The sequence below is a fragment of the Amycolatopsis sp. NPDC004625 genome, assembly GCF_040609695.1.
Taxonomy (GTDB): Bacteria; Actinomycetota; Actinomycetes; order Mycobacteriales; family Pseudonocardiaceae; genus Amycolatopsis.
In genome coordinates this window covers 316915-367560 of record NZ_JBEXKX010000003.1, presented here as the reverse complement: position 1 = coordinate 367560, position 50646 = coordinate 316915, and the positions used below count along the sequence as shown (strand labels likewise).

The 50646-nt window shown below is 72.8% G+C and carries 52 protein-coding genes and 1 riboswitch (1 of these 53 only partly in view); of the genes, 27 read left to right on the top strand and 25 right to left on the bottom strand.

Features of this window, described 5'->3' with window-relative positions; translation table 11 throughout:
* The coding region (locus tag ABZW17_RS05390; RefSeq protein ID WP_354809886.1) for a MarR family transcriptional regulator at window positions 1-351 on the top strand (351 nt) is incomplete at its 5' end.
* A gap of 383 nt (window positions 352-734) precedes the next feature.
* Here ABZW17_RS05390 and ABZW17_RS05385 read toward each other — a convergent pair.
* Entirely contained in the window at window positions 735-1013 is a 279-nt protein-coding gene (locus tag ABZW17_RS05385) for a hypothetical protein (protein ID WP_354809884.1), read from the bottom strand.
* 343 nt (window positions 1014-1356) lie between these two features.
* Between ABZW17_RS05385 and ABZW17_RS05380 the strand changes: the two genes are divergently transcribed.
* Both ABZW17_RS05380 and ABZW17_RS05375 read left to right on the top strand, forming a co-directional pair.
* Complete coding sequence (locus tag ABZW17_RS05380) at window positions 1357-2988, top strand: hypothetical protein (protein ID WP_354809882.1); 1632 nt, start codon at window positions 1357-1359, stop codon at window positions 2986-2988.
* Window positions 2988-3314 carry a hypothetical protein gene (locus tag ABZW17_RS05375; protein WP_354809880.1) on the top strand — a complete coding sequence of 109 codons (327 nt, stop codon included), beginning with the start codon at window positions 2988-2990 and terminating at the stop codon, window positions 3312-3314. Before ABZW17_RS05380 ends, ABZW17_RS05375 begins: the two co-directional genes overlap by 1 nt.
* On the opposite strand, the gene ABZW17_RS05370 is transcribed toward ABZW17_RS05375, so the two are convergent.
* Window positions 3311-4144 (bottom strand): alpha/beta hydrolase, encoded by an 834-nt coding sequence (locus tag ABZW17_RS05370; RefSeq protein ID WP_354809878.1) that lies wholly within the window; start codon window positions 4142-4144, stop codon window positions 3311-3313. The two genes, ABZW17_RS05375 and ABZW17_RS05370, sit on opposite strands and share 4 nt — an antisense overlap.
* A gap of 73 nt (window positions 4145-4217) precedes the next feature.
* Between ABZW17_RS05370 and ABZW17_RS05365 the strand changes: the two genes are divergently transcribed.
* The gene (locus tag ABZW17_RS05365) at window positions 4218-4997 is read left to right on the top strand and encodes an enoyl-CoA hydratase-related protein (protein ID WP_354809876.1); all 780 of its coding nucleotides are present in this window, start codon (window positions 4218-4220) and stop codon (window positions 4995-4997) included.
* Window positions 4998-5000: 3 nt separating this feature from the next.
* On the opposite strand, the gene ABZW17_RS05360 is transcribed toward ABZW17_RS05365, so the two are convergent.
* From ABZW17_RS05360 to ABZW17_RS05350, 3 genes are all read right to left on the bottom strand, one after another.
* Entirely contained in the window at window positions 5001-5564 is a 564-nt protein-coding gene (locus ABZW17_RS05360; RefSeq protein ID WP_354809874.1) for a hypothetical protein, read from the bottom strand.
* A gap of 95 nt (window positions 5565-5659) precedes the next feature.
* Window positions 5660-6478 carry a hypothetical protein gene (locus ABZW17_RS05355; RefSeq protein ID WP_354809872.1) on the bottom strand — a complete coding sequence of 273 codons (819 nt, stop codon included), beginning with the start codon at window positions 6476-6478 and terminating at the stop codon, window positions 5660-5662.
* A gap of 143 nt (window positions 6479-6621) precedes the next feature.
* On the bottom strand, window positions 6622-7497 hold the full coding sequence (locus ABZW17_RS05350) for a peptidylprolyl isomerase (RefSeq protein ID WP_354809870.1): 876 nt from the start codon (window positions 7495-7497) through the stop codon (window positions 6622-6624).
* Between the two features lie 148 nt (window positions 7498-7645).
* Here ABZW17_RS05350 and ABZW17_RS05345 point away from each other — a divergent pair, with 148 nt between their 5' ends.
* On the top strand, window positions 7646-8218 hold the full coding sequence (locus tag ABZW17_RS05345) for an MBL fold metallo-hydrolase (protein WP_354809868.1): 573 nt from the start codon (window positions 7646-7648) through the stop codon (window positions 8216-8218).
* Entirely contained in the window at window positions 8215-8844 is a 630-nt protein-coding gene (locus tag ABZW17_RS05340) for a hypothetical protein (RefSeq protein WP_354809866.1), read from the top strand. The genes ABZW17_RS05345 and ABZW17_RS05340 overlap by 4 nt, the downstream gene beginning before the upstream one ends.
* Here ABZW17_RS05340 and ABZW17_RS05335 read toward each other — a convergent pair.
* A complete protein-coding gene (locus ABZW17_RS05335) occupies window positions 8831-10534 on the bottom strand; it encodes a YibE/F family protein (protein WP_354809864.1) in 1704 nt (567 codons plus the stop codon). The two genes, ABZW17_RS05340 and ABZW17_RS05335, sit on opposite strands and share 14 nt — an antisense overlap.
* Window positions 10535-10675: 141 nt before the next feature.
* On the bottom strand, window positions 10676-11653 hold the full coding sequence (locus ABZW17_RS05330; RefSeq protein WP_354809862.1) for a GlxA family transcriptional regulator: 978 nt from the start codon (window positions 11651-11653) through the stop codon (window positions 10676-10678).
* A gap of 98 nt (window positions 11654-11751) precedes the next feature.
* Here ABZW17_RS05330 and ABZW17_RS05325 point away from each other — a divergent pair, with 98 nt between their 5' ends.
* The 4 genes from ABZW17_RS05325 to ABZW17_RS05310 all read left to right on the top strand — a co-directional run bounded on the left by ABZW17_RS05325 (window position 11752) and on the right by ABZW17_RS05310 (window position 16564).
* Window positions 11752-12456 carry a DJ-1/PfpI family protein gene (locus ABZW17_RS05325; protein WP_354809860.1) on the top strand — a complete coding sequence of 235 codons (705 nt, stop codon included), beginning with the start codon at window positions 11752-11754 and terminating at the stop codon, window positions 12454-12456.
* A 106-nt stretch (window positions 12457-12562) separates the two neighbouring features.
* Window positions 12563-15496 carry a BTAD domain-containing putative transcriptional regulator gene (locus ABZW17_RS05320; RefSeq protein ID WP_354809858.1) on the top strand — a complete coding sequence of 978 codons (2934 nt, stop codon included), beginning with the start codon at window positions 12563-12565 and terminating at the stop codon, window positions 15494-15496.
* Between the two features lie 90 nt (window positions 15497-15586).
* Window positions 15587-16096, top strand: a complete 510-nt coding sequence (locus ABZW17_RS05315) for a hypothetical protein (RefSeq protein ID WP_354809856.1) — start codon at window positions 15587-15589, stop codon at window positions 16094-16096.
* 87 nt (window positions 16097-16183) lie between these two features.
* Window positions 16184-16564 (top strand): SPW repeat protein, encoded by a 381-nt coding sequence (locus ABZW17_RS05310; protein WP_354809854.1) that lies wholly within the window; start codon window positions 16184-16186, stop codon window positions 16562-16564.
* On the opposite strand, the gene ABZW17_RS05305 is transcribed toward ABZW17_RS05310, so the two are convergent.
* Genes ABZW17_RS05305 through ABZW17_RS05290 form a run of 4 tightly spaced genes read right to left on the bottom strand, consistent with a single transcriptional unit; the run spans window position 16554 to window position 22075 of the window.
* A complete protein-coding gene (locus tag ABZW17_RS05305; RefSeq protein WP_354809852.1) occupies window positions 16554-17621 on the bottom strand; it encodes a DNA polymerase ligase N-terminal domain-containing protein in 1068 nt (355 codons plus the stop codon). The two genes, ABZW17_RS05310 and ABZW17_RS05305, sit on opposite strands and share 11 nt — an antisense overlap.
* 55 nt (window positions 17622-17676) lie before the next feature.
* A complete protein-coding gene (locus ABZW17_RS05300) occupies window positions 17677-19686 on the bottom strand; it encodes an ABC transporter ATP-binding protein (RefSeq protein ID WP_354809850.1) in 2010 nt (669 codons plus the stop codon).
* On the bottom strand, window positions 19683-21416 hold the full coding sequence (locus ABZW17_RS05295) for an ABC transporter ATP-binding protein (RefSeq protein ID WP_354809848.1): 1734 nt from the start codon (window positions 21414-21416) through the stop codon (window positions 19683-19685). Before ABZW17_RS05295 ends, ABZW17_RS05300 begins: the two co-directional genes overlap by 4 nt.
* Window positions 21410-22075: a TetR/AcrR family transcriptional regulator gene (locus tag ABZW17_RS05290; RefSeq protein WP_354809846.1), complete on the bottom strand. Its 666-nt coding sequence runs from the start codon at window positions 22073-22075 to the stop codon at window positions 21410-21412. Before ABZW17_RS05290 ends, ABZW17_RS05295 begins: the two co-directional genes overlap by 7 nt.
* 344 nt (window positions 22076-22419) lie before the next feature.
* Between ABZW17_RS05290 and ABZW17_RS05285 the strand changes: the two genes are divergently transcribed.
* The 9 genes from ABZW17_RS05285 (at window position 22420) to ABZW17_RS05245 (ending at window position 28856) form a co-directional block, all read left to right on the top strand.
* Window positions 22420-23682 carry an ATP-binding protein gene (locus tag ABZW17_RS05285; protein ID WP_354809844.1) on the top strand — a complete coding sequence of 421 codons (1263 nt, stop codon included), beginning with the start codon at window positions 22420-22422 and terminating at the stop codon, window positions 23680-23682.
* The gene (locus ABZW17_RS05280) at window positions 23679-24116 is read left to right on the top strand and encodes a roadblock/LC7 domain-containing protein (RefSeq protein WP_354809842.1); all 438 of its coding nucleotides are present in this window, start codon (window positions 23679-23681) and stop codon (window positions 24114-24116) included. The genes ABZW17_RS05285 and ABZW17_RS05280 overlap by 4 nt, the downstream gene beginning before the upstream one ends.
* Before the next feature lie 23 nt (window positions 24117-24139).
* Complete coding sequence (locus tag ABZW17_RS05275; protein ID WP_354809910.1) at window positions 24140-24514, top strand: DUF742 domain-containing protein; 375 nt, start codon at window positions 24140-24142, stop codon at window positions 24512-24514.
* The gene (locus ABZW17_RS05270) at window positions 24489-25115 is read left to right on the top strand and encodes an ATP/GTP-binding protein (protein WP_354809840.1); all 627 of its coding nucleotides are present in this window, start codon (window positions 24489-24491) and stop codon (window positions 25113-25115) included. The genes ABZW17_RS05275 and ABZW17_RS05270 overlap by 26 nt, the downstream gene beginning before the upstream one ends.
* Window positions 25116-25138: 23 nt before the next feature.
* Window positions 25139-26365, top strand: a complete 1227-nt coding sequence (locus ABZW17_RS05265) for a styrene monooxygenase/indole monooxygenase family protein (protein ID WP_354809838.1) — start codon at window positions 25139-25141, stop codon at window positions 26363-26365.
* A gap of 74 nt (window positions 26366-26439) precedes the next feature.
* Window positions 26440-27327 (top strand): Ku protein, encoded by an 888-nt coding sequence (locus ABZW17_RS05260; protein ID WP_354809836.1) that lies wholly within the window; start codon window positions 26440-26442, stop codon window positions 27325-27327.
* A gap of 114 nt (window positions 27328-27441) precedes the next feature.
* The gene (locus ABZW17_RS05255) at window positions 27442-27651 is read left to right on the top strand and encodes a hypothetical protein (RefSeq protein ID WP_354809834.1); all 210 of its coding nucleotides are present in this window, start codon (window positions 27442-27444) and stop codon (window positions 27649-27651) included.
* A 243-nt stretch (window positions 27652-27894) separates the two neighbouring features.
* Window positions 27895-28224: a metalloregulator ArsR/SmtB family transcription factor gene (locus ABZW17_RS05250; RefSeq protein WP_354809832.1), complete on the top strand. Its 330-nt coding sequence runs from the start codon at window positions 27895-27897 to the stop codon at window positions 28222-28224.
* On the top strand, window positions 28221-28856 hold the full coding sequence (locus tag ABZW17_RS05245) for a cation transporter (protein WP_354809830.1): 636 nt from the start codon (window positions 28221-28223) through the stop codon (window positions 28854-28856). Before ABZW17_RS05250 ends, ABZW17_RS05245 begins: the two co-directional genes overlap by 4 nt.
* 28 nt (window positions 28857-28884) lie before the next feature.
* Here ABZW17_RS05245 and ABZW17_RS05240 read toward each other — a convergent pair whose 3' ends face one another.
* From ABZW17_RS05240 to ABZW17_RS05225, 4 genes are all read right to left on the bottom strand, one after another.
* Window positions 28885-29040 carry a hypothetical protein gene (locus ABZW17_RS05240; RefSeq protein WP_086678182.1) on the bottom strand — a complete coding sequence of 52 codons (156 nt, stop codon included), beginning with the start codon at window positions 29038-29040 and terminating at the stop codon, window positions 28885-28887.
* A gap of 124 nt (window positions 29041-29164) precedes the next feature.
* Window positions 29165-30625, bottom strand: coding sequence for an adenosylhomocysteinase (gene ahcY / locus ABZW17_RS05235; RefSeq protein ID WP_354809828.1), 1461 nt, complete (start codon window positions 30623-30625; stop codon window positions 29165-29167).
* Between the two features lie 83 nt (window positions 30626-30708).
* Window positions 30709-30786: riboswitch (S-adenosyl-L-homocysteine riboswitch) on the bottom strand.
* Window positions 30787-30817: 31 nt separating this feature from the next.
* Window positions 30818-31300, bottom strand: coding sequence for a GNAT family N-acetyltransferase (locus ABZW17_RS05230; protein ID WP_354809826.1), 483 nt, complete (start codon window positions 31298-31300; stop codon window positions 30818-30820).
* Between the two features lie 41 nt (window positions 31301-31341).
* Complete coding sequence (locus ABZW17_RS05225; protein WP_354809908.1) at window positions 31342-32232, bottom strand: diiron oxygenase; 891 nt, start codon at window positions 32230-32232, stop codon at window positions 31342-31344.
* 86 nt (window positions 32233-32318) lie between these two features.
* Between ABZW17_RS05225 and ABZW17_RS05220 the strand changes: the two genes are divergently transcribed.
* Complete coding sequence (locus ABZW17_RS05220) at window positions 32319-32981, top strand: TetR/AcrR family transcriptional regulator (RefSeq protein ID WP_354809824.1); 663 nt, start codon at window positions 32319-32321, stop codon at window positions 32979-32981.
* Between the two features lie 49 nt (window positions 32982-33030).
* Here the strand turns inward: ABZW17_RS05220 and ABZW17_RS05215 are convergent, their stop codons facing one another.
* Complete coding sequence (locus tag ABZW17_RS05215) at window positions 33031-33432, bottom strand: ATP-binding protein (protein WP_354809822.1); 402 nt, start codon at window positions 33430-33432, stop codon at window positions 33031-33033.
* A gap of 67 nt (window positions 33433-33499) precedes the next feature.
* Window positions 33500-33736 carry a hypothetical protein gene (locus ABZW17_RS05210; protein WP_354809820.1) on the bottom strand — a complete coding sequence of 79 codons (237 nt, stop codon included), beginning with the start codon at window positions 33734-33736 and terminating at the stop codon, window positions 33500-33502.
* 335 nt (window positions 33737-34071) lie between these two features.
* Between ABZW17_RS05210 and ABZW17_RS05205 the strand changes: the two genes are divergently transcribed.
* Window positions 34072-35178 carry a S1 family peptidase gene (locus ABZW17_RS05205; RefSeq protein WP_354809818.1) on the top strand — a complete coding sequence of 369 codons (1107 nt, stop codon included), beginning with the start codon at window positions 34072-34074 and terminating at the stop codon, window positions 35176-35178.
* A gap of 39 nt (window positions 35179-35217) precedes the next feature.
* Here ABZW17_RS05205 and ABZW17_RS05200 read toward each other — a convergent pair whose 3' ends face one another.
* The 7 genes from ABZW17_RS05200 to ABZW17_RS05170 all read right to left on the bottom strand — a co-directional run bounded on the left by ABZW17_RS05200 (window position 35218) and on the right by ABZW17_RS05170 (window position 41897).
* Entirely contained in the window at window positions 35218-35478 is a 261-nt protein-coding gene (locus ABZW17_RS05200; protein WP_354809816.1) for a GlsB/YeaQ/YmgE family stress response membrane protein, read from the bottom strand.
* A gap of 128 nt (window positions 35479-35606) precedes the next feature.
* A complete protein-coding gene (locus ABZW17_RS05195) occupies window positions 35607-36797 on the bottom strand; it encodes a hypothetical protein (RefSeq protein ID WP_354809814.1) in 1191 nt (396 codons plus the stop codon).
* 47 nt (window positions 36798-36844) lie between these two features.
* The gene (locus ABZW17_RS05190; RefSeq protein ID WP_354809812.1) at window positions 36845-37402 is read right to left on the bottom strand and encodes a PadR family transcriptional regulator; all 558 of its coding nucleotides are present in this window, start codon (window positions 37400-37402) and stop codon (window positions 36845-36847) included.
* Window positions 37403-37408: 6 nt separating this feature from the next.
* Complete coding sequence (locus ABZW17_RS05185; protein ID WP_354809810.1) at window positions 37409-37798, bottom strand: nuclear transport factor 2 family protein; 390 nt, start codon at window positions 37796-37798, stop codon at window positions 37409-37411.
* Window positions 37799-37915: 117 nt separating this feature from the next.
* Window positions 37916-38659, bottom strand: coding sequence for an NAD(P)H-binding protein (locus tag ABZW17_RS05180; protein WP_354809808.1), 744 nt, complete (start codon window positions 38657-38659; stop codon window positions 37916-37918).
* A gap of 101 nt (window positions 38660-38760) precedes the next feature.
* The gene (fadD8, locus tag ABZW17_RS05175; protein WP_354809806.1) at window positions 38761-40347 is read right to left on the bottom strand and encodes a fatty-acid--CoA ligase FadD8; all 1587 of its coding nucleotides are present in this window, start codon (window positions 40345-40347) and stop codon (window positions 38761-38763) included.
* A 155-nt stretch (window positions 40348-40502) separates the two neighbouring features.
* Entirely contained in the window at window positions 40503-41897 is a 1395-nt protein-coding gene (locus tag ABZW17_RS05170) for an alpha/beta hydrolase domain-containing protein (RefSeq protein WP_354809804.1), read from the bottom strand.
* Between the two features lie 315 nt (window positions 41898-42212).
* Here ABZW17_RS05170 and ABZW17_RS05165 point away from each other — a divergent pair, with 315 nt between their 5' ends.
* On the top strand, window positions 42213-43544 hold the full coding sequence (locus ABZW17_RS05165) for a sigma-70 family RNA polymerase sigma factor (protein ID WP_354809802.1): 1332 nt from the start codon (window positions 42213-42215) through the stop codon (window positions 43542-43544).
* Window positions 43545-43575: 31 nt separating this feature from the next.
* Here ABZW17_RS05165 and ABZW17_RS05160 read toward each other — a convergent pair whose 3' ends face one another.
* Window positions 43576-45816: a PQQ-dependent sugar dehydrogenase gene (locus tag ABZW17_RS05160; protein ID WP_354809800.1), complete on the bottom strand. Its 2241-nt coding sequence runs from the start codon at window positions 45814-45816 to the stop codon at window positions 43576-43578.
* Window positions 45817-46115: 299 nt separating this feature from the next.
* On the opposite strand from ABZW17_RS05160, the gene ABZW17_RS05155 reads away from it, so the two are divergent.
* From ABZW17_RS05155 to ABZW17_RS05135, 5 genes are all read left to right on the top strand, one after another.
* Window positions 46116-46970 (top strand): NAD(P)H-binding protein, encoded by an 855-nt coding sequence (locus ABZW17_RS05155; RefSeq protein ID WP_354809798.1) that lies wholly within the window; start codon window positions 46116-46118, stop codon window positions 46968-46970.
* Between the two features lie 46 nt (window positions 46971-47016).
* The gene (locus ABZW17_RS05150; RefSeq protein ID WP_354809796.1) at window positions 47017-47538 is read left to right on the top strand and encodes a PadR family transcriptional regulator; all 522 of its coding nucleotides are present in this window, start codon (window positions 47017-47019) and stop codon (window positions 47536-47538) included.
* Entirely contained in the window at window positions 47535-48215 is a 681-nt protein-coding gene (locus ABZW17_RS05145; protein WP_354809794.1) for an ABC transporter ATP-binding protein, read from the top strand. Before ABZW17_RS05150 ends, ABZW17_RS05145 begins: the two co-directional genes overlap by 4 nt.
* Complete coding sequence (locus ABZW17_RS05140) at window positions 48212-50413, top strand: FtsX-like permease family protein (RefSeq protein ID WP_354809792.1); 2202 nt, start codon at window positions 48212-48214, stop codon at window positions 50411-50413. Before ABZW17_RS05145 ends, ABZW17_RS05140 begins: the two co-directional genes overlap by 4 nt.
* A gap of 65 nt (window positions 50414-50478) precedes the next feature.
* A protein-coding gene (locus tag ABZW17_RS05135; RefSeq protein WP_354809790.1) for a hypothetical protein crosses the window boundary here: on the top strand, window positions 50479-50646 show its 5' end (the start). It continues 1083 nt past the right edge of the window; 168 of the gene's 1251 nt are visible here — the first part of the coding sequence; its start codon is at window positions 50479-50481; its stop codon lies off the right edge, out of view.

Genomic DNA, 50646 nt, shown 5'->3' with positions numbered 1-50646 from the left:
CCCGGGGGGCTCCCGCGCCCGGGGGCATCCTCTCACCCGGTTTTCGGGGTGGTGCGGCCGCGGCGCCGGCGGCGGGGGGCGGCCGCGCCCCCCCCCGCGCTCGGCTGGGAGAAGAGCCGCGTCGCGCACCTGCTGACGCGGATGGAGAACCGCGGCCTGGTGGCGCGGACCGAGGACGGCGCCACCGGCCGGCGCACCGGGATCGAGCTGACCGGCGAAGGCCGTCGCACGGCGGAGAGCGCCGTCCGGGCCCACGGCGCGAACATCCGCCGCCTCGTTCTCGACCGGCTCGCACCCGAGCAGACGGCGGCCATCCGGGCCTGGAGCGAGCAGCTGCTCGAGCGAAGCTAGAACAGGGCCGCGACCAGGGCGAACAGCGGCGGCACCGCCTGCGCGCGGGCGGCCGAGGGCGAGCAGGTCGGAGGCGCCGGTGCACCAGCACGGCCACCCCGGCGAAGACCTGCGCCACGGCGTTCACGGTGTCACCCCGATGCCCGTGGCGACCACGCCAGGAACGCCGCGACGGGGCCGCCATCCCGGAAAAGCGGGATACCGGGGCACCGCGGGCGGCGCATCCTGCGCCCATGTGGGACGGCCGGGCCGAGACGTCGCCGCGCTCGCGGCGGCGGGCCTGGGCGTCGCCGAGTTGCACGCCGCCGCCATCGAGCTGGTCGAGCGGGTCGGGCCCGCGGACCTCGCCTGCTGGGCGTCGCTGGATCCGGACACCGGGGTGATCAGCTCGATGACCAGCGGCCGGGCCCGCATTCCCGGCGCGTACGAGCCGCTCTGGCGGCGGCGACGCGGGTGGCCGTGCGCACCCGGAGCGCGGGGGAGCGGGCGGAACCGGCGATCGTGGTGGCCGGCCCCGACGGCACGCCGCGGACGCCCACCGCGGCCGCCGCGAAGTGGCGGTCCGAAGTGGACGAAATCGCGCCGGGCCGGTTCGCGGTGCTGCTGCGGGCGGTGGTGACCGGGGCCCGTGGCGCGCCCGCGGTGGCTGGATCGTCCTGCACGCCGGCAGCTTGGTGGCCGGCGAGGACTGCTGGGCGTGCTGCTCGCCGCCCACAGGCTGACCGCCCGGGAACGCGACGTCCGCCGAGGTGCCGGCCGGAAGGTCCACTGTGGACATCGCGGCCCGGCTCGCCATCTCCGCGCACACGGTGCAGGACCACCTGAAGTCGAGGTGGGCGTCCGCAGCCGGGGCGGATTGACCGCGAAGCTGCTCGTCTGAGGCGTTGTGCGCCGGAAACCCGAATTGCGGTCCCGCATTCCGCGGCCTGCATGATACGGTCCGCAACTTGCGGGGGAGCGGGCTGTCCGGCCATCGCGGTCCTCCGTCCGACGGAGGGGGCCGGCATGTCCGACGACACCACCCGCTACCTGTGCGCCGCGTCCTACCTCGATCCCGGCTACGGCAAGCGGGCGATCACCGAATTCCTCGTCGAACCGACCCGGCCGGTCCCGCCGTCGCCGGGCCTCGACGCCGGCCGGGTGCTCACCGAAGCCGTCCGGGCGCGGGCGCGGAAGAAGAACCACGACGGGCTGATCGTCGTGCTGCTGGCCGTCATCGTCGCGCTGATGTGGGACAACCCGCTGCTCTACGGCTGGATCGTGCTGTCGGTGCTGCTCGTCGCCGCGCGGACGGGGAAGCACGCCGCCACGCCGGAGAAACCGTTCACCACCAAGACCCTGGTCGTGCTCGGCGTCGTGCTGGTGGTCGCCGTGGTGCTGCTGGTGAACGCGGACGAGCTCTTCGGCACCCGGTCGTCCCGGTACTACGACGACTACATCGTCGAAACCGAGCCGCCGGGCGGCGACACCGCCCGCAGCGTCATCGGCGTCCTGCTCGCCGTGGTCGCGCTCGTCGCCGTGACGATCGAACGCTGGAACCTGCTGACCACCCGCTTCCGGCGCTTCGCCGCGCCCACGCCCGACGGCGGCCGCCTCAGCGGGCTGCTGACCGAAGACTTCCGCGACCAGCTCGTCCGCTACCGCGAGGACGAAGTCCCCGCCGGCGCCCCGCTGGTGGTGTACCGGGGCTACAACCCGTTCGTGGGCGCCGGGTTCCGGCGGGACGCGTGGTCCATGGCCATCCCGCTGGAGCGGCTGGAAGACGGCGAAGGCCGGCCGGAGCTGACCACCGAGGCGTTGTACGAAGGGATCCGCGCGGCGGTCGCGAACCTGCGCACCGCGAAGGCGCTGTCGCCGGACCACCGGCTCGGCGGGCTCACCGTGACCGAGGGCGTGTTCACCCCGGCCGCCGAGCTCATCGACCACCTGGGGGAGCCGGAGGCCGAGGCGTACCTGCCGGACATCGAGCGCCCGCCGCTCACCCGGCTCACCGCGGACGAGGTCGCCCTGCTCCGGAGCGAGCCGAAGGAATGGGCGCGCTACTACCTGTGCTTCCAGGTCGAAACCTGGGACCGCGACCTGGTCCTCACGACGTTCCTGCACGTCGCGGTGGACGACACGACGCTGTACGTCGAGTGGACGCCGTTCGTGCTGCCGCCGATCCGGGCCGAGTACCGCGTGGTGGACAAGATGCGGCCGGACTCGCTGCGCCCGCTCGGCCAGGGCGTGCTGGCCTGGCTGGAGCTGCCGGCGAGCCTGCCGGGCCGGATCGCCCACCTCGCTTCGTGGATCCGGCAGCCGAAGCGCGAGCCCGGCGTCCTCGACCCGGACCGCTACGGCGCCGCGAACACCCTGCGGGAACTGGCGTCGGTCAACCTGTTCGCCGACTACTTCCAGCTCGTCGACACGGCGCGGTACGAGAAGATCATCGAAAGCCGCCTCCTGCCCGCGGTCCGGAAGCTCCTCGATGACGCGGGGTTCTCGACGGCCAAGTTCGACGAGCAGGCGGCGGTCGTGATCACCAACGACATCACCATCGGCGGCGACAACCGCGCCCCGATCACCCAGACCGGGCAACAGAGCCGGCGCCCGCAGCCGCCCGCGGCACCGGGCCGCCCGGCCAGGACGGAGACCTGATGGGACACCGGATCACGAACAAGGTCAGCATCGGCGGCGACAACTCCGGCGACATCACCCAGACCGGCATCGCCGGCGACGTCGCCTCGTTGCTGGCCCTGATCGATCGCCTCGCCGCCGAGGTGCGCGGCCAGGACCTGCCCAAGCAGGAGGTGCTGGCCGACACGCTGACCGACCTGGCGGCCGACCTGCGCGCGGGCGACGCCGCGGAACCGGCGGTGGTGCGCAGCCGCTGGGAGAAGGTCAAGGGACTGCTGGGCGGGGTGGTCCAGTTCTCCGAACTGGTCGCCAAGATCTCCGACCAGGTGCAGAAGATCTTCGGCTAGAGGACCTTCCGCAGCAGCGCGTTGACCTCCTCCGGCCGTTCCATCGACGGCAGGTGCCCGGTGTCGGCCAGCTCGACGAGTTCCGCGTGCGGCAACGATTCCGCCAGGTGCGCCGACAGCTCGACCAGCCCGCGCGCGTCCGCCGTCCCGATCACCACCCACGCGGGTGTGGTGATTTCGGCGAGGCGGTGCCGGGTGTCCGGGATCCGCTCCGTCCACTGTGGAGCCGTCCAGTCGTGCCGGTACACCTGCTCGCACATTTCCCGCACCAGCGCCACCATTTCCGCCGGCAGCACGGAAACGTCCCGGCCGGGACCGGCGACCATGTACCGGATGTTGGCCTCCGCCATGGCCCGCACGTCCGCCGGGTCGACGTCGCCCTCGCGGGCGCGGTAGCGGGCCAAGCGGTCGCCGGGGAGGATCTCGGCGGTCAGGTCCGCGATGTCCGCCTGCATGTGGTCCGGCCAGGTGTGCCCGGTGAGCCCGGACCCGAGCAGCACCAGCCGGGTGATCCGCTCCGGCGCGGCCAGGGCGGCGTCCAGCGCGCACGCCCCGCCCATCGACGCCCCGACCAGCGCGGCCTGCTCGATCCCCCGGGCGTCGAGCAGGGCCAGCAGGTCCTCGTAGTGGGCGTGTTCGCCGGTTTCCCCGCCCGTTTCGCCGAACCCGCGGCGGTCGTAGCGGATCACCCGGTGGCCGGCGGCGAGCTCGGCGAACTGCGCGTCCCACATCCGGCGGTCGCCGATGGCGGCGTGCAGCAGCACGACCGCGGGCCCCTCTCCCGCTTCGTCGTAGCCGAACGCCGTCCCGTTCACCTCGATCGTCGCCATGGCCCCAAGCTAGCGGCACGACCGTGTCACACACCCCGGGTTTCGCTGAGGGCGAGAAGCTAAGGTGCGGTTCATGACCGACGGATTCACCTTGACGCGCGAAGGCGAAGTCGCCCGCCTGACGCTGACCCGGCCGGAAAAAATGAACGCCATCACCTACGGCATGTGGTCGGCGGTCCCGGACGTCGTGGCCGAGGTGGAAGCCGACCCCGCGCTGAAGGTGCTGGTGATCGCGGGCGCCGGGGCGCACTTCTCGGCGGGCGCCGACATCAGCGAGTTCGGGGAACTGCGCACCACGGCGGACGGCGCGGCGAGCTACGACAAGGCCGTCGCGGGCGCGGTCGCGGCCCTCACGGCGATGCGGAAGCCGTCGGTCGCGATGATCCAGGGCAACTGCATCGGCGGCGGCTGCCAGGTCTCGGTCGCCTGCGACTTCCGGTTCGCCGCCGAGGGGTCCCGGTTCGGCATCACCCCGGCGAAGCTCGGCATCGTCTACGACTTCGACTCGACGCGCCAGCTCGTGTCGCTCGTCGGCCCGGCGCACGCCAAGTACTTCCTGCTCTCCGGCGAGCTGATCACCGCTGGCCGCGCCCGCGAAATCGGGCTGCTCAACGACGTCTTCCCGGCCGGCGACCTCGAAGCCTCGACACTGGCGTTCGTCTCGACGCTGTGCTCGCGTTCCCAGGCGTCGATCCGCGGGATGAACCGGATCATCGAGAAGATCGTCGCCGGGCAGGAGGCGCCGGACGCCGAGGTCGAGGAGATCCGCTCGGACGCCCTGCACGGCGAGGACTACGCGGAGGGCGTCGCCGCGTTCCTCGAGCGGCGCCCGCCGCGGTTCACCTTCCGCTGACCCTCAGTTCTCCAGGTACGCGTGGAAGTGCTCGGCCACGACGTCGGTGACCCCGGCGGGGTCGAGCCGCCCGTCGATCTCGATGACGCGGATGCCGAGGTCCCGCGCCGCGTGCACGGCGTGGGCGGCGAGCATCCGGTCGCGCGTCAGCCGGGTCCGCTGCACCGGGATCGCCGGTTCGTCCGGCCGGTGCCGGAGCTGGTGCTGGCGGAACAGCTCGGTCGGCACCAGCACCACCATCCGGCCGGGCGAATCCACCAGCGGCGCGACCAGCTCCGGCCGCAGGCCCCGGCCTTCGGCGACGATCGGCCGCGGTGACGTCAGCGCACGCAGGTCGTCGAGGGCGCAGCGGAAGCGGTGCCCGAACTCGGCCATCATCGCGGTCAGCTGGTCGCCCACCGGGAGGTCGTCGGGCAGCGGGGTGCCCGGCCGGGCCCGGTCGTCGTGGTGGTAGGTCGTCAGGCCGTGCCGCTCGGCCAGCAGCCGGGCGACGGTGGACTTCCCGGTCCACGGGGCGCCGCCGATCCACAGCGCCTTCTGGAGGGTGCCGAACGGATCCCAGGTCATGAGACGACTATCGCGGTCGCGGCGGCCCGAAGGCCAGCGTTCCGCCGCCGGTTGATCCGTTCAGCGCAGAGTGACCCGGCACGCACGCCCCGGGGTCACGGCGCTTCGCGCTCGCCGTCGACCACGAGCACGGTGGAGCTGTCCGCGAACTCCGGTTCCGGGCCGATCCGGAAGTGGAACCGCGAGCCCGGCCGGACCGCGGCGATCACCTGGTGCTCGGCCGTGTCGAGCACGATGATCGCCAGCTCGGTGGTGACGGGCTCGGGCAGCAGGACGACGTCCGGACGCGGTTCCGGGACCACGATCGGCAGCGGCAGGGTCCCGCTGACCGAGCCGGACCCGAAGTCCTCGTCGCCGCCCGCCGGTTCGAACGGGGCCGGCGGGAGCAGCTGCGGGCGCCGCCGCCACCACAGCCCGGCGAGCAGGCCGGTCAGCAGGCCCCCGGTGCCGCTGACGGCCGAAGCCACCCCGACGCCGAGGCCGGACGGTGCTTCGACGGCCGCGGGTTTCGCCGCGGGCGCGGCGGCCGGCGGGGGCGGGGACGACGGCAGGGGACCGAACCGCACGCCCGGCTCCGGGACGGCGTCGTCGGGCAGCTGGAGTACCTGACCGGGCTCGATCGCGGTGGGATCGGTGAACGGCGTCCCGTCCGGCCGCAGCCGGCCCTGGTTCAGCCGGAAGATCTCCGGGAACCGCTGCCCGTCGCCCAGGGCGCGTTCGGCGATCTTGAACAGCGTGATGTCGTCCGGGTTGTCGGCGTGCGGCACGATGTAGTACTTCACCGGCGACGGCGGCGGATCGCCCTGCGCGAGCGCCGGTCCACCGGCGAGCACGGCGAAGAGGATGCCGGCGCAGCCCGCCTGGCCGGCCCGTCCGAGGACGCGGCGCACCGCGGGGACCCGGTTCTCGACCATGTCGGCACCTCTCCCCGGCTGCCCTCGGCGGGTCGCCGGTGTTGCCCCTTTACACGGGGCCGGCGCGGACGCGGTTCAGATCTTGCCCGGGAGCAGCACGAAGCCCGCCAGGCGGGCCTGGCGGGCTTCGTGGACGTGCTTTGCTAGGAGACCGTGACGCCGGTGAACTTGACCTGCTTGGTCGGCGCTCCGGTGCCGTCCTGCGGGTTCGGGTTCGCGATGCCCGCCTTCGCCACCGCGTCGAGTACCTTCAGGCCCTCGTCGCTGATGCTGCCGAACACCGAGTAGTCCGCCGGGAGGCTGTCGGCGGTGCCGTAGACCATGAAGAACTGGCTGCCACCGGAGTTCGGGGCCTGCGTCTTCGCCATCGCGAGGATGCCGCGGCCGTACTTGATCTCCGGGAACGCCTCGTCCGGCATCGTGTAGCCCGGGCCGCCCTGACCGTCCTGGGTCGGGTCGCCGGTGGCCGACGGGTCACCGCACTGCAGCATCTGCAGGCCGTCGGTGCCGAGCCGGTGGCACATGGTGTCGTTGTAGAAGTTCTGCTTCGCCAGGCTGATGAAGCTCTGCACCGCGCACGGCGCCAGCGCCCGGTCGAGCGTCAGCGGGATGTCGCCCGCCGTGCTCTTCAGCGTCACGTTGACCGTGCCGGTCGACGGGACGTTCTTGCCGTCGGGCACGTTCACCTTCTTCGGCGCCTTGCCCGTCGTGTCGGCCTTGAAGTCGCACGTCGTCGGGTTCGGCAGCGCCTTCGCCCGCTTCGGCAGCGCGGTGCGCTGCGTCGGGATCTGGAGGTCGGTGGGCGGCGGCGCGGCCGAAGACGACGACGCCGCCGTGTCGGTGCCGTTGCCGCTGTTCGCGCTCACGATCCACACCACGACACCGGCGACGACGAGGACGGCCACGCCGACTACACCAGCCCCGATCATCCGACGTCGCTTCTGCTGCTCCAATCGGCGCTCGAGCTGACGCTCGAGCTTGCGCTTCGCAGCTTCGCGGCGCTGCTGGTTGGTCGCCACCCCGTACCCTCCAGGTTTCCGCTCGTCTCACACGTTTGAGGTAGCGGCAGTGTATGGGCACAGCCTGTGAGGACCATGTACAGGGCCCGCTAGTCTCAACCCGATCGTGATCGGCGCCGTCCGGCGCGGATGTCCGGGGAGGCGTTCGGTGCTCGTCGTCGGGTTCGGCAGCGGCCCGCTGCAGGCCAACTGCTACCTGCTGGCGGCGGCCGCCGGCGGGCCGTGCGTGGTCGTGGATCCGGGGCAGGAGGTGGCCGCGCCGCTGGCCGCCGCGCTCGCCGAACACCGGCTGGTCCCGGCGGCGTTGCTGGCCACCCACGGGCACCCGGACCACGTCGCTTCGGCCGCTTCGCTGTCGGCCGAGCACGGCGTCCCGCTGCACCTGCACCCGGCCGACGCGCCGCTGTACGACGGCGGCAGCGTGCCCCTGGCGCCGGGCGCGTACGCGGGCCTGGACGTCGATGTCCGCCACGTCCCGGGTCACACCCCGGGATCGGTGGTGCTCGCGCTGGAGACGCCCGAAGGCGGGCGGCTCGCGCTGACCGGCGACACGCTGTTCGCCGGCTCGGTCGGGCGCGGGGACGTGGGGGAGGCGCTGCGGAGCCTGCTGGCGGCGTTCCCGGACGACACGGTGGTGCTGCCGGGCCACGGCCCGGCGACGACGATCGGCCGGGAACGCGCGGGCAACCCGTTCCTGGCCGGGACGGGGGTGGGACGGTGACCGAGCGCGTCGCGCTGTTCGAGGAGGACCCGCGCGGCCGCCGTCGCCGCGGGATCTCGGGCCTGATCGGCGTGGTGATCGTCGCGGCGGCGTTCGGCGGGATCGCCGGCCTGATCGGCGGCACGGTGACCGGCCTGGTCGTCGCGCTGGTGATCGCGCTGCCCCTGCTGTACGTGATGGCGGTCAGCATCCGCCGCCGCGTCTGGCTGGAGGGCTCGACGCTGCTCGTGCGCACGTGGGGCCTGCGCCGGGTCGACCTGGTGACGGCGACCCGCCTCGACCTCGTCGTCGGCGACGTCCGGGGCAGCCGCACGGTCAGCCTGCTGGTGAACGCGGGCCAGCGGGGCAAGGTGGCGAAGGTCGACCTCGCGGTGTTCTCCGGCACGGGCGGGCGCGAGCTGGGCATCCTGCAGCTGCGGAAGCTGGCGAACGCGCTGATGAACAACACCGAGGCGAACGGCCTGGTGTTCGGCGAGCTGCTGGTGGCCGAGCTGAAGGCGGAGGCCCGCGGCGCGGGCGTGGCCGAGCGGCCGCTCTACCGGCTGGCGTCGGTGGCGCCGTCGGGCAAGTACGTCCAGCGCTTCACGATGGAGGCCGTCAGCCGGTTCGTGGCTACGCTGGACTGAGCTTCCCGGTGGCGAGGTGCCCCGCGGGCTCACGGGAGGCGATCAGGGCGGCCAGGACGGTCGTCACCGGCACCGCTGCGACGATGCCGACGCTGCCCGCGAGCGTCCGGATGATCTCCTGCGCGATGTCCTCGCTGCCGAGCAGCGCCCCGAGCCCGACGCCGGAGATCGACGAGTACAGCAGCACCGGCAGCGCGGCCCCGGCGTAGGCCATCACGAGCGTGTTGACCGCCGAGCCGACGTGGTCGCGCCCGATCCGCAGGCCCGAGTGGTACAGCTCGCGCCAGGTCAGGTCCGGGTTGGCGCGGCGGAGTTCCCAGACCGCGCTGGTCTGCGTGACGGTCACGTCGTCGAGCACGCCCAGCGCGCCGATCACGACGCCGGCGAGCAGCAGCCCGCGGGCGTCGATGCCGTGGCCGAGCGAGCCGATCAGCGTCGAGGTGCTGTCGTCGAGGCCGGTCAGCGAGGCCGCGGCGGAGAAGATCGCGGAGAGGACGCCGATGAGCGCGAGGCTGACGAGCGTGCCGAGCACGGCGGCGGACGTCCTCGCGGACAGCCCGTGGGTCAGGTAGAGCGCGATGAACATGATCGCGCCCGCCCCGGCGATGGCCACCACCAGGGGATTCTCACCGGCGAGGATGGCCGGGAGGATGAACAGCGCGATGACGACGAAGGACAGCCCGAGCGCGACGAGCGCGGCGATGCCCTGCCACCGCCCGAGCACCAGCACCGCGACGGCGAAGAGCGCGGCCAGCACGAGCAGCGGGGTCCCGCGCTGGAAGTCGACGAGCTGGAAACTGGCCGGATCCCCGGCGTTCCCGCCGTTGTAGGCGAGCACGACGGCGTCCCCGGCGGCGAACCGCGGGGTGCTGGGCTCGATCGGCACGGTCAGCTTCAGCGGCTTCCCGGCGGCGGGGCCGTCGGTCATGGCGAGGTCGACGGTCAGGCAGGGTTTCGCGTTCGGGTCGGACTGGTCCCCGACCTGCACCTGCCCTTGGGCGAGGCAGGGCCCGGTGGCGGTGGTGCGGATGTCGGCGTGCACCGGCGTGCCCTGCGGGACGACGCTGGTGGGGGAGGCCTTGCCCCAGGGGTAGAGGACGACCATGCCGACGACGGTGGCGAGGGCGAGCGGGGCGAGCAGCCAGATCAGGAGGAGCCGCACCCGGCGCGAGGCCGGGGCGGCGGGGCCGTGGCCGTGTCCATGGCCGTGGCCGTGCCCGGTTTCCGGGGCGGCCGGGGTCTTGCGCTGGACGCGCTGAGGTCCGGTGTCGCCGCGACGGGCCGCGCGGTCGGCTTGGGTGGGAGCGCCCCGGCGGCCTGTGCGGTCGCCTTCGGTGGGGACTGGTTGGGGTCCCGTGTCTCCCCGGCGGCCTGTGCGGTCGCCTTCGGTGGCCGGCTGCGGGCCGGTGTCGCCGCGGCGGGGGCGGGTGCCGTCGGCCGGAACCCGCTGCTGTGCGGTGTCGGCCCGGCGAGCTCCGTTCGTCCCGGCCGGGACCCGCTGGGGCCCGGTGTCCGTGCGGCGGCGAGCCGGGTCGGCCGTGCGGCGGGTGCCCTCGGCCGGGGCGCGGCGGGCGGGTTTCCGGGGCGTACCCGGCGTTCCGGACGTCCCGTGGCCCGGCGAAAGGGACACCTCGTCCGTGATCCGGCGGATCGGGCCGGTTTCGTCGTCGTCGAGGTCAGGACGGTCCACCCGCACATCCTGACAGCGGGTTTCCCCGCGCCCGCACCGGGCCGCCCCCGCCGCCCGGTTCCTCCCGCCATCGCCCGAACTCGTGTGATCAGCCGGGCATCTCGCGTGTCTGGGCGGGCATCTCGCGTGATTGGAGGGGCATCAGCCGTAGGACTGGCGGACGTGGACGCGGCGGTAGGCCGACGGCGGGGTGTCGAAGTGGTCGAGGAAGGCCTGGCGCAGTGTCTCCGTCGAGCCGAAGCCGCAGCGGCGGGCGATCGTGGCCAGCGGGAGGTCGGTGCCCGACAGCAGGCGCGCCGCCTGCTCGGTGCGGATCGTGCGGACGTAGCGGCCGGGGGTCGTGCCCAGGTGGGCGTCGAACAGGCGGGTCAGCTGGCGGGTGCTGAGGCCCGCCCGCGCCGCCAGGGCCGGGGTGCCGAGGTCGGCGTCGAGGTGCTCGGCGATGTACGCCGTCAGGTCGCGGACCTCGCGGTGCTCCGGCGGCGGCCCGGCCAGGAACAGGCTGACCTGCGCCTGGTTCCCCGGCCGCTGCAGGTACGTCACCAGCGCGCGGGCCGCCTCGCGGGCCAGGGACGGCCCGTGGTCGGCCTCCACCAGCGACAGCGTCAGGTCCAGGCCGCTCGTCACGCCCGCCGCCGTGTAGACGTTGCCGTGGCGGACGTACAGCGGCACCGGGTCGACCGTCACCGACGGGTAGTCGCGCGCCAGGCGCGCCGCGTACCGCCAGTGCGTCGTCGCGCGGCGGCCGTTGAGCAACCCCGCCGCGGCCAGCACCTCCGCGCCCGTGCACACCGACGCCACCCGGCGGCTGGTGCGGGCGAGCCGCCGGACGTGGGCCAGCACGCGCTCGTCGGCCGCCGCGGCCGTGCTGCCCCAGCCGCCCGCGACGACCAGCGTGTCGAGGTCGCCGGCGACCTGGTCGAGGCGCAGGTGCGGCTGCAGGGTCAGGCCGGAGGCGGTGGTGATGCCGTGGCCGTCGACCGAGGCGAGCCGGAGCTCGTACGGCGGGCGCGCGCCGAGCCGGTTCGCGGCGTCGAACACATCGGCGGGGCAGGCGATGTCCAGCAGCTCGGCGTCGGCGTAACCGACGATCGCGACCCGTCTGGGTGAGCCTGGCATGATCGAACGCTAGCAGCCGGACCGGCGTTGGGACGCGGTTCGCAGGAATCGGGACATCGGCGTCCGCTCCCGGCCGCGGCGCCGCCAAGGTCGGGACCATGACCGATGACCGCAAGACCATCGCCTTCGTCGTGTACCCCGGCCTCACGCCGCTGGACCTCGTGGGCCCGCTGCAGGTGCTCAGCGCGCTCGGGCAGCTGGACCCGCGTTACCGGACCGTCGTCGTCGGCGCCACGAAGGACACCGTCGGCACCGACACCCCGCTGCGGATCGCCCCGAGCCACACCTTCGACGAGGTGCCCTCGCCGTTCGCCGTGCTGGTGCCCGGCGGGACCGTGCCGACGCTGCACGCGATGGCGGACGAGCACCTCCTCGCCTGGCTGCGCACGGCCGCGCGCAGCGCCGAACTCCTGACGTCGGTCTGCACCGGCTCGCTCGTCCTCGGCGCGGCCGGGCTCCTCGACGGCCGGCGGGCGACGACGCACTGGATGTTCCGCGACCTGCTGCCCGGCCTCGGCGCGACCCCGGTGGCGCGGCGCTGGGTCGAGGACGGCCCGGTGATCACCGCGGCGGGCGTCTCGGCGGGCATCGACCTCGCGCTGCACCTGGCCGAACGCCTCGCCGGACCACAGGTCGCGAAGAACATCCAGTTCGTCATCGAGTACGACCCCGAGCCACCGCAGGGCGGCCTGGACTGGGCGGACCAGCCGTACGGCGACCTGAAGCCGTTGCGGGAGCACACCTTGCGCGAAGGGCTGGCGCGGCAGCCGGACCTGCTGGCGAAACTGCTCCCGTACGCGTGAGGACGAACGTCGTCGGCCATCCGGGTGAGCGGGGTTCCGCCGCGGCGCCGGACGGTTAGATTCAGCTCGCTCGATCAGGTGATCTCGCGGGTGGGGTGTTGTAGCCGTGCGGTTCCAGGTCCTCGGCCCGATGACGGCCACCGTCGCACTGCCGTCGGCGGCCCAGCCGCGGCGGCTGCTCGCCGTCCTGCTCGCCCGCGCCGGCCGGTTCGTCGGCCGGGACACGCTGGTCGACGAGCTGTGGCCGGACGGCGCGCCGCCGAGTGCCGCGGCGATCGTCCAGGTCACCGTGTCGAAGCTGCGCAAGACGCTCTCGCCCGGCCTCGGGGCCGCCGAGGCCGGGCAGCGGCTGCGGTCCGGGCCGCGCGGCTACGCGCTGACCCTCGAACCGGGGGAGCTGGACGCCGACGACTTCCTGGCGCTGCTGTCCTCGGGGGCCGACGACCGGGCGCAGCGCCGCCGCGCGCTCGAACGGGCCCTCGCGTGCTGGCGCGGCGACGCGTTCGCCGACGTCCCGGGCGGGCCGCTGCTGGAGGCGCACAAGCTGTGGCTGGAGGACCGGCGTTCGGCGGCATTGCTGCAGCTGGTCGAGCTGGAGCTGGCCGACGGCGACGGCCGGTCCGTCGTCGAACGGCTCGACCCGGTGGTCGCGGCGCGGCCGGCGGACGAGGTGTTCGCGGCCCGGCTCGCCGCCGCGCTCGGGGCCGTCGGCCGCCGTGAATCGGCCCTGGAGGTGCTCCGCCGGACGCGGCGGGCGCTGTGGGACGAGGCGGGCGTGTGGCCGGGCGCCGACCTCACCGCGGTCTACCGCCGGATCGCCGGCACCGAGTGGACGACGCCGGGGCCGCCCGCCCAGCTCCCGCCCGCGGTGCCCGACTTCACCGGCCGCGCGGCCGAACTCGCCGACGTCGCCCGCGCGCTGCGCGGCCCGGCCCCGGTCGTGCTGCACGGCGCCGCCGGGGCCGGCAAGTCCGCGCTGGCCGTCCAGGCCGCCTGGCGGGCCCGCCGCCGGTTCCCCGACGGCCAGCTGACCGCCTCGCTGCGCACCGAGGACGGGACACCGGCCGACCCGGCGGCCGTGCTGGCCGGGTTCCTGCGCCGCCTGGGCGCGACCCCGGCGGAACTCGCCGACCGCGCCGGGCTGGCCGGGCTCTGGCGCGGCCACACCGCCGACCGGCGGCTGCTGGTACTACTCGAAGACGCCGCGTCCGAGGCCCAGGTGCGGGCGCTGCTGCCGAGCGGGCCCGGCTGCGCCACGCTCGTCACCGCCCGCCGGGAGCTGCCCGGGCTCTGCGGCGCGCGGGCGGTCCCGGTGCCCGAACTGTCCACAGAGGACTCCTGGGCGCTGCTGGCGGCGATCGTGGGGGAGTCGCGCCTGCAGGCGGAACCCGAGGCCGCACAACGAGTTCTCGGCCACTGCGCGGGGCTCGCGCTCGCCGTCCGGATCGCCGGGGCGAAGCTCGCGGCGCGCCCGGGCCGGCGCGTCGCCGACCTCGCCGCGCGCCTGGCCGACGAGCGCCGCCGGCTCGACGAGCTGTCCGCCGGCGACCTCAGCGTCCGTTCCGCGGTGACGTCGGCGCTGCGCGGCGCCGACGTTCCGCTGCTGAGCCTGCTCGCCGCGTTCGGCACCACCGTCCCGGACTGGTGCGCGGCGGCCCTGCTCGACCGGCCCCTCGACACCGCCCGCGACCGCCTCGACGACCTCGCCGCCGCCCACCTGCTGGACCCCGCCGGGTCGCGGTGGGCGGTGCCCCCGTTCGTGCGGCTGGTGCTGGCGGAACACCCGGTGGAAGCCGACCGGGCCGCGCTGCGCCGCGCCTGCGAGACCGCGCTCGCCTACGCCGAACACGCCCGCGGCCGTCCGGCGCCCGGGCTGCCCAAGCCGGATCCGGCGACCGCCCGGCGGATCGCGGCCGACCCGGCCGGGGAGACCGCCCACCTGGCCGCCGCCGCCCGGCTGGCGGGCGGGCACGGCTGGCACGACCTGACCGAACGGCTCGCCGACGCCTGCACCGCGCTGGCGGGCACGCCGTGGCTCGGCCACGCCGCCCGGGCCGTCTCGGTGCTGAGCCTGGCCGCGGCCCGCCGCCGCCGTGACCCGCGCGCGGAGGCCGAGAAGCTCTACAACCTCGGCGCCGTCCATTCGCAGCACGGCCACTGGCACCGGGCGCAGAACTACTTCGTCATGGCCGAGCACCGCTACCGCGCCCTCGACGACCCGCGGGGCACCGGCGCGGTGCTGGCCGCGCTGGCCGACGTCCACCTCGACGGCGGCGACCCGCGGGCCGCCGAGGCCGAGCTGCGGGAAGCTCTCGGCCTGCTGCGCGCGTGCGGGGACCGCCGCGGGCAGGCGGCCGCGGCGGCGCAGCTGGGCTCCCTGGCCGAGGACGTCGGCGACGTGCGGCGCGCGGTCGAGAGCTTCGAGGTGAGCATGCTGCTCGCCCAGGACTGCGACGACAGCCGCGGGCACGACCGGGCCGCCAAGCGCTACGCCGACGTCCTGCGCCGCCACGGCGGCCACGACCGGGCGGCCGACCTGCTCACCGGCGCGCTCGGCGGGGCCGTGAGCACCCGCGAGCGGCACTGGGAGGCGCACGTCCTGCGCAGTCTCGGCGACCTGCACACCGACGCCGGCGAACCCGCCGACGGGCGGCACTTCCTGACCCGGTCGCTGACGCTGTTCGAGCAGATCGGGCACCGGCACGCGGCCGCCTACACCCACCGCAGCCTCGCCGAGGCCTGCCGCCGCGCGGGCGATCCGGCGGGCGCGCGGCGGCACCTGCTGGTCGCGCTGGGCGTGTTCCGCGAGCTGCGCGACCGCCGCGGCGCCGGGTACGCGCTGCTCGGCCTCGGGCGGACGGAGGCGGGCGACGGCGCTCCCGCCGAGGCGGCGCGGCTGCTGCGCACCTCGGCGGGGCTGTTCCGCGAGCTCGGGTTCCCGCTGTGGGAGCTGCGGGCGCTGCGGGAACTCAACGCCGTCAGCAGTGCCGCCCCGGACCGGGACCGGACTCGTGAAGTCTTGACGAAGATCAGGATCTGACCCTGCCGCGCGGCGGGGTCGTTTGGCGAAGTTATGGCCGGCCCGATTTGGCTCGCGGGCGTCCGGATCGCCTTACGAGGGAGACAACGCATGCGGGGACAACGGATGCTGGCGCGGGTGGCACTGGGGCTGGCCGCGGCCGCCGCGACGGCGGTGTTCGCCACCATCGGCACCGCGTCGGCGACCGTCGAGGTCACCAAGCTCACCCAGGCGCAGGCCGCGTCGCAGCTGTCCGCGGCCGGGGTGACGCACTCGTCGAGCGGGAACTGCACCACGCGGTCCAACTCGACGTGCACGTCCTACGAGCAGATCAACCAGACCACCGTCACCGGCGTCATCACGCTGAAGCGGGCCAGCGGCTGCGCGATCAACATCACCGGCGGGACCGAGGTCGGGCACGCGTCGGGCACCTACAGCCACTACAACGGCTACAAGGTCGACATCTCGCACAACAGCTGCATCGACGCCTACATCAAGAACACCTTCGGCTACATCGGCCTGCGCGGCGACGGCTACCCGCAGTGGAAGGCGGCGTCCGGCAACCTCTACTGCGACGAGGGCAACCACTGGGACATCACGTACTACACCTGCGGCTGCTGAGGGCCGGGCCTGCCGGCTTCGAGGGCAGCGGGCAGGCCCGGTTACCGGCCGCGACGGCCGGGTACCCCTCCGGACGGAGGTGCGCAGATGACATCCACCGGCACACCCGTCGCCCGGCGCCGCACGGCAGTGGCCGGCGCGGCGGCGGGTCTCGTCCTGCTGGCCGGGCTCTACCTGGTCATGGCCCCCTGGCTCACCGGCTTCGGCGGGGCGGGCGTCCTCGCGCTGAGCGACACGCTCGTCGGCCTGGTCCTGATCGCGCTGGCGATCGCCCGCACGGCCACCCGGCGGCTCGCGCTGATCGGCTGGGTCGTCCCGGTCCTCGGCGCGTGGGCCGCGGTCTCGCCGTGGCTGCTCCGGCACGCCGGGGAGACCTCGCCGTCGACCGGTGCCCTGGTGGGCAACGTCGTGGCAGGCTTGGTGGTCGTCGTGGCCGGCGTGGCGTTGGCCCGCCGGGTCAGTTCCTGATCAGCAGCCAGTCGCCCGGGCCGCCGCCCGGGCGGTACGGGCTGTCCGCCCGCTTCGCGACGACGCCGGGCAGGCCGTGCTGCCGGCTGGCCCCGGCGACGGCCTCGCCGCCGCCCAGGTAGTAGCGCGGCACCTGCCAGTGCCGGTCCTCGACCGCCAGGCCGTCGAGGAGCTCCCGGCGTTTCGTGTACGGCAGGTCCAGCGTGGCCCGCCCGTCGAGGTGCAGGACGTCGGCGGCGAAGTAGAACACGGGACTGCCGGCCTTGAGCCGCTTGGCGGCCGCCCCGTCGGCCCGGCGGCGCCCTTCGAGGCCGTCCGGGTACGGCTTGCCGTCCTTCACGACGACGACTTCCCCGTCCAGCAGCACTTCCGTCGACCCGAACTGCTCGCCGAGCTTGTGCAGCTCGGGGTAGCGGCCCGTGACGTCGGCGCCGGTCTCGTCGTGCGCGGTGACGCGGCCGCCGCAGACCAGCAGCATCGTGCGCAGGCCACCCCAGGCGAATTCGTAGGCCCACGCGTCGTCGTCCGGCGGCAGGTCACCGGGGACCGCCGTCATCGGCTCGAGGAACTCGGGTGCGTCTTCGTGGCCCGGTTCGGCCGGGTCGAGGCGCCGCAGCGTCCAGTCACGGTCGTCCTCGTCGTGCCGGTTGGTGAACAGGTACTTGCCGCGCGCGCGTTCGCCGTGGAAGACCACCTCGACCTTGTGGTCGTTCCAGTGCAGGGTTTCGTACTTCCCGGTGTCCCACACGGTCATCCGGCCGCCGCCGTACTCGCCCGCCGGGATTTCGCCGGAGAAGGTGAGGTACTCCATGGGGTGGTCTTCGGTGTGCACGGCGAGCCGCGGCACGCCGGGGGAGAGGGGCAGGCCCTTCGGCACCGCCCACGACACGAGGACGCCGTCGCGTTCGAGCCGGAAGTCCCAGTGCAGCCGGGTGGCGTGGTGTTCCTGGATGACGAAGAGGTCGTCGTCCCCGGGGACGGGCGGCCCGTCCGGCCAGGGTTCGGAGGTGCGGTCGCGGGCCCGCTTGCCGCGGTACTCCTCGAGTCTGTCCGCCATGGGTGCCCCGGTACCCCTTCCGCTCTAAGAGCTTCCAGGGTACCGGGGCGGGACCTCAGTCCGTTTCCGCCATCGCCTCGGCGAACTGCGCCGCGTACAGCCGCGCGTACGCACCACCGCTGCCCAACAGCGTCTCGTGGTCGCCCTGCTCGACGATCTGCCCGTGTTCCATCACCAGGATCACGTCCGCGTCCCGGATCGTCGACAGGCGGTGGGCGATCACGAAGCTCGTGCGGCCGCTGCGCAGCTCGTTCATCGCCCGCTGGATGAGCACCTCGGTGCGGGTGTCGACCGAGCTGGTCGCCTCGTCCAGGATGAGGATGACCGGCTTGGCCAGGAACGCCCGCGCCACCGTGATCAGCTGCTTCTCACCCGCGCTGACCGTGCCGCCCTCGTCGTCGAGCACCGTGTCGTACCCGTCCGGCAACGTCCGCACGAACCGGTCCACGTACGTCGCCTGCGCCGCCTGGACGATCTCCTCGCGGCTCGGGTCGTCCGCGCCGTAGGCGATGTTCTCCGCGATCGTGCCGCCGAACAGCCACGCGTCCTGCAGCACCATGCCGGTCTGGTCGCGCAGCTCTTCGCGGTTCATCTTCGCGATGTCGACGCCGTCGAGCGTGATCCGCCCGCCGTCGAGTTCGTAGAACCGCATCAGCAGGTTGACCAGCGTCGTCTTGCCCGCACCCGTCGGGCCGACGATCGCCACCGTCTGCCCCGGTTCCACGGTCAGCGAGAGGTCGTCGATCAGCGGCTTGTCCGGCAGGTAGCGGAACGAGACGTCCTGGAACTCCACGCGCCCGCGGATCACCTCGGGCCGTTCCGGCGAAGCCGGCTCCGGGTCCTGCTCCTCGGCGTCGAGCAGCGCGAACACCCGCTCGGCCGAGGCGACGCCGGACTGCAGCAGGTTCGCCATGCTGGCGATCTGCGTCACCGGCTGGCTGAACTGGCGCGAGTACTGGATGAACGCCTGCACCTCGCCGAGCGTCAGGCTGCCCGACGCCACGCGCAGCGCGCCGATCACCGCCACCAGCACGTAGCTCAGGTTGCCGATGAACATCATCGCCGGCTGGATCATCCCGGAGATGAACTGCGCCCGGAAGCTCGCCTGGTAGAGCGTTTCGTTCTGCTTGTCGAAGATCGCCGCGGACTCGTCGCGGCGGCCGAACACCTTGACCAGCGAGTGCCCGGTGTACATCTCCTCGACGTGCGCGTTGAGCTTCCCGGTCGTCGACCACTGCTTGATGAAGTTGGGCTGCGCCCGCTTGCCGATCTTCGCCGCCACGACCGCCGACAGCGGCACCGTGACCAGCGCGATGGCCGCCAGCAGCGGCGAGATCAGGAACATCATGACCAGCACGCCGATCACCGTCAGCAGCGACGAGACGATCTGCGACAGCGTCTGCTGCAGCGACATCGCCAGGTTGTCGATGTCGTTGGTGACGCGGGAGAGCACCTCGCCGCGCGGCTGGCGGTCGAAGTACTTCAGCGGCAGCCGCGCGAACTTCTCCTCGACCTCCTGGCGCAGCCGGTACACCGCGTGCTGCACCAGGGTCGTCGTCAGCCGGGCCTGGATCAGGCCGAAGAACGACGAGATGACGAACAGCGCCAGCACGGTCAGCAGGATCTGGCCGACCCTGTCGAAGTCGATGCCGACCCCGGGCACCAGGTCGACCCGGCTGTAGATGTCGGCGAGCGTGCCGTCGCCGCGGGCCCGCAGGCCGGCGACGATCTGCTCCTTGGTGACCCCCGGCGGCACCTGCTTGCCGAGCACGCCGGCGAGGATGGCGTCGGTGGCCTGGCCGAGGATCTTCGGCCCGATCACGGTCAGCGCGACGCTGGCCGCCCCGAGCACGAAGACGCCGACGAGCGCGGCCTGCTGCGGCCGGAGCAGCTTCAGCAGCCGCTTGAGCGATCCCTTGAAGTCGAGGGCTTTTTCCGGTGGCGCGCCGCCACCCATGAAGCGGGCTCCCGGTCCGGCCGCGGCCCCGGCGTTGCGGTGCCGTTGCGCGGTCGGGCGTTCGCCGGCGTCGGTGACGGCGGCTTTGGGCGTCTCCGTGGTGCTCACGCCGCCTCCTGCTCGGTCAGCTGGGACAGCACGATCTCCCGGTAGGTTTCGTTGCCGTCCATGAGTTCGTGGTGGGTGCCGGTGCCGACGACGCGGCCTTCGTCGAGGACGATGATGCGGTCGGCGCCCCGGATCGTGCTGACCCGCTGCGCCACGATGACCACCGTCGCCTCCGCCGTCTCCGACACGAGGGCGCGGCGCAGGGCCGCGTCGGTCGCGTAGTCCAGGGCCGAGAACGAGTCGTCGAACAGGTAGATCTCCGGTTTGTGCACCAGCATCCGGGCGATCGCGAGCCGCTGCCGCTGACCGCCCGAGACGTTCGTGCCGCCCTGGGCGATCGGCGCGTCCAGGCCTTCGGGCATCGCTTCGACGAAGTCCTTGCCCTGCGCCACTTCCAGCGCGTGCCACAGCTCTTCGTCGGTCGCGTCCGGGTTGCCGTAGCGCAGGTTGCTCGCCACCGTGCCGGCGAACAGGTACGGCTTCTGCGGCACGAGCCCGACCGTGCGGGCGAGCACCGCCGGGTCGAGGTCGCGGACGTCGACGCCGTCGACCTTCACCGTGCCGGCGGTGGCGTCCATCAGCCGGGGGATCAGGTTGAGCAGCGTGGTCTTGCCGGTGCCGGTCGACCCGATCACGGCGGTGGTCTCACCCGGGCGCCCGATCAGCGAGATGTCGCACAGCACCGGCTTTTCCGCGCCGGGGTAGCGGAACTCGACGCCCGAGAGCTCCAGGTGCCCGTGCACCGCGCCGGGCCGGATCGGCGTCACCGGCGGGCGCACGCTCGACTCGGTGTCGAGCACCTCGCTGATCCGCTCGGCGCTGACCTCCGCGCGCGGCACCATCATGAACATGAACGTGGCCATCATGACGGCCATCAGGATCTGCAGCAGGTAGGACAGGAACGCCGTCATGGCGCCGATCTGCATGCTGCCGGAGTCGATGCGCTGGCCGCCGAACCACAGCACCGCGACGCTGGACACGTTCATCACCAGCATCACGATCGGGAACATCAGGGCCATCAGCCGCCCGACCCGCAGCGAGACGGTCAGCAGCTCGTCGTTCGCGACGTCGAAGCGCTGCCGTTCGTGCTTGTCGCGCACGAACGCCCGGATGACCCGGATGCCCATGATCTGCTCGCGCAGGATCTGGTTGATGCGGTCGATCCGGACCTGCATCAGGCGGAACGCGGGCCGCATCTTGGCGATGATGACCCCGACCGAGACCGCGAGCACGGGCACGATCACCAGCAGCAGCGACGACAGCGGCACGTCGAGGTTCAGCGCCAGGATGATGCCGCCGACGCACATGATCGGCGCGGACACCATCAGGGTCAGCGTCATCAGCACCAGCATCTGGACCTGCTGGACGTCGTTGGTGGTGCGGGTGATCAGCGACGGCGTGCCGAACTGGCCCACCTCGCGGGCCGAGAAGTCCTGCACCCGGTGGAAGACCCCGGCGCGGATGTCGCGGCCGATCGCCATCGCCGTGCGCGCGCCGAAGTAGACCGCGCCGATCGAGCCGGCGATCTGGGCCAGCGTGACGGCCAGCATCACCGCGCCGATCCGCAGGATGTAGGCCATGTCGCCCTTGATCAGGCCGTTGTCGACGATGTCGGCGTTCAGCGTCGGCAGGTAGAGCATGGCGATCGTCTGCACCAGCTGCAGCACGACGATCACCCACAGCGTGCCCCGGTACGGGCGCAGGTGGCTGCGCAGGAGCTTGACTAGCACAACGGTTCCCCCAGTGGAGTGGTGGTGTTCGGGTCGGGTGTTCCTTCGGTGCCACCGGTCAGGGTCGGCATCCCGGCGGCCAGCTCGTCCAGCAACCGCTCCAGGGTCGGCAGGAGCAGTTCACCTTCGGTCGTGAACCAGTTGACGAAGGCGACGCGGACGGCGCTTTCCACCGAGGAGGCCATCAGCCGGCACAGCAGGTGGTCCACACCGCCCACCCGTTTCGCGATCGTCTCGGCGAGGACCCGCTCGACCGCCGCGTGGGCGTTCAGGAACTCGCCCCGCAGCATGAGCTGGCCCATCAGCTCCCGGATACGGGCAACATACGCGCGATCCGGCTCGCCTTCACGCGAATATTGCTCGAGCACGGCCTGCTTGACGGACTCCCAGAGCGGTTCCCCCGCCGGCCGGGCGAGCAGGGCCTCGCGCATCCCCTCGTGGCGGTCGACGACCACGGCGCAGACCGCCTGCTCCTTGCTGGAAAAGTAGTTGTTGAACGTGCGGGCGGAGACGCCGACCTCGGTGGCGATGTCCTCCACCCGGACGTTGTCGAGCCCCCGCTCCAGCGTGAGCCGCAGCGCGGCCTGCGCGAGCGCCCGGCGGGCCTCGCGCTTCTTCCGCTCCCGCAGGGTGAGCGTCGGGAGTTCGTCCGGTGGCATGTGCAGAGTGTAGCGAAAAACTTGCGTGCCCCGCAAAAAATTGCGTGGCACGCAAGTTTGGGACGAACCGGACATTGCCTGGTTTGCGGGTCCGTTCGGCCTCGGCTGCGGAATCCGGCCGTGTGCGCTGTGTTGCGGGGTGCAAAATGCAAAATTGAACCGAATGGCCTAATCCACTGCGCTCACCAGCAGCGACGCCCGCCCTTCGCGATCACGCACCGCGATCGTACGGGGACCGGCTGTGGACATCCCACGAACCTTTCTGCTTGCATGTCCCGCATCGCCGCCGGGGGTCGGCGCACACCGACGTTTCGCGTACCCGAGCAAGGAAGAAGTGGGACCACATGGCGAGCCGGGCCCGGGAACTCCTGGATCGATCACGCGTCCTGCTGGACCGCTCGCGCGTGGCCACCGCGCAGTTCCTCACCGCGCCCCCGAAGCACCCGGGCCACGCGCCCGCGGCCGGGCCGGCGATCGCGGAGCTGTCGCCGGCCCTCACCCCGGTGCCGGACGGCGAAGGCGTGCTGGCCGAGATCTGCGCCAGCGTCGCCCTGCGTGATCTGAACCTGCTCGACCAGCTGCTCGCCCGGCTGGAGGAGCTGGAGGCGGGGGAGGAGGACCACCACCGCCTCGCCGAGCTCTACCAGCTCGACCACCTCGCCACCCGGCTGCGCCGCAACGCCGAGAACCTGCGGGTGCTCGCCGGGCAGGACACCGCCGGGGACGCCGCCCGCGCGACCTCGGTGCTCGACCTGATGCGCGAGGCGATGTCCTCGATCAACCACTACGCCCGGATCACCATCGGCCGGGTGGTCAACCTCGGTGTCGTCGGTTTCGCCGCGGAAGACCTGGGCCGGGTGCTGGCGGAGCTGTTCGACAACGCCGCCAACCAGTCTTCGCCGAGTTCGCCGGTGCACGTGAGCGCCCACCTCACCGAGCAGGGCAGCGTGCTCGTCCGGATCGAGGACGAGGGCATCGGCGTCCCCGCCGACCGCATCGGCGACCTCAACGCGCGGCTCGCGGCGGGCGGCGACCTCGACGACGCCTCGGCGCGGCACATGGGCCTCGCCGTGGTCGCCCGCCTCGCCGCCCGGCACGGCGTCACCGTGCGGCTCGACCGGCGCAGCCCGCACGGCACGGTGGCCACCGTGCTGCTGCCGACCGGCGTCGTCACCGAGCTCGCCGAGCACGCCTGGTCGGGTACGCGCACCGTTTCCGTTCCGGGTGCGCGGGGCGGAGCCCCGGACGGCGCCGCGCCGATCGAGCCGGTCAAGGCCGTCCGCGAGCCGGCCACCGGCGTGCTGCCGCGCCGCCGCGCGCGGGACGAGCCGGAACCGCCGCCGCGGCGGCCCACCCCGCGCCCGCGGCCGGTCGAGCGGGCCGTCGGCGGAACCACGGCCCACGGCCTGCCGCGCCGTGTGCCCGGCAGCATCCGCGGCGCCGCCCCGGAACCGGCGCCACCGCCACCGCCGGCGGACGGCGGCGACCCGGCGGCCGGGCACGAGCGGCTGCTGGCCGACCTCGGCGCGTTCGCCGACGGCGAGCAGGCCGCGCTCGCGGAGCACCGCACCCGGCAGGACGAGACGCCCGGAGGAACCACCCGGTGAGCACGCCCCACCCGGCCACGGCGAACTTCACCTGGCTGCTCGACGATTTCGTGCGGAAGGTCCACGGCGTCAGCCACGCGCTGATCATGAGCGTCGACGGCTTCCCGCTCACCGCCTCGGACTCGGTCGGCGAGGCCGAGGCCGAACAGCTGGCCGCGATCGCCAGCGGCCTGCTCTCCCTGGCCGGCAACAGCGCGGCGCTGTTCGGGAAGGGCGCCTGCGAACAGATCATCATCCGGCTCACCCACGGCTACTTCCTGTTCATGGGCATCGGCTCCGGTGCCGGGCTCGCGGTGCTGACCTCGGGCGAGGCGGACATGAAGGTGGTCGCCTACGAGATGACCCAGTTCATCACCAACGCCGGGCACGCGCTCACCCCCGAGGTGCGCGCGGAGCTGCGGCAGGTGCTGACCGCCCGCCGGCCCCGGATGTGAGCCACGTGCCCGACCAGGATGTGATGCCCGTGTCCGGACCGGACACCCCGTTACCGCGCCGGAGCCGCCGGATCCGCGCGTACGCCCTCACCGGCGGCCGCACCGGCACCCGCTTCCAGCTGCTGGTCGAGACGCTGGTCTCGGTGCCGGCGTACGACCCGGCGCTGAGCGGCACGCTGATGCCCGAATCCCGCGCGCTCTACGAACGCGCGCGGGTGCGGTGCTCGATCGCCGAGCTGTCGGTCGGCCTGGACCTGCCGCTGGGCGTGGTCCGGGTGCTGATCGGCGACCTCGCCGCCCAGGGTGCGGTGTTCGTGCACCCCACCGCGCACGCCTACCACCACGACACCACCGTCCTCGAGAGGATCCTTGATGGGCTCAAGCGGCTCCCCGCCTGAGGGCGATCTGCTGACGATCTCCGCGAAGATCGTCGTCGCCGGGGGCTTCGGTGTCGGCAAGACCACCTTCGTCGGTGCGGTGTCCGAGGTGCCGCCGATGAGCAACGAGGCGTGGATGACCGAGGCCGGGGAAGGCATCGACGAGATCCCGCCCGGTGGCAAGTCGACCACGACCGTGGCGATGGACTTCGGCCGGATCACCCTGCGCCCCGACCTGCTGCTGTACCTGTTCGGCACGCCGGGGCAGGCGCGGTTCTGGTTCCTGTGGGACGACCTGAGCCGCGGTGCGCTCGGCGCCGTCGTGCTGGTCGACACCAGCCGGATCGACGAGTCGTTCGCGGCGATCAACTACTTCGAGAACGACTCGGACCTGCCGTTCGTGGTGGCGGTCAACCAGTTCGAGGGCAAGCCGGTGCACGACCTCGACGAGGTCCGCGACGCGCTGGCCCTCGACCCGGCCGTCCCGCTGGTCACCTGCGACGCCCGCGACCGCGCGTCGACGATCGCCACCCTGACCGAACTGGTCGGCCACACGTTGTCGCTGGCGGTGCTCTCCGGCCCGGCGGGCCGCGAGCTCGCCGGCAGCACCCCGCACGCCTGAAACCCCGGAAGGTGAAGAGTTCCATGCGCAAGGTCCTGGTGGTGGGCGCCGGGCAGTCCGGGCTGCAGCTGGCCCTCGGGCTGCAGGCGAAGGACTACGACGTCACGGTGATGTCCGCGCGGACACCGGAGGAGATCCGGGCCGGGCGGGTGATGTCGACGCAGTGCATGTTCCACGACGCGCTGCAGCACGAACGCGACCTCGGGATCAACCTGTGGGAGGCCGGGACGGTGAACGTCGAGGGCCTCGGCGTTTCGGTGGCCGCGCCGGACGGCGGCCGCGCGCTCGACTGGTTCGCCGAGCTCGACCACCCCGCGCAGTCGGTCGACCAGCGGGTCAAGATGGCCGGCTGGCTGGAGCTGTTCGAGGACCGCGGCGGCAAGCTCGTCATCCACGGCGTGATGACGTCCGAACTGGACGCCCTGTCGCGGCTCTACGACCTGGTGGTGATCTCGGCCGGCAAGGGGGAGCTGGTCCAGCTGTTCGACCGGGTGCCCGAGCGGTCGCCGTACACCCGGCCGATGCGTGCGCTCTCGCTGGTCTACGCCCACGGCGTGCAGCGGCGGCCGGAGCACCCGGACCAGGTGGGGGTGCGGTTCAACATCGTCCCCGGCGTCGGCGAGCTGTTCATGATCCCGGCGTACACGCTGAGCGGCAACTGCGACATCCTCTTCTTCGAAGGGGTGCCCGGCGGGCCGCTGGACTGCTTCGACGACCACCCGGGCCCGGACGAGCACTTCAAGCGCGTGCTCGACCTGATGCGGCAGTACGTGCCGTGGGAGTACGACCGCTGCCGCGAGGCGGAGCTGACCGACGCGAAGGCGACCCTCGCGGGCGGCTACCCGCCGGTGGTGCGCCACCCGGTCGGCACCCTGCCCGGCGGTGCCATCGTGCTGGGCATGGCCGACGTCGTCGTGGCGAACGACCCGATCACCGGGCAGGGCTCGAACAACGCGAGCCACTGCGCGGCGACCTACCTCGACGCGATCGTCTCCCACGGCGACCGGCCGTTCGACGCGGCCTGGATGGAAGCGACGTTCGAGCGCTACTGGGAGTACGCCCGGCACGTCACCGAATGGACGAACGCGCTGCTCCTGCCGCCGCCCCCGCACGTGCTCCAGATCCTCGGGGTGGCGGGGCAGAACCCGGCGGTCGCGCGGCGGTTCGCCAACGGATTCACCGACCCGGCGGACTTCCGGCACTGGTTCATGGACCCCGCACTCTGGGAGAAATACCTGGCAGAGGTCTAGATCAGACTGTCGCCGGGGGGCGATCCGAGCTACGGTAACTACCGAGAGTGAAGGCAACCTCGGAGGTACGTGGCATGCGGGCGATGTGGAAGGGCTCGGTGTCCTTCGGGCTGGTCAGCATCCCGGTCCAGCTGTACGCGGCCACGGAGAACAAGAACGTCTCCCTCCGGCAGGTGCACGAGGCCGACGGCGGCCGCATCCAGTACAAGCGGTTCTGCACGATCGACGGCCAGGAAGTGCCGTACGCCGAGATCGCCAAGGGCTACGAGCTGCCCGACGGCGAGATGGTGGTGATCACCGACGCGGAGATGGCCGAGCTGCCGCTGTCCACCCAGCGCACCATCGACGTGCTGGAGTTCGTGCCGCTGGAGTCGATCGACCCGATCCAGTACGACCGGACCTACTACCTCGAACCGCAGAAGAACGCGGTGAAACCGTACGTCGTGCTGCGGGACGCGCTGCACAAGTCGAGCCAGGTGGCCGTCGCGAAGGTGGCGGTCCGGCAGCGGGAGAGCATGGCGGTGCTGCGGGTGCACGCCGACGTCCTGGTGATGACGACCATGCTGTGGCCGGACGAGGTCCGCGAACCCGACTTCCCGTTCCTGCGCGACGACCCGCCGCAGATCCGGCCGCAGGAGCTGACCATGGCGGGGTCGCTGATCGACTCGCTGGCCGAGCCGGTGTTCGAGCCGGAGAAGTACCACGACCACTACCGCGAGGCCCTCGAAGAGATGATCGAGGCGAAGGTCGCCGGCGACGAGACGACCAAGCCCGCGGCCGTCACCGCCAAGGCCGACGTCGTCGACCTGATGGCCGCCCTCCAGGCCAGTGTGGACGCCGCCAAGAAGTCGCGTCAGTCCGCGTCGGAGGCGTCCTCTTCGGATTCCGATGCGTCCGAAGAGGACGAGAAGCCGGCGAAGAAGAAGCCGGCCGCCCGCAAGCGGGCCCCGAAGTCCGCCTGAGCCCGCCTGAGCCCGCCCCGGACGGGTGGTTGCGCCGACACGCCGCCCGGCTGCCGCGCCCGCGTGCTTCCCGGTCCTACCTTGGGGTGCACGAGCGCGGAAGGCGGTGCGGACATGGAGTGTGCTTCCTGTGACGCGGGGATCGATCACTGCCACGGCACGCTGGTGGTGCACCCGGAGCGCGGGTTCGCCGAGTGCACCGAACCGGCCTGCGTGGACGGTGACCGCGTCCGGCACGCGCTGATCGTCGACTGCCAGGGCATCGGCGGCGGGTGCGGCTGCGCCGCCGGGCCGCGGAAGTCCTTGCTGCGCCGGGTTTCCTGAGCCTCCCGCCAGGATCGTGCCGGCCTTCCCGCCAGGTTTCCGCGCCCGGCGGGAAGGCCGGCACGGCGTCAGGAAGCCGTCAAGGTCGTAACCCGATCGTGTATGCAGCTGTGTACACCGGCTTGGCGATGTGCTAACACTAACGAGGTCCTTCGGCTCTCCCTCCCCCTCGGAGCCGGAGGACCCCTTCATTTCCGCGGTGTCCGCTGTGGATACGTCAGTCTTGGATGTACAGTTCACTGCATGGTGACCTGTGAGACGCGCGAGTCGGCGCTGGCCCGGATCGGGCGCGCCCTGGCCGACCCGACCCGCTGCCGGATCCTGACCGCGCTGCTCGACGGCCCGGCCTACCCCGGGCGGCTGGCCGCGGACCTCGGGCTGAGCCGGCCGAACGTCTCGAACCACCTGTCGTGCCTGCGCGGCTGCGGGCTCGTCGTGGCCGGCTACGAAGGCCGTCAGGTGCGGTACGAAATCGCCGACGAACACCTGGCCCGCGCGCTGCGGGAGCTCGTCCAGGTCGTCCTGGCGGTCGAACCGCAGCCCGCGTGCGAGGACGAGGTGGGGGCGAGGTGACGTGCGCCGACGGCTGCTGCGCGCCGCCCGTGGTGGCGCCGGACCGCCGGGCGGCGCTGGTGCGCCGGGTGCGGCTGCTCGTGGCCGCGACCATCACCTACAACGTCGTCGAGGCGGTCCTCGCCCTCGGTGCCGGTGCCGCGGCGTCGTCCGGCGCGCTGATCGGCTTCGGGCTGGATTCGGTGATCGAGGTGGCGTCGGCGGCCGCGGTCGCGTGGCAGTTCTCCGGCCGTGACCCGGAAGCCCGGGAACGGCGGGCGCTGCGGGCGATCGCGATTTCGTTCTTCGCGCTCGCGATTTACGTGACGGCGGAAGCAGCCGGAACGTTTTTCACCGGCACGGTGCCGGAAACTTCGCGAACCGGAATCGTGCTCGCGGCCGTTTCTCTGGCGGTGATGCCGGCCCTTTCCGCGGCCCAGCGCCGGGCGGGGCGCGAGCTGGGGTCCGCCAGCGCCGTCGCGGATTCGCGGCAGACTTTGCTCTGCTCTTGCCTTTCCGCGGTGCTCTTGGCGGGCTTGCTGCTCAACGCCCTGTTCGGCTGGTGGTGGGCCGACCCGGCGGTCGCACTGGCGATCGCCGGGGTGGCGGTGCTGGAAGGCCGAACGGCCTGGCGCGGCCAGCATTGCTGCTGACGCGCCAGGCCGTGGCGGAGTCTCGAGATCAGTACCAGTGCGCGCGCCCGCCGATCCGGCGGCCGGTGCCGCCCAGGATGGCCAGTGCCACACCGGCCACCGCGAGAATGATGCCGATGGTGTACAGCACCGGGATACCGACGATGAACCCGATGATCAGGAGGATTACACCGAGAACGATCACTTGACACACTCCTTCGCACGAGACCCGGCCCGGCTCCGTGCCGTCCGGGCGGATGCGCTTCTCTCGACGGGAGGATGGCCAGTTTCCCGATAAACCAAACTACGGCGAATGGAGCAATCTTGCGTCAGTACCGATAGTGATCGAGCTTGTACGGACCTTCGACGTCGACGCCGATGTATTCCGCCTGGGCCTTCGTCAGCTTGGTGAGTTTCACACCGAGGGCGTCGAGGTGCAGGCGAGCCACCTTCTCGTCCAGGTGCTTCGGCAGCCGGTGGACGTCGGTGGCGTACTCGCCGGGCTTGGCGAACAGCTCGATCTGCGCGATGGCCTGGTTGGTGAAGGAGTTCGACATCACGAACGACGGGTGGCCGGTCGCGTTGCCCAGGTTCATCAGCCGGCCCTCGGAGAGCACGATGATCGCGTGGCCGTCCGGGAACGTCCACTCGTGCACCTGCGGCTTGATCTCCTTCTTCACCACGCCGGGCAGCTTCGCCAGCCCGGCCATGTCGATCTCGTTGTCGAAGTGCCCGACGTTGGCGACGATCGCGTTGTGCTTCATCCGGCCCATCTGCGCCGCCGAGACGATGCCGAAGTTGCCGGTGGTGGTGATGAAGATGTCCGCCGTCTCGACGACGTCGTCCAGTTCCACGACGTCGAGGCCGTCCATGGCCGCCTGCAACGCGCAGATCGGGTCGATCTCGGTGACCGCGACCCGGGCGCCCTGGCCGCGCAGGGCCTCCACCGCCCCCTTGCCGACGTCGCCGTAGCCGCAGACGACGACGCGCTTGCCGCCGATCATCACGTCGGTGGCCCGGTTCAGGCCGTCCACAAGGGAGTGCCGGATGCCGTACTTGTTGTCGAACTTGGACTTCGTGACGGAGTCGTTGACGTTCATCGCCGGGAAGAGCAGCTCGCCGTCCTTGGCGAGCTTGTAGAGCCGCTTGACGCCGTTGGTGGTCTCCTCGGTGACGCCGCGGATCTCCTTGGCCATCCGGGTGAAGCGGTCGCCGTCGGCCGCCAGGCTCGCACGGAGGGTGTCGAGGATGATCCGGTACTCCTCCGGGTCCTCTTCGGACGGTTGCGGCACGGCGCCGGCCGCCTCGAACTCGACTCCCTTGTGGACGAGCAGGGTGGCGTCCCCGCCGTCGTCGAGGATCATGTTCGGCGCCTGGCCGCCGGGGAAGGCGAAGAGCCGGTCGGTGCACCACCAGTACTCTTCGAGCGTCTCGCCCTTCCAGGCGAACACCGGGGTGCCCGCCGGGGCGTCGACGGTGCCTTCGGGGCCGACGACGACCGCGGCCGCGGCCTCGTCCTGGGTGGAGAAGATGTTGCAGGACACCCAGCGCACCTGGGCGCCGAGCGCCACCAGCGTCTCGATGAGCACGGCGGTCTGCACGGTCATGTGCAGCGAGCCGGCGATGCGCGCGCCCTTCAGCGGCTGTGCGGCGGCGTATTCGCGGCGGATGGCCATCAGGCCGGGCATCTCGTGCTCGGCCAGCCGCAGCTGGGTGCGGCCGGCGTCGGCGAGGGTGAGGTCGGCCACGGCGAAGTCGAGGCCGTTTCGGGTCTGCAGTTTGTCACTCATGCTTGCACGCACTCCGGAGTCGTCGAGGATGCGCTCGGGAGGCGGCGTCGAAGTCCTTGCGGACAAAGAAGAAGGCACCTCCCTCGCGGGAGGCGCCCTTGGAGTCGTGTGCCGGGCCGAGCGTGGCGGAAGTGGCTTCCGTCGCAGCGCCTCTCGGCCCGAGTCCAGGATGGCAAAGCCGCCGCGAGGCTGTCAAGCGAGCGAGCAGGCCATGAGAACGTCGTCGACGTCGGTCCCGTCGATGCGGAATTCGCCCCGCAGCACGCCTTCCACCACGAACCCGCAGCGTTCGTAGACCCGCCGGGCGCCGGTGTTCGGCCCGAGCACCCGCAGCGTCACCTTGCGGGCACCCTGCCGCCGCGCCTCGGCCACGGCGGCCTCGACGAGCCGCCCCGCGATCCCGAGCCGCCGCCGGTCCGGGTCGACGGCCAGCCCGTCGAGCACGAGGACGTGCCGGTGGGCGGGGATGCCGAACCCGGCACCGAGCCGCACGTACCCGGCGACCACCCCGTCGTGCTCGGCGACGAGAACGTCCCCGGGGCGCGTGCCTTCGGCGAAGAACGGCGTGCCGGCCGGCGGTGCCGGGGCGGGGGAGACGGCCGGGGTCCAGGTGCGTTCGTCGAGCTTCGCGAGCACGGGTTCGTCGTCCTCGCGGGCGGTCCTGGTGGTGATCACCCGGGTATCCTGACGGAATCCGGTGTGGCGCGCGAAGGGTTTCAGACCAGGTGCGCGCGCCGCCAGATGGACTCCGAACGGCCGCCGACCAGGCCCGCTTCGCGCAGGAACGGCACGATCTTCTCGGCCATCCACCGCCGCGTCTCGTGGAAGTGCGGGTTCGCCAGCGCCGCCGCGCGGCCCTCGCGGGGGTCGATCCCCACGCTCCGGTAGATCCGGGCGTCGACCATGCTGTCGACCACGCCGAACGCGACCAGTGCCGTCCGCAGCCGGTGGCGCTGCAGCGCCGCCTTCGTCAGCTTCGGCGTCTCGCGCAGCACCTCTTCCTTGGCGAACCGGACGTGCCGGGCCTCCTCGACCACGTGGATGCGGTTGACCGAGCGGATCAGCGGCTGGATGCCGTCGTCGTCCATCATCGAGCGCTGCAGGCGGTCGGTGGTCTCCTCCGCGACCAGGACGCTGGCGAACATCGACGGCCCGGCCGCGGTCGCGCCGAACACCTTCGCCGCGCGGTGCACCACCTTCGGGACGCCGTAGCGCGGGACACCCAGCCGCTCGGCGGTGCGGGCGAACATCACCGAGTGCCGGGTCTCGTCGCCGATCTCGGTCATCGCGTACTGCGCGTGCTCGGTGCGCGCGTCCAGGTCGAAGACGTACCGGGCCAGCAGCTGCATCAGGACGATCTCGAACCACAGGCCGACGCTCATGATGCTGGCGATCTCGTGCTTGGACAGCTCGATCCGCTGCTCGGGCGTCAGTTTCGCCCAGAGGCCGGTGCCGTAGAGGGAGACGCGTTCGAGCGGCATGTACGCCTTGCCCTCGGCGAGCGGCGCGTCCCAGTCGATGTCGACGTACGGGTCGTAGGAGTTCTTCGCGGAGCTCCTGAGCAGGCGAGCCGCGGTGACGTCCCGGTCCTGGGCCTCGACGCCCATGGCCACCTCCGGAAGTAGGGGGTACATGCTGTACTAGCTACTTCGGGAGCGTACACCGCCCGGCCGGTCCTGAGTAGGCTTCCGCCGTGACCAAGGTCGACGGACGGGCCGCGCGCTGGGCGGGCCAGCAGGAACGGCGGCGCGCCGAGTTCGTCGACGCGGCGCTGGCCGCCATCGCCGAGCACGGCCCGGACGTCTCGACCGAGCAGATCGCCGAACGCGCCGGCGTCGCCCGCACCCGCCTCTACCGGCACTTCGACGGCGCGGCCGACCTCCAGCGGGCGATCGCCCGGCGCGCGGCCGAGCTGGTGACGGCCGACCTCGCGCCGCTGTGGCACCCCGAAGGCTCGCCGAACGAGATGATCTCCACGGTGATCTCGACGCACCTGCGCTGGCTGACCGAGCACGCCCCCCTGCACCGCTACCTCACGCGCACCGAGCCGGGCGGCCCCGACGTCCGCGGCGCGATCGCCCGCCACCTCAGTTCCCTGTTCACCGGCTACCTGACGGCGTTCGGCCTCGACCCGGCGCCCGCCGACACGATCGCCTTCGGCCTGGTCGGCTACGTCGAATCGGCGACGACCCGCTGGCTCGACCACCCGGGCGCGCTCAGCCTGGCCCAGCTGACCGCCCAGCTCACCGGCACGATCTGGGCGATGCTGGACCACACCCTGCGGGCCGGCGGGGTGACCCTCGACCCGGACCGCCCGCTGCCCCTGCCGGAGGAGGTCTCCCGCGGCTTGTCGTGAGTGTTAAGGCGCGTTCTAACACTGTTTCTCACTCACGACGAGACTGGCGCTACGCGCAGGCGAGCCGTGCCCAGACGACCTTGCCGTCGTCGTGGTGGCTCACGCCCCAGCTTTCGGCCAGTTCGTCGACCAGGAGCAGGCCCCGGCCGCCCGCGTGGCCGGGGACGCGCAAGCGTGGCTCGCCGGTGCCCACGTCGGTGACCGCCACCGTCACCTCGCACGGGTCCGCCGCGAGGTGGAGCCGCAGCTGGCAGGGGCCGGTGGCGTGGATGTAGGCGTTCTCCAGCAGTTCGCCGACCACGATCAACGCGTCGACCCGGTCCGCTTCGGCCAGCGACGCTAGCCTGGTCCCGGCCCAGCGGCGGCCGGCGGCCAGTCCCGACGAGCCCGATCCGGTCAGGTCGAGCACGTCCCAGCCCGGTTCGCGCGCCGCGCCCCAATTCACTCGCACCGTGCGACCCCTCCTTCTCGGATAAGGCCTACCCGGAAAAACCGGCGTTACACGTGTGGGGGAGGTGTTACGGGAGTCCGCAGCCCCAGCGGAACGCCTCCCGCAACGCGGTGACCAGCACTTCGTCGTCGACCTCACTGGGCTGGTCGCCCATCGGCAGCCAGAGCTCGTCGTCCGGTGTGCCCGGAATGACGCGGGTCAGGGTGACGCCGGGATAGGCGAGCGTCTCGGTTGCACCGTCGGCGCCCGGGACGGTGATGCGCCGGGACTCCGCCCGGACGAGGACCTTCCGCTGGTCGTTCATGCCGTCTCCCCGGCGGGCACGGCGCGCCCCGAGGGGGAGGAGAGCGCGCCATGTCCGTCTTTGAAACGGTACGCCGCGCCCGGGTGGGCGGCCCCGGAACCACTCGTACGCCGGAGCAGCGGAGCGTGACCGGGCGTCCCGGCTGCTTTGCGCGAACTCGCCGTGGGCGAATTGCCCGGTACCTATCTTTTGTCCTTCTCCGACGAAAGTCGGTTCCGCCCGCCGGGGCCGCGGCCCACCCTCGACCGCACCGGACCTCCGGTCGGCTCGACCCCCACCGTGGCCGGCGCGGCCACCCCGCGCGCCGGCTTTGCCCGCGAAAGTGAGTTACCGGCATGCGCAGAACGTCCCCGGGACACCACCTCCTCGCCCGCTCCGCCACCGCGCTCGTGGCCGCCGCCGCGGCCACCGCCTTCTTCACCCCGGTCACCGCGACCGCCACCACCATCGACGGCTACTCGCCCACGGTGCAGCACGACGCGGTCGCGTCCCTCGCCGCGGAGGCGGGGATCAGCGAGTCCGCCGCCGTCGCCCTGCTGCGCACGCAGGCGGCCAGTGTCGAGACCCTGCACGCGGTCACCGCCGCCCTCGGGACCCGGGCCGCGGACGGCTACCTCGACGCGGCCGCCAAGCCCGTGGTCAACGTGCTCGACCAGGCCGCCGCCCGCCAGGCCGAGCAGGCCGGCGCGCAGGCCCGGCTCGTCAAGCACGCCACGGCCGCGCTGGCGAGCGCGCAGAACGCCCTGCAGGCGCTGCCCGCGGTGACGCACACCGCGATCGGCCTCGACCCGGCGGCCAACCAGGTCGTGCTGACCGTGGCCGACGCGGCCAAGGGCACCGAAGCCCTGCTGAAGGCGGCCGGAGCACTGGGCGACCGGGTCCGCGTCGAACGGGTCGCCGGCGAACTGCACACCGCGATCTACAACGGCGAGGCGATCACCGGCGGCGGCGTCCGCTGCTCGGTCGGATTCAACACCAACCGCGGCGGCCAGAACTACATCGTGGACGCCGGCCACTGCACCCGCGCGGTGGCGCAGTGGAACGTCGGCCCGTCGCAGGGCTCGAGCTTCCCGGGCAACGACTACGGGCTCATCCGCAACACCACCGGCAGCGCGCCCGGCGCGGTCACGCTGTGGAACGGTTCGACCCAGCGGATCAGCTCCGCCGGCACCGCGACCGTCGGGCAGCGGATCAGCAAGAGCGGCAGCACCACCCACCTGACGTCGGGCTCGGTGCAGCGGCTGAACGTGACCGTGAACTACGCCGAGGGCTCGGTGTCCCAGCTGATCCAGACCAGCGCGCTGGTCAACCCCGGCGACTCGGGCGGCTGCCTGTTCGCCGGCAGCGTCGGCCTGGGCATCACGTCCGGCAAGGGCGGCAGCAGCTCGTACTACCAGCCGGTGGGCGAGGCGCTGAGCGCCTACGGCGTCAGCCTGAACTGAACCGGTGCGGCCGGGGGCGGGTGCCCCCGGCCGCACCGGTCAGTCGCGGCGGTGGAAGATCAGCCGGTAGCCGGCCAGGATGACCAGGGCGCCGAGGATCGCCAGACCCCAGGTCCGCAGGTCGAAGAACGTGCCGAGCTGGGTGTGGAACAGCGTCTTGCCGATCCAGCCGCCGACGAACGCGCCGGCGATGCCGAGCAGGATGGTGATGATGCAGCCGCCCGGGTCCTTGCCCGGCATGAGGGCTTTCGCGATCACCCCGGCGATGAGCCCGAGCACGATCCAGGCGATGATGCCCACGGCGGTGTCCTCTCGTCAGCGTCCCTTGACGGCACAGGATGGCAGCAGCGGGCCCGCGCAGCGCGTCGAGCCACGCCGACGTGATCCGGATCTCACCCGATGGTCACCGCCCGGACCCGGCCCGCTGCTCAGCCGCCGCCGTAGGTGGCCTGGGTGACCGCGAAGACGTTGCGGTTGCCCGCGCCTTCCTGCAGCGACCACAGCAGGTCCGCGCTGGTGTCGTCCTCCCAGTACGAGAGGCTCTCGCCGCTGCCGACCCAGGCGAAGGTCTGCGCGGCGGCCGCCGGCTTCCAGTAGTAGAGCTGCTTCGAGCCGGAGGAGTTGAACCACCAGCGGCCGTTGTGCGAGGCGACGCCGTTGAGCTTGTACCAGGGCAGCTGCAGCGCCTGGCTCGCCGTCGTCGTCGCGGCGAAGGTGCCGGAGGAGGCGAACGGGTAGCGGATCGCTCGCGGGGCGCGGTTCGGGTAGTCCGTGCAGCCGGACGGGCAGGTGTACTCGGTCATCACGATCGACTTGCTGACGCGGTCGAGGGAGATCGACGACCACGCGAGGTTCGTGCCCGACGTCGTCTTCGACGTGATCGTGCCGACCTGCGGCAGGACGTAGGCGTAGTTGTGGGCGTAGTACGTGCTGCCGCTCTGGTGGCCGATCTGGTCGGCGGTGCCGCCGCTGTTCGTCTTGAGGATCTTGCGCATGTCGAACACGCGCATGCCCTTCCCGGTGTCGGCGACGTAGAGGTAGTCGCCGTACCAGGACATGCCGCCGGCGTGGATCGGGATGTCCTTGAAGTCCGGGGCGGCCGCGGTCCCGGTCGGCTCGACCAGCAGGATCTTGCGGTAGGCGTTCGGGTAGTCGGCGTCCCAGTCGACCAGGGTGATCCGGCTGCGCTGCTGGCCGCCGTCGCAGCCGTCCTTGGTGTACCAGCTGACCGCGACGAGCTGGTGCCCGTCGTAGTTGCCGCCGCCGGCCGTCCCGACCGCGTCGCGGCTGGTCGTGATGCCCTGCGGGTAGTTGGTGCAGTCGGAGTTGTCGCCGCTGTCGAACCGGAACCCGGTCGAGAGCCCGGCGACGGAGAACGACGACGGCAGCGCGGTGCGGTCGTGGTTCGCGTTGTCCATCACGGTGTGGACGGCCGCGGTCCCCAGCGTCGACACGAGCGCGGTGTTCACGGCGTCGAACTGGCTGTAGTTCGCGGTCAGGGTGTACTGGTCGGCCGGCAGTGTGGCCGGCGCGGCCGCGGCGGCGGACGCGGGCGCGGCGACCAGGCCCGCCAGCACGCCCGCGGCCAGCGCGGCCTGGGTCAGTCGGTGCAATGGCATGCCGACCATGGTCGGGCGTGGTCGTACAAGAGCCGTACAACCGCCGGTCAGCGTGCCGCCCGGCGGTCGAGCACCTTCAGCGACTGTTCGCACCACCGCAGGTTTTCCCGCTCGAACGACAGGCCGCGCATCAGCGTCAGGTACGGGCCGACCCGCTCGGCCTCGGCGAGGTAGTCGTCCTCGAACCGGCCGTCCAGCAGCCGCGCGCGAAGCCGTTCGTACCCGGCGATCTTGGTCTCCGCGCGGGCCATCCGCTCCGCCAGCGCGCGCCGGACCGCCGGCTCGTCGCCCACGTCCACCGCCTGCACCTGGACGAGCAGCTCGTCCCGGATCACGCCCGGGCGGGGCGGCCGCGCCGTGAACTCGTGCAGCGCCCGGCGGCCGGTCTCCGACAGCGAAAACACCCGCTTGTCCGGGCGGTGCTGCTGGTGGACGACCCGGGCGTGCACCAGGCCCTCGGCCGCCATGCGGTCGAGTTCGCGGTAGAGCTGCTGGGGCGTCGCCGCCCAGAAGTTCGCCACCGAGGCGTCGAACCCCTTCGCCAGGTCGTAGCCCGACGCCTCGCCTTCGAGCAGCGCCGCCATCAGCGCGTGTCGCAGTGCCATACTCAACTAGTTGAGTGCTTCGCGCTGGATCTGCTCGAACTGCGCCGCCATCGCTTCCGCCAGCGCCTGCGCCGCCGAGAGCGGGCGGACCATCACCGTGAACTCGTCGATCAGGCCGTCGGCGTCGAGGTGCAGGAAGTCGCAGCCTTCCACGCGCACGTCCCCGATCCGCGCCTCGAAGACGAGGGCGTGGTCGCGGCCGTCGCCGCCGGTCAGTTCGCGCACGTACCGGAAGTCCTCGAACACGCGCAGGACGCCGCGCAGGATCGCGGCCGTGATCGCCTTGCCGGGGTACGGCCGGAACGCGACCGGGCTGCGGAACACGACGTTCTCGGCCAGCGTCGCGGCCATGGCGTCGGGATCGCGGGCCTCGACGGCCTTGCGGAAGCTGCTCATCGGCACCTCGAATAGTCAATTTGTTGAGTATGACGCCCTGAGCGTACCCGGCCCGTGTTGGTTACGTGGGCCGCATCGTGCTCGACGCCGATCCCGGCCACGACGGCGTCCGGCGCCTCACAGCCGGGCGAGCCACCCGGCGAGCGTGGTCCGAGCGAGCCGCGCGTCCGGCCCCGGCAGGAGGTCCGCCGGCCCTGGTACCGCTCCGAAGTACGGTGCCCGCGGGTCGGTGACCACCGGCCGCGGGTCGGCGCGCGCGGTCAGCACCGTCCGCACCCACTCGTCGAGGCCGAACACCTCGGGCCCGGCGACCTCGGTGATACCGCCGGTGGGCGTCCCGGTCGCGGCCCGCGCGACGGCCTCGGACACCTCGGCGGCCGCCATCGGCTGCACGCCGGCCGCGGGCAGCCGCACGACGCCGTCGGTGACCGAGCCGTCGGCGATGCCGCCGGCGAACTCGAAGAACTGCGTCGCGCGCACGATCGAGAACGGCAGGCCCGCCGCGGCGATCAGCTGCTCCTGCGCGACCTTGGCGCGGAAGTACCCGACGTCCGGCTGCCGGTCCGTGCCGACCACCGACAGGGCGACGTAGTGCCCGACGCCGGCCTCCTTCGCCGCGTTGACGAGGTTGCCGGTCGACGTGCGGAAGAAGGCCAGCACGTCGTCGTCGGCGAACGACGGCGAGTTCGAGACGTCCACGACGACGTCGGTGCCCTGCAGCACCTCCTTCAGCCCTTCGCCGGTCAGGGTGTTCACCCCGGTGCTGGGGGCGGCGGGCACCGCGTCGTGACCGTTCTCGCCCAGCCACGCGACCAGGCGCGTGCCGATCAGACCGGTTCCGCCGATGACGACGACCTTCATGTCCGTTCCTTCCGCTCGGCGCCGCCCGGGGGACCCGGGACGGCTGCACACCCCTGGGACGGGATGGCGGACCGAAACGTGACAACGCGGCGTATAACGCCCTACACGGCGGCCCCTCGTGGCTCGTACTGGGCGCGCAGGGCCTTCTTGTCCGGTTTGCCGAGCCCGGTCATCGGCAGGGAGGCGGCCACGATCACCTGTTTGGGCACGTGCACCGGGCCCTTGCGCTCCCGCACGGCCGCCTGGATCTCGGCGGTGAGCCGTTCGAGGTCACCGTCGGCGTCCTCGCGCAGCACCACCACCGCCGTCACCGCTTCGCCCCATTTGTCGTCCGGTGTCCCGATCACGCCCACCTGCGCGACCGCCGGGTGCTCGGCCACGACGTCCTCGACCTCGCGGGGGAACACGTTGAACCCGCCGGTGACGATCATGTCCTTGACGCGGTCGACGATGAACCAGAAGCCGTCTTCGTCCTCGCGGGCGACGTCGCCGGTGTGCAGCCAGCCGTCGCGGAACGTCTCGGCCGTCACCTCCGGCAGGTTCCAGTACCCGCCCGCCAGGAGCGGGCCCGCGACGCAGATCTCGCCCGGCTCGCCGGGGGCCACGGGCGAGCCGTCGGCGTCGAGCAGCGCGGTGCGCAGGAACGCCGACGGGCGGCCGCAGGACGCCAGCCGGGCGTCGTCGTGGTCGCCCTTGGCCAGGTAGCTGATCGCCATCGGGGCCTCGGACTGGCCGTAGTACTGCGCGAAGATCGGCCCGAACCGGTCGATCGCCTCGCGCAGCCGGACCGGGTTGATCGACGCGGCGCCGTAGTACACCGTCTGCAGCGACGACAGGTCCCGCGTGCGCGAGTCCGGGTGGTCCATCAGCGCGTAGAGCATGGTGGGCACGAGCATGGTTGCGGTGATCCGCTGCTCTTCGATGATCCGCAGGGTGTCGGCGGGGTCGAACTTCGGCACCACGACCAGGGACCCGCCCTTGATCAGGGTCGGCGCGAAGAACGCCGCACCGGCGTGCGAAAGCGGCGTGCAGATGAGGAACTTCGGCGTCTCCGGCCACTCCCATTCGGCCAGCTGGATCTGGGTCATCGTGGTCATCGCCTGCGCGGTGCCCATGACCCCCTTCGGCTTGCCGGTCGTCCCGCCGGTGTAGGTGATCGAGACGACCTGGTCCGGCGGCAGGACGGCGGGGGACAGGGGCCGCGGCTCGAACGTCGCCGCGGCCGCCGTCAGGTCCTTGCCGACGTGGGCCAGCCGCTCCGGCACCGGCCCGATGGTGAGCACCTGGGCCAGGCCGGGCACCTTCTCGAGCAGGCCGAGCGCGCGGTCGACGAACGCGGGGACCGGGTCGATGATCAGCGTGGTTATGCCGGCGTCGGCGAGGATGTAGGCGTGGTCGTCGAGCGAGCCCAGCGGGTGCAGGGCGGTGCGCCGCGAGCCCTGCAGCTGGCCGGCGGCGATGATGAGCAGGACTTCCGGCCGGTTGAGCGACAGCAGCGCGACCGGCGCGCCGGTGCCGGCGCCGAGGGCCTCGAACGCCTGCGCGTACTGGCTGACCTGCTCGGCGGTCCGGCCCCCGGTCATCGTGGTGTCGCCCAGCACCATGACCGGCTTGTCCCGGTGCCGCTTCAACGCGGAAACCACCAGGTGGCCGAGGTGGTTGGGGTACCGCATCGCCTGCTCGTCCATCCCGGTCCTTCCACGGCATCAAACTAGAACACGTTACTGTTTTCGACACCATACGCGGGCGGGCGCCGGTTTGTCAGCTCGCGGTGGAGGGGGAACGGGTTCCAGCGGGCCCGGCGACGGCCGGGCCCGCTGAATTCCTTTGTGGACGATCGTCGTCACGGCACCGGCGCGGCCTGGGCGCGGGCCACGGCCTCGTCGCGGTCGGGCTGGAGCAGGTAGCCCGCCCGCAGGGCCCGGTCGGCCGCCGCGGTGAACCCGGCGACGTAGGTGGCGTGGTCCGGGTACAGCTGCCGGATCCGCTCCGGCGTCAGCGGCGTCGTCGTGCCCAGCAGCAGGCACGCGCCCGGCACGTTGCCGCCGCTGTTGTTGGGCGCATAGGACGCCACCGGGACGTCGAGGTCGGGCAGCCGGACACCGCCGAGGGCGTTCTGGTCGCCGTCGCGCAGGACGAGGACGTTCAGCAGCATCGAGATCGGCGTCGCGGTGGGCGGGGCCGCGCCGCCGCGGGCCCAGCGGTCCAGGTAGCGGAACGCCGCGTTCTCCGCGAACCGGAAGGTCATGTTGTTGACCGGTTTGTCGCAGGTGGTCGGGGCGCCGTCGTTGATGGACCGGTCCCGGGCGTTGGCCGCGTTGTACAGGTCCAGCCCGTACCGGTCGGCGTGCGCGGTGCCGGCCACCTCCCAGGTGCGCACCAGCGCGGTGTCCTGCCGGACCGAGGCCGACGCGATGACGTCGGTCTCCGACTGCAGGACGAACACCGGGACGCCGAGGTCGGTGCGGATCCGGGCCGACAGCGGGCCGACGACGCCGTCGCCGATCGGGGCCGCGAGCGCCGCCCGGCCGTGGATCATGAAGCCGTCGTAGGCCCGGCGCACCGGCTGGACCGCGTTCGCGAAGGTGGTCAGCCGCAGCGCGGACTGCGAGTGCCCGGTGCCCAGCACGACGGCCGGGGTGCGGCCGCCGAGCAGCTGCGGATTCGTGCGGACCGCCTGCGCGGCCTGGGCGAAAACGTCGTAGGAAAGCGCATCCCCGGCGAGGTCCACCGCGCCGTAGCGCGCGGGGTCGAGGCTCTTGAGCTTGTCGGCCCCGGCTTTCTGGGTCGTCACGCCGACGTAGGCGTAGCCCTCGCGCGTGAAGTGTTCGTAGGACTGCGAGAAGTCCACCGGGATGTCGACGCCGAAGCTGACGTTGAGCCATTCGACCACGACGGTGCCGGTGAACCGGGCGGCGTCGCGCGGGCGCACCACGACCATCCGGGTGGTGTACGGGGTGCCGGTGGAGGCGACCCGGGTGGCCCAGCGGCCGTTGTCGGTCCACAGGCCCACCTGGTCGAACGTGTCGGCCTGGCCGGACAGCAGGTACTCCTCTTCGACGTACCCGCGGGCGGCGAGGTCGAGCACGCCTCGGGCGCCGCTGACCGGCCGGCCCCGGCCGGCGTTCGCGGGCACCGCCGTGACCGAGGGCGCCGCGGTGGGTGCGGCCTGGGCGGCTGCGGCCGGCACCACCGGAGACAGGAGCACGATCAGCAGCACGAGCAGGGCTCTGCGCATGGGGAAACCCTTCTGGTGGTGGACCTCGCGCAGCGGCTCCGGGCCCCGCAATGTCCACATCGGACAGTAGGTGGCGGCCGGGTGGCCACCGCCTTCGTCTTCTACTCGCCGGTACGGTCCGCGGCAATGCGGGACGCGCAAAGCGGGCGGAACGCCCCGGACGACGCTCAGGGAAGTGACAAGTCCGCGCCCCGGGTGCTCGCGGCCGGAGAAATCCCGGAAGTCCTTTCGGCGCCGCAACCTTGCGCAGGTGTCACTCGTTGCGCGAGTATCTCCGGACGTTCTGCACGTGCATGCGCACGGCAAGGGAGTGAAGTGACCGAAGTGGCGCCGGCGGCGGCCGGGACGACGGACGCCCCGAGCGACGCAGCCTTGATCGCGGCGGTGCGCGGCGGGGACATCGCGGCGTACGGCGAGCTCTACGACCGGCACCTCGTCGCCGCCCGCCGGGTGGCGGCCGCGATCGCGGCCGACCAGGCGGAGCGCGACGACCTGATCGCCGAAGGATTCACCCGCGTACTACGGATTTTGCGCTCCGGCGAGGGTCCGGACGAGGATTTCCGCCCGTACCTGCTGACGACCATCCGGAACACGATGATCAGCTGGCGCCGGCGCGACTCGGCCGTCTCGCTGGTGGCCGAGGTCCCGGACGTCCTGCCGGGGGCGGGCAGCGACGAGCCGGTGGGCAGCCGGCTGCACGCCACCGTCGCCGTGGACGCCTTCGCGAGCCTGCCCGAGCGGTGGCGGACGGTGCTCTGGCGGACCGAGATCGACGGCGACCCGCCCGCGCGGATCGCCGAGGACCTCGGGATGACGCCGAACGGGGTCGCCGCGCTGGCCTACCGCGCCCGGGAGGGTCTGCGGCAGGCCTACCTGGACCAGCACGTCCCCGCCGCGCGGCGGCGCACCTGCCGGGTCGTCTCCGGCCAGCTGGCCAAGTTCGTGCGTGACGGGATCTCCGACCACAAGGCGCACCGGGTGGCGGCCCACCTGGACCGCTGTGCGGACTGCCGGGAGCTGGCCGCCGGGCTCCGGCAGCTGAACTCGGAGCTGCCCGCGGCGGTGGCCCCGCTCATCCTGGGCGTCCCGATCGTCTCGCAGTGGTTGTCGGCCACCGGGTCGCTCGCTTCGTCCGGCGCCGCCGCCGGGGCCACCGGCACCGGCGCCTCGGCGCTGTCGTGGGCCACGGCGGCGAAGGTGGCCGCCGCGGGCGCGGCCCTGGTCACGACGGTGACGATCGGCGCTAGCACGTCCAGCGAAGCGCCCTCGCCGTCGTTTCCCGGCGGTGACGGCACGACGAGCCAGCCGGACCGGAACGGACCGCAGGCCGGCTCCCGCGCCGGGGTCCCGCCGGGCGGCGGGGTGCCGACGTCCGGTGTCGCCGCGACCACCTCGGTGCCCGGCGCGCCGGGTGTGGAGACGACCGGCGCACAGCCGGCGGGAGAGTCGGCGGGGGCCACCGGTGCCGGGGAATCTTCGGCGGATCCCGGGAACGGCAACGGAAACAACGGCAACGGCGTCGGGAACAACCCGGACAAGCAAGCCGCGAAGGAATCCAAGCAGGCGGCCAGGGAATCGTCCAAAGCCGCGAAGGAATCCTCGAAAGCTTCGAAGAAAGCCGAGAAGACGAAGAACCCCGGCGAGTGACCCGGCGCCGCGCGGCGCCGGGTCGTCCCGCTCAACAGGGCTGCAGCAGCCAGCAGAGCCGGTAGTTCGCCTGGTAGGTGGCACCCGTCGCCGGAGCGACGACGTTCTGCGTCCGCGCCCCGCCGTGCGCCCAGCTGGTGAAGGCGTACTTCAGGTTCAGCGGCGGCAGGTTCTGCGGGCTGTCCGCGCTGATCGAGTTGGCCGAGCCGGCGATCACCGTCCGAGCGAACGGGGTGCGCTGCTGCGTCCCGCCGACCGTCAGCGTCGCCTGGCCGGGGTTCGACGTGAAGTTCAGCGTCACCGTCTTCGGCTGCAGGTCGATCGTCGTGGACCCGGTGCGGCCCGTCGAGTCGGTCGCGGTCAGCGTCAGCTGCAGGTACGACGGGTACTCGTGGTCCGGTGCGACGAACGATCCGGCGGCGACACCGGGGAAGTCCTGGACGTTGTGGGTGTGACAGGTCCCGTTGGCCGCACAGTGCCGGATGGCGAGCCGCCAGGACAGCGCCGACGGCGGCAGGTCGCCGTCCTGGGCGTCGACCGCGCGCCCGGAGAAGGACACCGGCTGCCCGACCGACCACGTCAGCGCCGGGCCGGGCGTGTCGATGACCGGCACCGGGTCGAGCCCGGCCGGGGTGCCGACGGTGACCCGGACCGTCGTGGCCGCCGTCGCGCCGTGCGAGTCGGTCACCCGCAGCCCGGCGTCGACCGCCGCCGCGGTGGTGTAGGTCCAGGTGGGGCGGGGGTCCGCCGAGTCGTCGTAGGCGCCGTCCGCGTCGAGGTCCCACGCGTAGGACAGCGTGTCGCCGGTGTCGGGGTCGGTGGAGCCGGTGCCGTCGAACCGGACGGTCAGCGGAGCCGGCCCGCTCGACGGCGTCGCGGTGGCTGCGGCGACCGGTGGCCGGTTCGTGCCGCCGGCGTAGCTCACCCGGCGCAGTTCGCCGCTGCCCAGCGCGACGTAGAACAGGTCGCCGCCCGGTCCGGTGAGCACCTGTACGGGCGTGCTGACGCCGGTCACGAAGGGCACCAGGCGGCTCGGGCTGGGCTGGCCGCCCACCGTCTGCATCGCCCAGATGCAGCCGCGGGAGGAGTCGGCGAAGAACAGCGCCCCGGCGTACTCGGCGGGGTAGCTGCTGCCGGATTCGAAGGCGATGCCGCTGATCGAGGAGCCGCCGGTGGGACACGGGTCGGTCGCCACGACCTTGGCGCCGTGGTTGTAGGTGTAGTAGGGCGCGGTCTGCCCGCCGGCCGAGTACAGCGACTCGCACCGGTCGAGGTTCGCGCCGTCGTAGCCGGCCTGGCGGGCGTTGCCCTCGAAGCAGGGCCAGCCGAAGTTCTCCGCGACGCCGTCGCCGGCGTTCGCGACCCGGTTGATCTCCTCCCAGGTGTTCCAGCCGACGTCACCGGCCCACAGCTCGCTCGTCCCGGGCCGGAACCCGAACCGGAACTGGTTGCGGGAGCCGTAGGCGATGATGCGCCGGGCGTTGGCGTCGGTGCTGCTCGCGAAGGGGTTGCCGGGCAGCCCGTCACCGGTGTCGGGGTCGATGCGCAGCAGTGCGCCGTTGAGCAGCACCGGCTGCCCGGCGGCGCGCCGCGGCGACTGCGAGCGCAGCGCCCCGCCTTCGGCCGCCGGCGGGGTGAGGTTCGTGCCGGCCGGGGACGGCGGGTCGGCGCAGGGGTTGCCGACCTGGCCGTAGTCGGCGAAGTTGAAGCTGGCGCCGTCCCCGCCGCCGGCGTACAGGGCGCCGTCCGGACCGAAGGCCAGCGCGCCGACCGAGTGGCTGGGGAACTGCTGGCACCAGCCGGTGACCAGGGGTTTCTCGCTGACGGCGGTGCCGTCCGGGCCCATGGTCAGCCGGGAGACGCGGCCGGTCACGACGCAGCCCCGGTCGGTCGCGCCCGGCGGCGTGGGGCAGGTGTCGCCCCACCGCGGCGCGGTCCCGCCCGGCTCGGCGTCGAGGGTGTAGGAGACGTAGACGTACGGCCGGGCCGGGAAGGCCGGGTCGACCGCGAGGCCGAGCAGCCCGCGGTCCCAGAAGTCCTGCGTCGGGGTGCGGAGGTCGGCGAACACGGTCGCCGTCGGGTCGGCGAGGGAGTCGAACACCTTGACCAGGCCGCTCTTCTCGGCGACGAACACCCGCCCGTCGGGGGCGAACGCGGCGGCGGTCGGCGAGCTGAGGCCGCCGATCGCCACCGTGTCGGTGAACCCGGCGGGAACGCCGGCGGCGGCCGCGGGTGCCGCGGCGGCCACCGCCGCGGCGAGGGGCACGATCACCCCCACCGCCAGGGCACGGGTCGACCCTCTCGACCTTCTGGATCTTCGCGGAACCGGGAAACGACGAGAACCCATCACGAACTCCTCGTACGGCGGGGACCGGACTGGCGCGAGCGCCGTCCCCTATGGCGCGGGAAGTCCGAAAGTTGTTACACCACAGGCGAGAATGTCCCCGATCCGCGTAACCCCCGTGGAGGGGGAATGACTCACCGCTGCCGATGCTTCCAGTGATAACGCAACTTCGGTATCGCTGATGCTAACGTGGTTAGTATCGGTGCCACCAGCAGAGAGGGTTCACCATGATCGTCATCACCGGCGCCACCGGGCAGCTCGGGTCCCGGATCGTCGACCGGCTGCTCGACCGGGTACCGGCGGCCGAAATCGGCGTGAGCGTCCGCGATCCCGCGCGGGCGGCGGGGCTGTCCGCGCGCGGTGTCCGCGTGCGGCGCGGAGACTTCGCCGATGCGGCTTCGCTCGCCGACGCCTTCAAGGGGGCGGCGCAGGTGCTCGTCGTCTCGACGGACCGAAGCGGCGACGAGGCCGTGGCGCACCACGTCGCCGCGGCCGAGGCCGCGCGCCGGGCGGGGGCCGGGCGCGTGGTGTACACCAGCCACCAGGGTGCGGCCGCGGACTCGCTGTTCGCCCCGATGGCCGACCACGCCGAGACCGAACGGCGGCTCGCCGGTGCGCCGTTCACCGCGCTGCGCAACGGTTTCTACGCGAGCACGGTTCCCCTGCTGCTGGGTGACGCGCTGCGGACCGGCGAACTGGTCGCCCCGGCCGACGGGCCCGTCTCGTGGACGGCGCACGCCGATCTCGCCGAAGCCGCGGCGATCGTCCTCGCCGGCGAGGGCCGGTTCGACGGCCCCACCCCGCCGCTCACCGCGCCGGTCGCCCTCGACCTGCGGGACGTCGCCGTCCTGCTCGGCGAACTCGCCGGCCGGCCGGTCCGGCGCGTCGTCGCCGACGACGAGGAATGGGTGGCCGGCTTGACCGGTCACGGCGTCCCGGCCGACCGGGCGGAGCTTCTGCTCGGCATGTTCCGAGCGTCCCGCCGTGGCGAGTTCGCCGCCGTGGGGCCGGACCTAGAGGAGCTGCTGGGACGGCCGGCGACACCGCTGCGGACCGTCCTGGCCGCGGCGTTGCCGGGATGATGATCACTATACACGCCGGCTATACACACGGTGTACAGTCGCCGGCATGTCGATCGGACTCACCCTGCTCGGGTTGCTGGAGAACGGCCCCCGGCACGGCTACGACCTGAAACGGGCCTACGACGACCGCTTCGGGCACGACCGCCGCGTGCACTACGGCCAGGTCTATTCGACGCTGGCCCGGCTCCTGAAGCAGGGCCTCGTCGAGGCCGACGGCGTCGAGGTCGACGGCGGCCCCGAGCGCAAGCGCTACGCGATCACCGAAGCCGGGGTCGCCGACGTCGGCACCTGGCTGTCGACGCCGGAGAAGCCCGAGGCGTACCTGCAGAACACGCTGTACACCAAGGTCGTGCTCGCCCTGCTGTCCGGGCGGCCCGCCGCCGACGTCCTCGACGTCCAGCGGGCCGCCCACCTCGACGCGATGCGCGAGCTGACCCGCCGCAAGACCGGGGGCGACCTCGTCGACCAGCTGATCTGCGACCACGCGCTGTTCCACCTCGAAGCCGACCTGCGGTGGCTGGAACTGACCGCGGCCCGGCTCGGCCGGCTGGCGGAGGAGATCGCGTGAGCGACGTGCTGCTGGAGGCCGCCGGGGTCCGGAAGGCGTACGGCCCCACCGAGGCGCTCGCGGGGGCGGACCTGCGGGTGCGCGCGGGGGAGGTGGTGGCCCTGATGGGCCCGTCCGGGGCGGGCAAGTCGACCCTGCTGCACTGCCTGGCCGGGATCGTCCGGCCGGACGCCGGGACGGTCCGGTACCTGGGCGCGGACCTGGCTCTGCTGTCCGACCGGGCGCGCTCGGCGTTGCGCCGCACGGAATTCGGCTTCGTCTTCCAGTTCGGCCGGCTGGTCCCGGAGCTCACCTGCCTGGAGAACGTGGCGCTGCCGCTGCGGTTGAACGGCGTGCGCGGGCGGGCCGCCGCGCGGCGCGCTCGGGAGGTGCTGACCGAACTCGACCTCGCCGCCATCGAGCGGAAACGCCCGGGTGAGGTGTCCGGCGGGCAGGGGCAGCGGGTGGCCGTGGCCCGGGCCGTGGTCACCTCGCCTCGCGTGATCTTCGCCGACGAGCCGACGGGCGCCTTGGACTCCCTGAACGGCGAGCAGGTGATGCAGCTGCTGACAACGGCCGCCCGCGACCGCGACGCGGCGGTGGTCCTGGTGACGCACGAAGCCCGCGTCGCGGCTTACTCCGACCGCGAGGTGGTCGTGCGCGATGGCCGGACCCGGCAGTTCGAGGTGACCCGGTGAGGCCGCGCTGGGCCGCCGACCTGGCGCTCGGGCTGCGCCTCGCCCTCGGCGGCGGTGGTGCGCGGACCGCGTGGGCACGGCTGGCCCTGACCGCGACCGGCGTCGGGCTCGGGGTCGTCGTCCTGCTCTGTGCCACCTCGCTGCCGCACATGCTCGACACCCGCGCCGAACGCTCGGCCGCCCGCATGCCCGTCGCCGAGGCCGCCGGCGGCGTCGATCCCGTGTTCGCGGCCGAGCGCAGCGACGAGTTCCGCGGCCGCGGCCTGCAGGGCTACCTCGTGCAGCCGACCGGGCCGCGCCGGCCCGCGGCCCCGGGCGTCGACCGGCTGCCGGGGCCCGGCGAGGCCGTGCTTTCCCCGGCCCTCGCGGCGCTCCTGCAGTCCCCGGAGGGGGAACTGCTGCGCCCGCGGTTCCCGCAGCGGGTGATCGGCACGATCGGCGACGCCGGGCTGACCGGGCCGAACGAGCTGTACTTCTACCTCGGCGCCGGCGACGTGACGGCACAGCCGCAGGCCCACCCGGTGCGCGGGTTCGGCGGCGAACCGGTCCGGCGCGGCCTCGACTCCCTGCAGCTCCTGCTGGTCGTGCTCGGGGCGACGACGTGCCTGGTGCCGGTGTTCGTCTTCGTCGTCGCGAGCACCCGGCTCGCCGCGGCCGCCCGCGACCGGCGGCTGGCCGCCGTGCGGCTGGTCGGCGCGGACCGCGGCCAGGTCCGCCGGATCGCCGCCGGCGAGGCGCTGCTCGGCGCGTTCGCCGGGCTCGTCGTCGGGGCGGCGCTGTTCCTGCTCGTGCGGGTGCTGGTCCCGGAGATCACCGTCTCGGCGTTCCGGGGCGGGATCTTCGCCGCCGACGTCGTCCCGGACTGGCGCCTCGGCGTGCCGGTCCTGCTGGCACTGCCGGTGCTGGCGTGCGCGGCGGCCGTCTTCGCGCTGCGGAAGGTCGTCATCGAGCCGCTCGGCGTCGTGCGGCACGGGACGCGGGTTCGCCGGAAACTGTGGTGGCGCCTGCTGCCCCTGGCGGCCGGCGGGGCACTGGTGGCCGGCCGGGCGGGCGCCGAGGACGCCCGGGACCCCTTCGTGATCGCCGGGGTGGTGCTCGTCCTCGCGGCCGTCCCCGTGCTGCTGCCGTGGCTGGTCGAGCGGGTCGCCGGCCTGCTCGGCGGCGGCTCGCCGGCCTGGCTGCTGGCCGTGCGCCGGCTCCAGCTGGACAGCGCCACGGCGGCGCGGCTGGTCAGCGGCATCGCCGTCGTGCTGGCCGGATCCATTGCGCTGCAGGGGGTTTACGCGCGCGCCGAGGGCGAACCGCCGCCGGTGGGCGACGTCCGCGTGCTGGCGACGGCCTTCGTCACGAGCGTCTCGGACGCCCGGGCGTTCGCCGACGGCCTGCACGCGCTGCCGGGGCTCGGCGGCGTGCCCGTGGAAACCCGCGGCCTGCTGAGGAACGCGGCGGGGGAGACGGTCTCGATCGTCGTGGGGACGTGCGCCGAACTCGCGCTCGCGGACTGCCGCGACGGCGACGTCCACGCGACGGGCGAGCACCGCCCGGCACCGGGGGAGCGGCTCTGGGCCGACGGCGCCGACCGCACGTCCGCTCCACAGTGGACGGTTCCGGTGGCCGGATACCACGTGACGGACGGGCAAGGGGCCGCGCTGCTCGTCACACCGGCCGCGCTGGCGGCGGGTGTCCCGCTGAGCGCGAACGCGAGGATCCCCGCCGCCGGGCCCGACGTCGTCGAGCGGGTGCGCAACCTCGTGGGCTGGCACGGCCGGGTCAGCTCCCTCGGCACCGAACGGGACGGCACCTCCGCGCTGATCACCCGGGTGCTCTCGGTGGGCTCGGTCCTGGTGCTGCTGTTCGCCGCGGGCAGCCTGCTGATCGCGGCGTGGGAACAACTGCGGGAACGGCGATCCACCCTCGCCGCGCTGCGGGCGAACGGCGTCGGCCGCGGGGTGCTCGCCCGCTCCCTGTTGTGGCAGCTGGCGATCCCGGTCGCGGTGGCGGCCCTCGTCGCGGTGCTCGCCGGGCTCGGTCTCGACTGGCTGCTGCTCACCCTGGTGGTGCACCGCCCGATGGTGGTCGACCTGGCGACGATCGGGCTCCTCACGGCCACCGCGGCCGCGGCGGTGCTGCTGGTGACCGCGGTGACGTTGCCGGCGCTGTGGCGCACGGCGAGCCTGGCGCACCTGCGGGAGGAATAGCCGGTACAAGAGCCGTACAACACCGGTGTACGGAATTTGGATCGCCCGCTGGCGTACTGGCTCCCATGCGAATTCGGAAAGTTCTCCTCCTCGCGCTGGCCGTGGCGGCCGGTGCGCTGGCGTGGCCCGGGACGGCGAGCGCGGCCTACAGCGATCCGCTGACGACGACGGCCAAGCAGAACCTGGTCTGGCACGCCACCCCGGCCGCCGCGCTGACCGCGCTGGACAACGCG

Bases quoted from the DNA above. Each gene is read 5' to 3' on its own strand.
- ABZW17_RS05380 (WP_354809882.1), top strand. From the start codon at position 1,357: ATGTCCGACGACACCACCCGCTACCTGTGCGCCGCGTCCTACCTCGAT.
- ABZW17_RS05375 (WP_354809880.1), top strand. From the start codon at position 2,988: ATGGGACACCGGATCACGAACAAGGTCAGCATCGGCGGCGACAACTCC.
- ABZW17_RS05370 (WP_354809878.1), bottom strand. From the start codon at position 4,144: ATGGCGACGATCGAGGTGAACGGGACGGCGTTCGGCTACGACGAAGCG.
- ABZW17_RS05365 (WP_354809876.1), top strand. From the start codon at position 4,218: ATGACCGACGGATTCACCTTGACGCGCGAAGGCGAAGTCGCCCGCCTG.
- ABZW17_RS05360 (WP_354809874.1), bottom strand. From the start codon at position 5,564: ATGACCTGGGATCCGTTCGGCACCCTCCAGAAGGCGCTGTGGATCGGC.
- ABZW17_RS05355 (WP_354809872.1), bottom strand. From the start codon at position 6,478: ATGGTCGAGAACCGGGTCCCCGCGGTGCGCCGCGTCCTCGGACGGGCC.
- ABZW17_RS05330 (WP_354809862.1), bottom strand. From the start codon at position 11,653: ATGCCAGGCTCACCCAGACGGGTCGCGATCGTCGGTTACGCCGACGCC.
- ABZW17_RS05325 (WP_354809860.1), top strand. From the start codon at position 11,752: ATGACCGATGACCGCAAGACCATCGCCTTCGTCGTGTACCCCGGCCTC.
- ABZW17_RS05315 (WP_354809856.1), top strand. From the start codon at position 15,587: ATGCGGGGACAACGGATGCTGGCGCGGGTGGCACTGGGGCTGGCCGCG.
- ABZW17_RS05310 (WP_354809854.1), top strand. From the start codon at position 16,184: ATGACATCCACCGGCACACCCGTCGCCCGGCGCCGCACGGCAGTGGCC.
- ABZW17_RS05305 (WP_354809852.1), bottom strand. From the start codon at position 17,621: ATGGCGGACAGACTCGAGGAGTACCGCGGCAAGCGGGCCCGCGACCGC.
- ABZW17_RS05290 (WP_354809846.1), bottom strand. From the start codon at position 22,075: ATGCCACCGGACGAACTCCCGACGCTCACCCTGCGGGAGCGGAAGAAG.
- ABZW17_RS05285 (WP_354809844.1), top strand. From the start codon at position 22,420: ATGGCGAGCCGGGCCCGGGAACTCCTGGATCGATCACGCGTCCTGCTG.
- ABZW17_RS05275 (WP_354809910.1), top strand. From the start codon at position 24,140: ATGCCCGTGTCCGGACCGGACACCCCGTTACCGCGCCGGAGCCGCCGG.
- ABZW17_RS05270 (WP_354809840.1), top strand. From the start codon at position 24,489: ATGGGCTCAAGCGGCTCCCCGCCTGAGGGCGATCTGCTGACGATCTCC.
- ABZW17_RS05265 (WP_354809838.1), top strand. From the start codon at position 25,139: ATGCGCAAGGTCCTGGTGGTGGGCGCCGGGCAGTCCGGGCTGCAGCTG.
- ABZW17_RS05260 (WP_354809836.1), top strand. From the start codon at position 26,440: ATGCGGGCGATGTGGAAGGGCTCGGTGTCCTTCGGGCTGGTCAGCATC.
- ABZW17_RS05255 (WP_354809834.1), top strand. From the start codon at position 27,442: ATGGAGTGTGCTTCCTGTGACGCGGGGATCGATCACTGCCACGGCACG.
- ABZW17_RS05250 (WP_354809832.1), top strand. From the start codon at position 27,895: ATGGTGACCTGTGAGACGCGCGAGTCGGCGCTGGCCCGGATCGGGCGC.
- ahcY (WP_354809828.1), bottom strand. From the start codon at position 30,625: ATGAGTGACAAACTGCAGACCCGAAACGGCCTCGACTTCGCCGTGGCC.
- ABZW17_RS05225 (WP_354809908.1), bottom strand. From the start codon at position 32,232: ATGGGCGTCGAGGCCCAGGACCGGGACGTCACCGCGGCTCGCCTGCTC.
- ABZW17_RS05210 (WP_354809820.1), bottom strand. From the start codon at position 33,736: ATGAACGACCAGCGGAAGGTCCTCGTCCGGGCGGAGTCCCGGCGCATC.
- ABZW17_RS05205 (WP_354809818.1), top strand. From the start codon at position 34,072: ATGCGCAGAACGTCCCCGGGACACCACCTCCTCGCCCGCTCCGCCACC.
- ABZW17_RS05195 (WP_354809814.1), bottom strand. From the start codon at position 36,797: ATGCCATTGCACCGACTGACCCAGGCCGCGCTGGCCGCGGGCGTGCTG.
- ABZW17_RS05190 (WP_354809812.1), bottom strand. From the start codon at position 37,402: ATGGCACTGCGACACGCGCTGATGGCGGCGCTGCTCGAAGGCGAGGCG.
- ABZW17_RS05185 (WP_354809810.1), bottom strand. From the start codon at position 37,798: ATGAGCAGCTTCCGCAAGGCCGTCGAGGCCCGCGATCCCGACGCCATG.
- ABZW17_RS05180 (WP_354809808.1), bottom strand. From the start codon at position 38,659: ATGAAGGTCGTCGTCATCGGCGGAACCGGTCTGATCGGCACGCGCCTG.
- fadD8 (WP_354809806.1), bottom strand. From the start codon at position 40,347: ATGGACGAGCAGGCGATGCGGTACCCCAACCACCTCGGCCACCTGGTG.
- ABZW17_RS05170 (WP_354809804.1), bottom strand. From the start codon at position 41,897: ATGCGCAGAGCCCTGCTCGTGCTGCTGATCGTGCTCCTGTCTCCGGTG.
- ABZW17_RS05155 (WP_354809798.1), top strand. From the start codon at position 46,116: ATGATCGTCATCACCGGCGCCACCGGGCAGCTCGGGTCCCGGATCGTC.
- ABZW17_RS05150 (WP_354809796.1), top strand. From the start codon at position 47,017: ATGTCGATCGGACTCACCCTGCTCGGGTTGCTGGAGAACGGCCCCCGG.